Annotated in this window: 52 protein-coding genes (2 of these 52 running past the window's edge); 28 read left to right on the forward strand and 24 right to left on the reverse strand. The window is 61.4% G+C overall.

From position 1 onward, the window contains the following. On the reverse strand, positions 1-921 hold the 5' portion of the coding sequence (msrP, locus tag MGMAQ_RS00300; RefSeq protein WP_046019950.1) for a protein-methionine-sulfoxide reductase catalytic subunit MsrP. The gene continues 27 nt to the left of window position 1, outside the view; only the first 921 of its 948 coding nucleotides appear in the window; its start codon is at positions 919-921; its stop codon lies off the left edge, out of view. Between the two features lie 108 nt (positions 922-1,029). Between msrP and MGMAQ_RS00305 the strand changes: the two genes are divergently transcribed. Next, on the forward strand, positions 1,030-1,701 hold the full coding sequence (locus MGMAQ_RS00305) for a glutathione S-transferase family protein (protein ID WP_046022792.1): 672 nt from the start codon (positions 1,030-1,032) through the stop codon (positions 1,699-1,701). Positions 1,702-1,768: 67 nt separating this feature from the next. Here MGMAQ_RS00305 and MGMAQ_RS00310 read toward each other — a convergent pair whose 3' ends face one another. Further along, the gene (locus MGMAQ_RS00310) at positions 1,769-2,203 is read right to left on the reverse strand and encodes a hypothetical protein (protein WP_046019951.1); all 435 of its coding nucleotides are present in this window, start codon (positions 2,201-2,203) and stop codon (positions 1,769-1,771) included. Between the two features lie 78 nt (positions 2,204-2,281). Here MGMAQ_RS00310 and MGMAQ_RS00315 point away from each other — a divergent pair, with 78 nt between their 5' ends. Beyond that, positions 2,282-3,139, forward strand: a complete 858-nt coding sequence (locus MGMAQ_RS00315; RefSeq protein ID WP_046019952.1) for an SDR family oxidoreductase — start codon at positions 2,282-2,284, stop codon at positions 3,137-3,139. After that, complete coding sequence (locus tag MGMAQ_RS00320; protein WP_046019953.1) at positions 3,132-3,794, forward strand: HAD family phosphatase; 663 nt, start codon at positions 3,132-3,134, stop codon at positions 3,792-3,794. The genes MGMAQ_RS00315 and MGMAQ_RS00320 overlap by 8 nt, the downstream gene beginning before the upstream one ends. Here the strand turns inward: MGMAQ_RS00320 and cbiB are convergent. Next, positions 3,781-4,758, reverse strand: coding sequence for an adenosylcobinamide-phosphate synthase CbiB (cbiB, locus tag MGMAQ_RS00325; protein WP_046019954.1), 978 nt, complete (start codon positions 4,756-4,758; stop codon positions 3,781-3,783). The two genes, MGMAQ_RS00320 and cbiB, sit on opposite strands and share 14 nt — an antisense overlap. Before the next feature lie 449 nt (positions 4,759-5,207). Between cbiB and MGMAQ_RS00335 the strand changes: the two genes are divergently transcribed. After that, positions 5,208-6,143: a sirohydrochlorin chelatase gene (locus MGMAQ_RS00335; RefSeq protein WP_046019956.1), complete on the forward strand. Its 936-nt coding sequence runs from the start codon at positions 5,208-5,210 to the stop codon at positions 6,141-6,143. Further along, the gene (locus MGMAQ_RS00340; protein WP_371258374.1) at positions 6,097-6,771 is read left to right on the forward strand and encodes a precorrin-8X methylmutase; all 675 of its coding nucleotides are present in this window, start codon (positions 6,097-6,099) and stop codon (positions 6,769-6,771) included. The genes MGMAQ_RS00335 and MGMAQ_RS00340 overlap by 47 nt, the downstream gene beginning before the upstream one ends. Positions 6,772-6,775: 4 nt before the next feature. Here the strand turns inward: MGMAQ_RS00340 and MGMAQ_RS00345 are convergent, their stop codons facing one another. Together MGMAQ_RS00345 and MGMAQ_RS00350 are read right to left on the reverse strand one after the other, a co-directional pair. Then, positions 6,776-7,063, reverse strand: coding sequence for a BrnA antitoxin family protein (locus tag MGMAQ_RS00345; protein ID WP_082085184.1), 288 nt, complete (start codon positions 7,061-7,063; stop codon positions 6,776-6,778). Next, a complete protein-coding gene (locus tag MGMAQ_RS00350) occupies positions 7,038-7,307 on the reverse strand; it encodes a BrnT family toxin (protein ID WP_046019957.1) in 270 nt (89 codons plus the stop codon). The genes MGMAQ_RS00345 and MGMAQ_RS00350 overlap by 26 nt, the downstream gene beginning before the upstream one ends. A 91-nt stretch (positions 7,308-7,398) precedes the next feature. Here MGMAQ_RS00350 and cbiE point away from each other — a divergent pair, with 91 nt between their 5' ends. From cbiE to MGMAQ_RS00380, 6 genes are all read left to right on the forward strand, one after another. Continuing rightward, positions 7,399-8,595: a precorrin-6y C5,15-methyltransferase (decarboxylating) subunit CbiE gene (gene cbiE, locus MGMAQ_RS00355; RefSeq protein WP_252508662.1), complete on the forward strand. Its 1,197-nt coding sequence runs from the start codon at positions 7,399-7,401 to the stop codon at positions 8,593-8,595. After that, positions 8,592-9,293, forward strand: coding sequence for a precorrin-2 C(20)-methyltransferase (gene cobI / locus MGMAQ_RS00360; RefSeq protein ID WP_046019959.1), 702 nt, complete (start codon positions 8,592-8,594; stop codon positions 9,291-9,293). Before cbiE ends, cobI begins: the two co-directional genes overlap by 4 nt. Next, on the forward strand, positions 9,290-11,095 hold the full coding sequence (gene cobJ, locus MGMAQ_RS00365) for a precorrin-3B C(17)-methyltransferase (RefSeq protein ID WP_046019960.1): 1,806 nt from the start codon (positions 9,290-9,292) through the stop codon (positions 11,093-11,095). The genes cobI and cobJ overlap by 4 nt, the downstream gene beginning before the upstream one ends. Before the next feature lies 1 nt (position 11,096). Beyond that, a complete protein-coding gene (locus MGMAQ_RS19100) occupies positions 11,097-11,687 on the forward strand; it encodes a hypothetical protein (RefSeq protein WP_052716004.1) in 591 nt (196 codons plus the stop codon). Beyond that, a complete protein-coding gene (cobM, locus tag MGMAQ_RS00375; RefSeq protein WP_046019961.1) occupies positions 11,684-12,457 on the forward strand; it encodes a precorrin-4 C(11)-methyltransferase in 774 nt (257 codons plus the stop codon). Before MGMAQ_RS19100 ends, cobM begins: the two co-directional genes overlap by 4 nt. 89 nt (positions 12,458-12,546) lie before the next feature. Continuing rightward, on the forward strand, positions 12,547-13,644 hold the full coding sequence (locus tag MGMAQ_RS00380) for a hypothetical protein (RefSeq protein WP_046019962.1): 1,098 nt from the start codon (positions 12,547-12,549) through the stop codon (positions 13,642-13,644). 46 nt (positions 13,645-13,690) lie between these two features. Here MGMAQ_RS00380 and MGMAQ_RS00385 read toward each other — a convergent pair whose 3' ends face one another. Continuing rightward, the gene (locus MGMAQ_RS00385) at positions 13,691-14,251 is read right to left on the reverse strand and encodes a hypothetical protein (protein ID WP_148560768.1); all 561 of its coding nucleotides are present in this window, start codon (positions 14,249-14,251) and stop codon (positions 13,691-13,693) included. A 312-nt stretch (positions 14,252-14,563) separates the two neighbouring features. Here MGMAQ_RS00385 and MGMAQ_RS00390 point away from each other — a divergent pair, with 312 nt between their 5' ends. Next, a complete protein-coding gene (locus tag MGMAQ_RS00390) occupies positions 14,564-14,761 on the forward strand; it encodes a hypothetical protein (RefSeq protein ID WP_046019963.1) in 198 nt (65 codons plus the stop codon). A gap of 148 nt (positions 14,762-14,909) precedes the next feature. On the opposite strand, the gene infC is transcribed toward MGMAQ_RS00390, so the two are convergent. The 5 genes from infC to MGMAQ_RS00415 all read right to left on the reverse strand — a co-directional run bounded on the left by infC (position 14,910) and on the right by MGMAQ_RS00415 (position 20,037). After that, positions 14,910-15,437, reverse strand: a complete 528-nt coding sequence (infC, locus tag MGMAQ_RS00395) for a translation initiation factor IF-3 (RefSeq protein ID WP_046019964.1) — start codon at positions 15,435-15,437, stop codon at positions 14,910-14,912. Between the two features lie 113 nt (positions 15,438-15,550). After that, positions 15,551-17,476 (reverse strand): threonine--tRNA ligase, encoded by a 1,926-nt coding sequence (thrS, locus tag MGMAQ_RS00400; protein WP_046019965.1) that lies wholly within the window; start codon positions 17,474-17,476, stop codon positions 15,551-15,553. An 85-nt stretch (positions 17,477-17,561) separates the two neighbouring features. Then, entirely contained in the window at positions 17,562-17,894 is a 333-nt protein-coding gene (locus tag MGMAQ_RS00405) for a hypothetical protein (protein ID WP_046019966.1), read from the reverse strand. Then, on the reverse strand, positions 17,891-18,814 hold the full coding sequence (locus tag MGMAQ_RS00410; protein WP_046019967.1) for a glycosyltransferase family 9 protein: 924 nt from the start codon (positions 18,812-18,814) through the stop codon (positions 17,891-17,893). The genes MGMAQ_RS00405 and MGMAQ_RS00410 overlap by 4 nt, the downstream gene beginning before the upstream one ends. Continuing rightward, a complete protein-coding gene (locus tag MGMAQ_RS00415) occupies positions 18,811-20,037 on the reverse strand; it encodes a glycosyltransferase family 4 protein (protein WP_046022797.1) in 1,227 nt (408 codons plus the stop codon). Before MGMAQ_RS00415 ends, MGMAQ_RS00410 begins: the two co-directional genes overlap by 4 nt. 25 nt (positions 20,038-20,062) lie before the next feature. On the opposite strand from MGMAQ_RS00415, the gene MGMAQ_RS00420 reads away from it, so the two are divergent. Beyond that, complete coding sequence (locus MGMAQ_RS00420) at positions 20,063-20,860, forward strand: carboxylesterase (protein WP_046019968.1); 798 nt, start codon at positions 20,063-20,065, stop codon at positions 20,858-20,860. 215 nt (positions 20,861-21,075) lie between these two features. Here the strand turns inward: MGMAQ_RS00420 and MGMAQ_RS00425 are convergent, their stop codons facing one another. Beyond that, a complete protein-coding gene (locus MGMAQ_RS00425) occupies positions 21,076-21,924 on the reverse strand; it encodes a fructosamine kinase family protein (protein WP_046022798.1) in 849 nt (282 codons plus the stop codon). Between the two features lie 5 nt (positions 21,925-21,929). Beyond that, on the reverse strand, positions 21,930-22,403 hold the full coding sequence (locus MGMAQ_RS00430; protein WP_046019969.1) for a low molecular weight protein-tyrosine-phosphatase: 474 nt from the start codon (positions 22,401-22,403) through the stop codon (positions 21,930-21,932). Between the two features lie 68 nt (positions 22,404-22,471). Here MGMAQ_RS00430 and MGMAQ_RS00435 point away from each other — a divergent pair, with 68 nt between their 5' ends. Next, positions 22,472-23,050: a uracil-DNA glycosylase family protein gene (locus tag MGMAQ_RS00435; protein WP_046019970.1), complete on the forward strand. Its 579-nt coding sequence runs from the start codon at positions 22,472-22,474 to the stop codon at positions 23,048-23,050. On the opposite strand, the gene leuB is transcribed toward MGMAQ_RS00435, so the two are convergent. Continuing rightward, on the reverse strand, positions 23,047-24,159 hold the full coding sequence (gene leuB / locus MGMAQ_RS00440; RefSeq protein ID WP_046019971.1) for a 3-isopropylmalate dehydrogenase: 1,113 nt from the start codon (positions 24,157-24,159) through the stop codon (positions 23,047-23,049). The two genes, MGMAQ_RS00435 and leuB, sit on opposite strands and share 4 nt — an antisense overlap. Positions 24,160-24,461: 302 nt before the next feature. Here leuB and MGMAQ_RS21250 point away from each other — a divergent pair, with 302 nt between their 5' ends. After that, the gene (locus MGMAQ_RS21250; RefSeq protein WP_082085185.1) at positions 24,462-25,400 is read left to right on the forward strand and encodes an EDSAP-1 family PEP-CTERM protein; all 939 of its coding nucleotides are present in this window, start codon (positions 24,462-24,464) and stop codon (positions 25,398-25,400) included. A 63-nt stretch (positions 25,401-25,463) separates the two neighbouring features. Here MGMAQ_RS21250 and arsJ read toward each other — a convergent pair whose 3' ends face one another. Continuing rightward, positions 25,464-26,702, reverse strand: coding sequence for an organoarsenical effux MFS transporter ArsJ (arsJ, locus tag MGMAQ_RS00450; protein ID WP_046019973.1), 1,239 nt, complete (start codon positions 26,700-26,702; stop codon positions 25,464-25,466). Between the two features lie 144 nt (positions 26,703-26,846). Here arsJ and MGMAQ_RS00455 point away from each other — a divergent pair, with 144 nt between their 5' ends. Then, complete coding sequence (locus tag MGMAQ_RS00455; protein ID WP_046019974.1) at positions 26,847-28,298, forward strand: ATP-binding protein; 1,452 nt, start codon at positions 26,847-26,849, stop codon at positions 28,296-28,298. On the opposite strand, the gene MGMAQ_RS00460 is transcribed toward MGMAQ_RS00455, so the two are convergent. Both MGMAQ_RS00460 and MGMAQ_RS00465 read right to left on the reverse strand, forming a co-directional pair. Further along, complete coding sequence (locus MGMAQ_RS00460) at positions 28,295-29,305, reverse strand: ArsJ-associated glyceraldehyde-3-phosphate dehydrogenase (protein WP_046019975.1); 1,011 nt, start codon at positions 29,303-29,305, stop codon at positions 28,295-28,297. The two genes, MGMAQ_RS00455 and MGMAQ_RS00460, sit on opposite strands and share 4 nt — an antisense overlap. An 80-nt stretch (positions 29,306-29,385) precedes the next feature. Then, positions 29,386-30,645, reverse strand: coding sequence for a cytochrome-c peroxidase (locus MGMAQ_RS00465; protein WP_052716008.1), 1,260 nt, complete (start codon positions 30,643-30,645; stop codon positions 29,386-29,388). 212 nt (positions 30,646-30,857) lie between these two features. Between MGMAQ_RS00465 and MGMAQ_RS00470 the strand changes: the two genes are divergently transcribed. Further along, on the forward strand, positions 30,858-31,760 hold the full coding sequence (locus tag MGMAQ_RS00470; protein WP_046019976.1) for a LysR family transcriptional regulator: 903 nt from the start codon (positions 30,858-30,860) through the stop codon (positions 31,758-31,760). Here the strand turns inward: MGMAQ_RS00470 and MGMAQ_RS00475 are convergent. Together MGMAQ_RS00475 and MGMAQ_RS00480 are read right to left on the reverse strand one after the other, a co-directional pair. Further along, positions 31,731-32,069: an antibiotic biosynthesis monooxygenase gene (locus MGMAQ_RS00475; protein WP_046019977.1), complete on the reverse strand. Its 339-nt coding sequence runs from the start codon at positions 32,067-32,069 to the stop codon at positions 31,731-31,733. The two genes, MGMAQ_RS00470 and MGMAQ_RS00475, sit on opposite strands and share 30 nt — an antisense overlap. Positions 32,070-32,081: 12 nt before the next feature. Further along, on the reverse strand, positions 32,082-32,612 hold the full coding sequence (locus MGMAQ_RS00480) for a heme-binding protein (RefSeq protein WP_052716010.1): 531 nt from the start codon (positions 32,610-32,612) through the stop codon (positions 32,082-32,084). A 362-nt stretch (positions 32,613-32,974) separates the two neighbouring features. Here MGMAQ_RS00480 and gltB point away from each other — a divergent pair, with 362 nt between their 5' ends. The 4 genes from gltB (at position 32,975) to MGMAQ_RS00495 (ending at position 39,622) form a co-directional block, all read left to right on the forward strand. Then, positions 32,975-37,624 carry a glutamate synthase large subunit gene (gene gltB, locus MGMAQ_RS00485; protein ID WP_046019978.1) on the forward strand — a complete coding sequence of 1,550 codons (4,650 nt, stop codon included), beginning with the start codon at positions 32,975-32,977 and terminating at the stop codon, positions 37,622-37,624. Between the two features lie 3 nt (positions 37,625-37,627). Next, on the forward strand, positions 37,628-39,046 hold the full coding sequence (locus MGMAQ_RS00490) for a glutamate synthase subunit beta (protein WP_046019979.1): 1,419 nt from the start codon (positions 37,628-37,630) through the stop codon (positions 39,044-39,046). Positions 39,047-39,130: 84 nt separating this feature from the next. Next, positions 39,131-39,394, forward strand: a complete 264-nt coding sequence (locus tag MGMAQ_RS21575) for a DUF6883 domain-containing protein (protein ID WP_371258376.1) — start codon at positions 39,131-39,133, stop codon at positions 39,392-39,394. Positions 39,395-39,397: 3 nt separating this feature from the next. Beyond that, positions 39,398-39,622 carry a DUF4926 domain-containing protein gene (locus MGMAQ_RS00495; RefSeq protein ID WP_046019980.1) on the forward strand — a complete coding sequence of 75 codons (225 nt, stop codon included), beginning with the start codon at positions 39,398-39,400 and terminating at the stop codon, positions 39,620-39,622. Positions 39,623-40,058: 436 nt separating this feature from the next. On the opposite strand, the gene MGMAQ_RS00500 is transcribed toward MGMAQ_RS00495, so the two are convergent. Next, a complete protein-coding gene (locus MGMAQ_RS00500) occupies positions 40,059-40,679 on the reverse strand; it encodes an SIS domain-containing protein (protein WP_046019981.1) in 621 nt (206 codons plus the stop codon). A gap of 21 nt (positions 40,680-40,700) precedes the next feature. Next, the gene (locus tag MGMAQ_RS00505) at positions 40,701-45,575 is read right to left on the reverse strand and encodes an NAD-glutamate dehydrogenase (RefSeq protein WP_046019982.1); all 4,875 of its coding nucleotides are present in this window, start codon (positions 45,573-45,575) and stop codon (positions 40,701-40,703) included. A gap of 167 nt (positions 45,576-45,742) precedes the next feature. Between MGMAQ_RS00505 and MGMAQ_RS19105 the strand changes: the two genes are divergently transcribed. Then, positions 45,743-46,099: a hypothetical protein gene (locus MGMAQ_RS19105; protein ID WP_052716011.1), complete on the forward strand. Its 357-nt coding sequence runs from the start codon at positions 45,743-45,745 to the stop codon at positions 46,097-46,099. On the opposite strand, the gene MGMAQ_RS00515 is transcribed toward MGMAQ_RS19105, so the two are convergent. Further along, positions 46,047-47,405 carry a hypothetical protein gene (locus tag MGMAQ_RS00515; RefSeq protein WP_148560770.1) on the reverse strand — a complete coding sequence of 453 codons (1,359 nt, stop codon included), beginning with the start codon at positions 47,403-47,405 and terminating at the stop codon, positions 46,047-46,049. The two genes, MGMAQ_RS19105 and MGMAQ_RS00515, sit on opposite strands and share 53 nt — an antisense overlap. 145 nt (positions 47,406-47,550) lie before the next feature. On the opposite strand from MGMAQ_RS00515, the gene MGMAQ_RS00520 reads away from it, so the two are divergent. Further along, positions 47,551-49,149, forward strand: coding sequence for a lysine--tRNA ligase (locus MGMAQ_RS00520; protein ID WP_046019984.1), 1,599 nt, complete (start codon positions 47,551-47,553; stop codon positions 49,147-49,149). 8 nt (positions 49,150-49,157) lie between these two features. On the opposite strand, the gene MGMAQ_RS00525 is transcribed toward MGMAQ_RS00520, so the two are convergent. Both MGMAQ_RS00525 and MGMAQ_RS00530 read right to left on the reverse strand, forming a co-directional pair. Then, positions 49,158-50,024 (reverse strand): prephenate dehydratase, encoded by an 867-nt coding sequence (locus MGMAQ_RS00525; protein WP_046019985.1) that lies wholly within the window; start codon positions 50,022-50,024, stop codon positions 49,158-49,160. Between the two features lie 2 nt (positions 50,025-50,026). After that, positions 50,027-50,767 carry a 3-deoxy-manno-octulosonate cytidylyltransferase gene (locus MGMAQ_RS00530; RefSeq protein WP_046019986.1) on the reverse strand — a complete coding sequence of 247 codons (741 nt, stop codon included), beginning with the start codon at positions 50,765-50,767 and terminating at the stop codon, positions 50,027-50,029. Between the two features lie 91 nt (positions 50,768-50,858). Here MGMAQ_RS00530 and hisN point away from each other — a divergent pair, with 91 nt between their 5' ends. The 5 genes from hisN to MGMAQ_RS00555 all read left to right on the forward strand — a co-directional run. Beyond that, the gene (hisN, locus tag MGMAQ_RS00535; protein ID WP_046022802.1) at positions 50,859-51,650 is read left to right on the forward strand and encodes a histidinol-phosphatase; all 792 of its coding nucleotides are present in this window, start codon (positions 50,859-50,861) and stop codon (positions 51,648-51,650) included. A 110-nt stretch (positions 51,651-51,760) separates the two neighbouring features. Next, entirely contained in the window at positions 51,761-53,038 is a 1,278-nt protein-coding gene (locus tag MGMAQ_RS00540) for a diguanylate cyclase domain-containing protein (RefSeq protein WP_052716012.1), read from the forward strand. A 57-nt stretch (positions 53,039-53,095) separates the two neighbouring features. After that, positions 53,096-54,907, forward strand: a complete 1,812-nt coding sequence (locus MGMAQ_RS00545) for an extracellular solute-binding protein (protein WP_046019987.1) — start codon at positions 53,096-53,098, stop codon at positions 54,905-54,907. Positions 54,908-54,913: 6 nt separating this feature from the next. After that, positions 54,914-56,011: a microcin C ABC transporter permease YejB gene (locus MGMAQ_RS00550; protein WP_046019988.1), complete on the forward strand. Its 1,098-nt coding sequence runs from the start codon at positions 54,914-54,916 to the stop codon at positions 56,009-56,011. Between the two features lie 211 nt (positions 56,012-56,222). Further along, positions 56,223-56,669: the 5' portion of an ABC transporter permease gene (locus MGMAQ_RS00555; RefSeq protein ID WP_046019989.1), read on the forward strand. 585 nt of this gene lie beyond the right edge of the window; only the first 447 of its 1,032 coding nucleotides appear in the window; its start codon is at positions 56,223-56,225; its stop codon lies beyond the right edge, outside the window.

Below are 56,669 nucleotides of genomic sequence, written 5' to 3' on the forward strand. Positions count from 1 at the left end.
CTGATAGAGGTGTGCCACCTCCTCGGCATAGCCGTTGAGCATGGGCGTGATGACCTTGGAGCGAAACAGTCCGCCGCCGATAATGCGTTCCTTGGCCTGGCTCCAGCGCGGATGATCCACTTCGGGGTTCACGTTGGCATAAAAGCCATATTCCCGCGCGTTGGTCATGGCCCAGGTGGTGGCAGGCATCTTGTCGGTAAAATGAATGGAGACGATGGATTTGATGCTCTTGAAGCCGTACTTCCATGGGATGATCAGCCGCAGCGGCGCGCCGTTCTGATTGGGCAGCATCTCGCCATACATGCCGACCACCATCATGGTCAGGGGATGGGTCGCCTCGTCCATGCGCAGCCCCTCGCGATAGGGCCATTCCAGGGCGTTGGTTTTCTGCATGGGCATGCGCTCGGGATCATGCAGGGTGCGGAATTCCACGTATTTGGCGTCGCCGGTGGGCTCGAATCGGTTGAGCATGTCACCCAATGAAACGCCGATCCAGGGCACCACCATGGACCAGGCCTCCACACAGCGGAACCGGTAGATGCGCTCTTGGAGTTCGTGAGGCTGGACCAGATCTTCGTATGAATAGTCACCGGGCTTGTGGCAGGCGCCGGAGACCGTGACGGTCCAGGGCAGCGGCTTGAAATCCTTGGCGACCTTGGCCGGGTTATCCTTGTCCAGGGCGAATTCATAGAAGTTGTTGTATTTAGTGGCGTATTCCTTGTCGGTGAGGGTCAGGCCCTTGCCGTGATCGGTTTTGACGTGCTTCAGGGACGCGGCGGCCTCGGCCTCGCCAAACGGCAGGGTGGCGGAGAGGGCAGCGGCCCCGGCCCCCACCATGAACTCACGGCGGCGCATATAAAGGTCCTTGGGGGTAACGTGGGCCTCGCTCAGGTCGGAGGCTTTTTTGACGCGGATCAGCATGATGAATCTCCCTTTGTCCCCAATGTGGACTACCCGAGGCCCGGTGCAAAGACACGGTGATGTCAAAAAGGCGTGAGCATCGCGGAAAACGCGTGTAAAACCATGTCCATGCGAAAGCTCTTGCACCTTTGGCTCTCGGCGCCCAGCCGCATGGTCCGCGTGGCCTTGGCGGAAAAGCAGCTCGATTTTCATCTGAAGATCGAGGAAACCTGGTTGCGCCGCCCGGATTTCCTGGCACTAAACCCGGCGGGAGAGGTGCCGGTGATGATCGAGACCGACGGGGAAACCTCCCTGGCTGGAGCCCGGGTGATCTGTGAATACCTGGACGAAATCAAACCGCAACCACCGCTGTTCGGCACCGCGCCCCTGGCGCGGGCGGAAGTGCGGCGGCTGGTGGATTGGTTCGAGACCAAGTTCGGCCCCGAAGTCACCGACAACCTGATCGGCGAAAAGATCATGAAGCGGTTCTTGCGCCTGGGCACCCCGGACAGCAGCGCCATCCGCGCCGGCAAGAGCAACATCAATTATCACCTGGACTATATCGGCTATCTCACCGACCGGCGTAAATGGCTGGGCGGGGATCAGTTCTCCCTGGCCGATATCGCCGCCGCGGCGCATCTGTCCTGCATTGATTACCTGGGGGACGTGCCTTGGTCGGAGCACGAGGCGGCCAAGGATTGGTACGCGCGCATCAAGTCCCGCCCCAGCTTCCGCGCCCTGTTATCGGACCATATCCCCGGCGTCTCGCCACCCAAGCACTACGCGGATCTGGATTTCTGAGGATCGGCGAACAGGTTGATAACCGGCCATTCTATCAAGTCGGATTGACGCTGGAATGAGAGTCGTCCTATCCCAAATCCAACGCCCAGTCCGCATGCACGGCCTGCACGTCGCGCTCCTGTCGGCGGGCGAAACCACCGCTGGCGGCTTCCACGTAGGCGAACATCTTTTGTGATTTGGGGTCTTCGATGAGCTTGAAGAAGGTGCCCTTGGCGGTGGTGAACAGGTCGCCGCATTGCACGGTCTTCTCGGCACCCTCGGGGCCGGGATCCAGCACCGGTTTTTGGTCCAGATCCAGCAGCAGGTCGTCGGGGTCCAGGTAGTGAATTCGCCGGTCGGCCTCGGCGGCGGGGCGCGGATGGAGCTGCACCAGATAATGATGGATATAATCGGTGCCGATGCGCTCGGCTTTCATAAAGATCGGGCCGTCGGCTTCCCGTTGAACCAAAGTCCCGGGAGTCACCTCGGCGGCGCGGCGTTGTATCGGTGCGGTGCTCATCATTTGTTTCCCCTTGATGCTTGTTGCGCTAAAAGTCGGGTCTTCGGGTCGGAATATCAACCCTTTTAAGGGAGTTCGTGCTTGTCCAAGCTGTTTGTATTTGGCCTCGGCTATAGTGCGGGGGTCCTGGCCGAGCGCCTGGGCGGGCAAGGTTGGCAGGTGACCGGGACCCATCGGGGCGATGGCGAGGGGCTGCGGTTCGACCGCGATCATCCCCTAGATGAGGCCGCCTTGGCGGCGTTGAAAGAGGCCGATCACCTTTTGCTGTCGGTGCCGCCCGATGGCGCGGGCGATCCGGTGCGGGATCTGCACGGCGCGGTCATCGCCGCCTGCGCGCGTTTGCGCTGGATCGGATACCTGTCGACCACCGGGGTCTATGGCGATACAGGCGGGGCATGGGTGGATGAACAGGCGCCGCTGGCTCCCACCACCGAGCGATCCCGCTACCGGGTAGCGGCGGAACAGGCTTGGCTGGAGCTGGCCCGAGCCCATGATTTGCCGTTGCAGATCTTCCGGCTGGCCGGAATCTATGGCCCCGGGCGGAGCGAACTGGACCGGGTGCGGGCCGGACGGGCCAAGCGCATCGATCTGCCCGGGCGCCGGTTCGGACGCATCCACGCAGAGGACATCGCGACGGTGCTGGAAGCCTCCATGGCGCGACCGAATCCGGGGCGGGTCTACAATGTCAGCGACAATCTGCCGGTGGAACCGCGCCGGGTGACCGAGCGGGCCTGCGCCCTGTTGGGGGTGGCGCCGCCGCCGCTGGTGCCGTTCGACCAGGCCTTTCAGACCATGAGCCCCATGCAGCGGACCTTCTGGCGGGATGATCGCCTTATATCCAATGCCCGGCTGCATGAAGAGCTGGGGGTGACCCTGGCCTATCCCACCTATGAGCAAGGCTTGCAGGCCATCCATGAGACGGAGAAAGACCATGGCTGAACCCATCGAGGTGATTCTCTGGGACTGCGACGGAGTATTGGTGGATTCCGAACCTCTGGCCGCGAGGGTACTGGCGGAGATGCTCACCGAACGAGGCGCGCCCCATACTCCCGAAGACTGCTATGCCCGCTATACCGGCATCTCCATGACTTCGGTGATGGCAAAGGTCAACGCCGACTGCGGGATCATCCTGCCCGAGGATTTCGAGGCCCGGATCCGCGCCCGCGACGACCAGGTCTTCCGCCATGAACTGAAGGCGATCGAAGGTGTGGCCGAGACCGTGGCGGCCTTGCCGCTGCGCCATGGGGTGGCCTCGTCGGGGTCTCCGGAAAAGATTGCACGGTCCTTGTCTCTCACCGGATTGACCGACTTATTCACGCCCTATCTCTATTCGGCGGCCATGGTGGAAAACGGCAAGCCGGCACCGGATTTGTTTCTGTACGCAGCCCGGCGGATGAACGTGGATCCGACGCGCTGCCTGGTCATCGAAGATAGTCTGTCGGGCATTCGCGCCGGAAGGGCGGCGGGTATGCGGGTCTTTGGATTCTGTGGAGGCGGCCATTGCGATGCCGACTATGGACGGAAGTTGCGCAATACCGGGGCGCAGCGGGTCTTCGACCATATGAGCCAGCTTCCCGCCCTCATGCCCAAATAAACAACAATGCCGCCAACACAATGAGCGCGTTCAGCAGGCAGGCCACCGCATAGAGATAAACCGCCTGGCCCACATGCTCCGGCGTTGCCTTGGCGGTGCCGGCCTCATTGATCCAGGGATCCTCCACCGTCATCTCGCGATAGCGGCGTGGTCCCGCCAGGGCCAGGTTCAGGGCTCCAGCCATGGCCGCTTCCGGCCAGCCGGCGTTGATCGACCGATGCTTTCCCGCATCGCGCAGCATGGTCTTGAATGCCGCCCAGGGGCGGGCCTTGGGCGTGAACAAGGCGGCGATGGTGATCAGCAGCCCGGCCAACCGGGCGGGTGGGACATTGAGCAAATCGTCCAGGCGGGCGGCGGCCATGCCAAAGGCCTCGTGACGCGGCGTGCGGTGGCCGATCATGCTGTCCATGGTATTGGCGGTCTTGTAGACCAGCAGTCCCGGAAAGCCGAAGATCAGGTACCAAAACACCGGCGCCACCACCCCGTCTGAAAAATTCTCGGCACAGGATTCGATGGCCGCCCGCGATACGCCGTGACCATCCAGCAGCGACGGGTCGCGACCGACGATATGAGCCACTTCCCGCCGCCCGGCCTCCAGGCTTTCGGTCTTCAGCGCAACACCGACGGCCCGGACCCGGTCAAACAGTTCCCGTTGCGCCAGCAGCACGATCAACAACAACAACTCGACAATCCAGCCATGGGGGTAATGCGTCGATAGCCAGGATATGCCCCAACCCACCGCCCAGGCCCCGCCGCATAGCACCATCACCGTGAGCAGGCCGCGCAGGCGCCGGTCGTTGACGCCCCGATGGGGCCGGTTAAGCTTGTCGTCCATCCAATCGATGGCTCGCCCGATGATCACCACCGGATGGGAAATACGGCGGAACAGGAAATCCATGCCGCCCACATAGGCATCCACGGCGATGGCGCAAAGCAACAGAAAGAGGGGATCGGGCACGCTCATGGGGCCAAGATGACCGGGGGGACCCGAGGCGTCAACCGATGCGAAGATCGGCCCGGATATCGTGGGCGCAGGTCACCAGGTTGGAGACCTCGCCGCATTGCGGGGCGCAACTGGGAAGATCGTTCGGTTGAGGGGAGTCGGTCGGACGTTTTGGGCAACGAAGGCAGTAGGATCTCACCGCAGCCAAAATATTGTCGGCGGTCTCTTTATAGCGTTTGTGTGAGTCCATTTGCATAAATTAGCCCACCCTAATGAACTCTACTATTGTATAGGATTAACCCCATTTGTCGAGCGGTTATTGCGCGTGCGGATCCTGCTGACAAGGCCGCCAACAGGTTCTATAGTGCGCGCCCGTTCCCGGTCGGAGGCAGAGGGCATCTTCCTGGCGAGGCGGATCCCCCAAGACCAGCCGGACAAAAAATCATCCAGCCCGGAGGCAAGGACCAGGCATGACCAACTTCCCCCCCGATACCGCCGTGATGATCTGTGGCCATGGCAGCCGCGACACCGAGGCGATCAGCGAGTTCGAGAGCCTGGCGGTGCATCTGCGCCAACGGCTGCCGAATGTTGATATTGAAAGCGGCTTTCTTGAGTTCGCCCAACCGGTAATCCGCGAGGGGCTGGAAAAACTGCGTGAACGGGGGGCCAAAAAGATCTTCTGCCTACCCGGCATGTTGTTCGCTGCCGGTCATGTGAAGAATGACCTGCCCAGCGAAGTCAATGAATTCGCCGCGATGTATCCGGATCTGGACGTGCGGTTCGGGCGCGACTTGGCCATCGATTCCCGCATGCTTGATGCCGCCGCCGAGCGCATCGCCTCGGCCTGTGACGAGCGGATCCCGCGCGCGGAAACCCTGTTGATGGTGGTCGGGCGCGGCACCAATGATCCCGACGCCAATTCCAATGTCTGCAAGGTCGCCCGCATGCTCTGGGAGGGCATGGGTTTCGGCTGGTGCGAGGTCTCCTATTCCGGGGTTGCCTTTCCCTTGGTCGATGCGGGCCTGGCTCGGGCGATCAAGCTCGGCTATCGACGCATCGTGGTGTTTCCCTATTTTCTGTTCACCGGTCGGCTGGTCAAACGCATCCATGCCTGGGTGGACGAGGCCGCCGCTGCGAATCCCTCTATCGAATTCGTCAAGGCGCCCTATCTCAACGACCATGACAAGGTCATCGATACCTTCGTCTCGCGGTTGACGGAGATGGAAGAGGGCGGCAACGAGATGAACTGCCAGCTGTGCAAGTACCGTGAACAGATCATCGGGCGCGAAGCCGAGGTGGGCAAGCCGCAGGCCGGGCACCATCATCATGTGCGTGGCATCGGTACCGATGATCACGATCATGGGCACGATCACGGGCATCACCATCATCATGATCATGAGCACTAAGTTCGACTATCTGCGCGATCCGGCGGCCATCTACGCCCAATCCTTCGAGACGGCGCGGGCCGAGTGTGATCTAAGCGCGCTGCCACAAAGCTTGCATGCCCTGGCCTTGCGGCTGGTGCATGCCTGTGGGCGACCGGAGTTGATCGCCGATCTGGCCTGGGGCGGCGATCCCGCGGGAGCCGGGCACCGGGCCTTGGAAGCAGGCGCGCCGATCCTGGTGGATGTGGAAATGGTGGCCCACGGGATCACCCGCACCCGGCTGCCCCGGGACAACAACGTCCTCTGCCGCCTCAATGATCCGCAAGTCCCGGCGTTGGCGAAACAACGGGGCACCACCCGCTCGGCGGCGGCCCTGGATCTATGGGGCGAGGATCTGGCGGGCGCCGTGGTGGCCATCGGCAATGCGCCCACGGCCCTGTTCCGGTTGTTGGAGCAACTCAATCAGGGGGCACCCCTTCCGGCGGTGATCCTGGGCTTCCCGGTGGGCTTTGTCGGGGCCGCCGAATCCAAGCAGGCCTTGATCGATCATGCGGGCGACATTCCCTTTGTCACCCTGAAGGGCCGCGCCGGGGGGTCCGCCCTGGCGGCGGCGGCGGTCAATGCGTTGGCCGGGGGGGTGGGGCAGTGAGGGTTCAGTGCGATTTCACGTATGCGCGCAGAACGTCATCAATGCGGGTTTGCCATCCGGGGCCCTCGGTTTTGAAAAAATCGAGGACTTCCGGGGATACACGGATGCTGATGGCCTGTTTGGTTCGTTCGGCAGGCGGGCGCCCGCGACGAATCCGCTTTTTGCCCTCCATCACGTGTGCTTCGGCAAACCAGTCCTCGGTCAGTTCGGGAATCTCGTCCGGGTCGGACTCTGCTCCAGCCCCGGAATTGTGGGAAGGGAGAGGCTTACCGGCAGTGATTGGCAAAGGCATTTTTCTCTCTGTCATTGGCTTTCTTCATGGAAATAATGCGTCGATTGGCACCTCTCGAGGTCCAGGCCACCAGAACCAACCGTCCATCCATATACCCAGCATTGATGAACCGCTCTTCACCATAGTCCCCCCGGTCATCAAGACGGGTGAGATGCCGTCCGGCAAACAATTGGTCCACCCTGGCAAAATCCAATCCCCGGTTTTCCAGGGTCCAAAGCCTCTTGGCCGGATCAAACTCGATCATTTATTGTATATACATTAATGAAGGAAGGCCAGGAAATGTTGAGTAACTTTGTTTTAAATATGGAAATATGAGTAATATTTCAACATGTTGGTTGCATGTCCTCGGCCTGGGGGACGATGGGCCGGACTCCCTGTCCCCCGCCGCCCGGTCCTTGATCGAGGGCGCGGATCTGCTGGTCGGCGGCGCGCGCCATCTGGCCATGATCGAGAGGGCGGGCAAGGAAACCCTTAGCTGGGCCGACGGGTTCCAGGAGACCCTGGACAGAGTCCTGACGGCTCGGGGCCGGTGCGTGGTGGTGCTGGCCAGCGGCGATCCGCAATGGTACGGCGTCGGCGCCACCCTGGCCCGCCATGTTCCGGCCGAGGAAATGAGGGTGCTGCCGGTGCCCGGGGCGTTCAGCCTGGCCGCCGCGCGGCTTTGCTGGCCTTTGGCCGATGTTGTGACCACAACCATCCACGGGCGGCCCATCGAGGCCATCCGGCGGCATCTGGCCCCCGGCGCGCGGCTATTGATCCTCAGCCAGGATGGCGCGAGCCCGGCGGCCCTGGCGACCTTGCTCACCGGCGATGGCTGGGGTCCCAGTGACATGACGGTTTTGGAGCATCTGGTTGGCGCGGCGGAGCGGATCGTCGAGGCCAAGGCGGAACAATGGAGCGAGTCTGTCTGTGCCGATCTCAATGTCATCGCCGTAACCTGCCGACCCGGCCCCACCGCCCGGCCCCTGCCTCTCACCCCCGGTCTGCCCGATGACTGCTTCGAACATGACGGTCAATTGACCAAGCGCGAGGTGCGCGCGGTCACCGTTTCCGCTTTGGCGCCTCAACCGGGTGACTGTCTATGGGATCTGGGCGCCGGGTCCGGGTCGGTGGCTATTGAATGCCTGCGGGCGCAACCGGCCCTGAGGGCCGTGGCGGTGGAACGCAGCGCCGAGCGGGCGGCGCGCATGGCACGCAATGCTTTGGCCCTGGGTGTGCCGGAACTTCAGATCATGCATGGCGAGGTGCCCGATATCCTGGGCCGCATCGAACAGCGCCCGGATGTTATTTTCGTCGGCGGCGGCGTAGGGCGCGAAAGGTTGTTGCAACAAGCTTGGGCTCAGTTGGCCAGCGGTGGGCGCATGGTGGCCAACGGTGTCACCTTGGAGGCCGAGCGCCGATTGCTGGATTTCCAGGCATGCCACGGCGGCGATTTGGTCCGATTGGAGATCAGCCATCCCAAGGCCGTGGGCGCGCAGATGATCTGGGAATCCAAGGCGCCGGTGATCCAATTGCGGGCGATCAAGGCATGAGGGGCATCCTGTACGGCCTGGGCATCGGACCGGGGGACCCGGATCTCATTACCCTGAAGGCTCTGACGATCCTCCAGCGGGTGCCGGTGATCGCCTATCCGGCGCCCGAAGAGGGTGACAGTCTGGCCCGGTCCATTGCGGCGAGGCATTTTCCAGCCGGGAGCAAGGAGCTCCCCTTACGCCTGCCTCTGCGCCCCGATGCCGACGCGGCACCCCACTATGATCGCCATGCCGAGACCCTCGCCGACCATCTGAGCGCCGGTCGGGATGTGGCCCTGCTCTGCGTTGGCGATCCGTTGTTCTATGGGTCATTCCTTTATGTTTATCAACGTCTTGCTGGGAGGTACCCCATTGAGGCGGTGCCCGGCGTGACCTCGGTCTCGGCCTGTGCTGCTGCCGCTCGATTGCCCCTGACCTCCTACGACGAAACCCTCACCGTTGTTCCGGCAACCCTCGATGAAGAGACCCTGGCGGATCGACTGGCGGTCTGTGATGCGGCGGCGGTGATGAAGGTGGGGCGCCATTTGGACAAGCTGCGCCGGGTGCTCGATCGACTGGGTCTGACGGCCCAGGCAGTCTATGTGGAGCGGGCGGGCATGGCCGATCAACGGATCTGCCCTCTGGCCGATCTAGACACGCCGGAAGCGCCGTACTTTTCCATGGTTCTCATTCATCGCAAGGGAGGCGCAGGCCGATGACCCCCACCGCCATCATTGTTCTCGATCCAGGGGCGTTCCCATCGGCGCAAAAGCTGCGCGCGGCATTACCCGGAGCGGTCCTGCATGGACTGGCGGGCCGGGTGGCCCAGGCCGACGTGCCCTTCAGCCAAACCGCCGACCATCTGCGCGGCCTGTTTCGCGAGGATACCGTCATCATCGCCTTTTGCGCCGCGGGCATCGTCATCCGGTCCCTGGCACCGGTCCTGGGCGACAAGCGCGCCGAGCCGCCGGTGCTGGCCGTATCGCGGGATGGGCAATCGGTGGTGCCCTTGCTGGGCGGTCATCATGGGGCCAATGTCCTGGCGCGCCAGGTGGCGGCTGTCCTGGATGGCCATGCGGCGCTGACCACGGCCGGGGACGCGGCCTATGGCATCTCCCTGGACGAGCCCCCTCAGGGCTGGAAAGTGGGTAATCCGGAGGCCGCCAAGCCGGTGATGGCGGCGCTTCTGGCCGGCCAGCCGGTGGGTCTGTTACAAGAAGCCGGTGAATGCTCTTGGCTATCGGAAGCCCCCTTTGCCGAGACCGGAACACATATGGTTCTATCCACCGACCGGGCGGCGGCGGGCACATTGACCGATCTGGTCCTGCATCCCCCGACCTTGGCGCTGGGGGTCGGCTGCGCGCGGGATTGCCCGCCCGAGGAACTGGCCGAGCTGGTCTCCGAGACCCTGGCCCGCAACGGCCTGTCGGAAAAATCCATCGCCCTGGTTGCCTCGCTGGACCTGAAAATGGACGAACCGGCGGTGCTGGCCTTGGCGGACCGCCTGGATGTCCCGGCGCGTTTCTTCACCGGCGCGGCGCTCGAAGAACAGACCCCGCGATTGGCCACCCCCTCCGAGGTGGTATTCAAGGAGGTGGGCTGCCACGGCGTGTCCGAAGGCGCGGCCCTGGCGACGGTGGGTGAACAGGGCACATTGGTTGTTGAAAAAACCAAGACCGCCAATGCCACCTGCGCCATCGCCCGCCTGGGAACGGGTATCGATGCCCGGGCCGTGGGTCGGGCCCGGGGACGGCTGCGCATTGTCGGGATCGGGCCCGGGGCGGCGGCCTGGCGCACCCCGGCGGCCACCCGCGCCGTGGCCGAGGCGACGGACGTGGTGGGTTACGGGCTCTATCTGGACCTGCTGGGGGACCTGATGAGCGGTAAGAGCCGCCATGAATCTCCCCTGACCACCGAGGAACAACGGGCGCGCCTTTCCCTGGACCTGGCCGCCGAAGGCAAATCGGTGGCGCTGATCTGTTCCGGCGATGCGGGGATCTATGCCCTGGCCACGTTGGTGCATGAACTCATGGAGCGCGAGGACCGGGACGACTGGAATCGGCTCGACCTGGCCGTGGAACCGGGGATTTCGGCTCTACAGGCCGCCGCCGCCCGCATCGGCGCGCCGATCAATCACGATTTCTGCACCATTTCCCTGTCCGACCTGCTGACCCCCTGGGAAGATATCGAACGGCGCCTGAAAGCCGCCGCCGAGGGGGATTTCGTGGTGGCCTTCTATAACCCAGTGTCCAAGCGCCGCCGCACCCAACTGGCCGCGGCACGGGAGATCCTGCTCACCGGACGCCCCGCCGAGACCCCGGTGGTCCTGGCCCGCAACCTGGGCCGCGCGGGCGAAGAGGTGCGGGTCATACCCCTGGGCGAGCTGACCCCGGATCATGCCGACATGCTGACCATGGTGCTAGTGGGATCCTCCAACAGCCGACATTGGAACGGTCGGGTCTATACACCGCGCGGCTATGCCCGCAAGATGGACCCTATGCAAGAAACAGGGAGAAACTGACATGCCGTTATTCATTGCCGTGATTGCCCTGCTGCTGGGGACGTCGGTCGCCCAGGATCAGGCCCAAGCCCAAGCGATAACCCAGGACCTGCTGTTCCAAGAAGCCGAGCGTCGCGCCATCGAGCATTTCTTCGGTGCCAAGGCCAAGACCGCCAAGCAGGCCATCGAGGCCGCCAAGGCCGCCGCCGGGGTTCCGGCCCCGACCGCCGAGAGCGACCGGGAGGCCATGGAGGCGCCGGACGACGACGACGAGGATGAGGGCAAAGGCAAGGGAAAAAACAAAAGCAAAAAAAACAAGGCCAAGAAAAACAAAGGGCATGGCAAGGGTAAAGGCAAGGGACTGCCGCCTGGGCTGGCCAAGCGCGACAGCCTGCCACCCGGTCTGGCCAAACATGTGGAGAAGCATGGCAAGTTGCCCCCGGGCCTGTCCAAAAGCGACCTGCCGAACGATCTGAGCGACCAATTGCCGCCGCCGCCGGTGGGCACCGAGCGCCAGGTGGTGGACAATGACGTGGTGCTGATCGAAAAAGCCACGGGTACGGTGCTCGACGTGCTCTATGACGTGGTGACCAAGGGAAAAGGGAGCCCATGACCGTTTACTTCATCGGCGCCGGGCCCGGTGCCCCGGACCTGATCACTGTTCGAGGCCTGCGGCTGATCGAGGCCTGCCCGGTCTGCCTCTATGCCGGATCGCTGGTGCCCGAAGACGTTGTGGCGGCAACGCCCAAGGGCGCGCGGGTCATCGATACGGCTTCGATGCATCTGGATGAGATCATCACCGAGATGGAAACGGCGCACCAAGCGGGCCAGGACGTGGCGCGGGTGCATTCCGGCGACCCATCGCTCTATGGCGCCATTGCCGAACAGATGCGGCGGTTGGATAGCCTGGGCATTCCCTATGAAATCTGTCCCGGCGTTCCGGCCTATGCGGCGGCGGCGGCGACCCTGAAAAAGGAACTGACCCTGCCGGGGATCGGTCAGACCCTGATTCTCACCCGCACCGCCACCCGCTCCTCGGCCATGCCCGAGGGGGAGGAACTGGCCGATCTGGGAAAAAGCGGGGCGACGCTGGCCATTCACCTGTCGGTGACCAATCTGGCCCATGTGGTCCGGGACCTGGAACCCCACTACGGCCCGGACTGTCCGGCGGCGATGATCTATCGCGCTTCCTGGCCCGACGAATTGGTCATCGAGGCCACCCTGTCGACCCTGCGCGACAAGGTCAAGGCGGCAGGCATCACCCGCACGGCGCTGATCCTGGTCGGCCCGGTGCTGGATCCCCGGGCCTTCGAGGACAGCCGCCTCTATGCCGCCGACCATCACCATGTGTTGCGCCCGGCCAAAAGCGGACCAGGGTCGTGAGCATCAGGGATGCCGCGAAGTCCTTGTGATCGCAGCGCGGAAGCTGGCCTGCCCATGGAGGTGCAGGGTTCCAAGGTAGGAGAAGAATTATGGGCCGTTTTCATGCCACGTTGCTTTTCCTGATCGGTCTGGCCCTGGTGGCCGGGAGTCTTCCCGCTGCCGCCGGAGCGGCGGCGGAGGCCGTCTCGGTCACGGTCGCGGATGGCAATCTGGTCGTCGAGGGCGCCCAGGGAGACCGCTGGGTCATCCATGCCGCCAGCCTCGACCTGGACGAACCGCGCCGCCTGGATCCCGGGGACTGGGAAACCCTATTCCTGGACTGGTTCGAGGTCCGGTGGCGGGACCGGGTCGTCTTCGCCCATCCCGCCGAGATCCCTGAGGACGGGGATCCCAGGGCGTGGCTGCACGACACCATGACCTATGACTACATGGCGTTTCATGGCTTTTGTACCCGGCGCACCGACGGTCGCTTGGCCTTGATGTTCGCCGGCAACTTGGCGGGCACCGCCAACGCGGCACGCCCGCCGGATATCATCTTCCTTTATGTGGACGAAGCCACCGGTGACCCGGGACGGGATACGGTCAGCCGTCGATATTGGACCGGCGATGGTTGCTTGGACGAGGCCCGGGCGGCCCGGGGCCTGGCCCAACAGGCCCTGACGGCGGAAGAGGCCCTGTTCGAGGGGTTGTTTCCGCAACGGGAAAACATGGATATCGAATCCCTGACCGAGGATGGTCACCTGCCCGTTCATGCTCTCGCGGGCGATCCGCGACCGGCCATCGCGCGTCATTTCGAAACATTCCGGGGCTTCTATTATCCCCCCGCCTGCGCCGGGGTCACCGAAGACGATTTTCTGACCGAGTGCGTCAAGGCTGGCAGCAAGTTGTCCCTGGTGCTGGAAACAGAGCGCTATGCCATCCATCGGCTGGAGGCTCTGCACCATTGCGAAAGCCGGGGCATCGACCTGCTGCTAGACAAGAAATCGGATCGCTGGTTTGCCTTCTACCGGCTGCCGCCGGGCTGTTCGAAGCATTTCCTGTTCTATGCCGACTACCTAGCGCTGAATGGCGACGAACTGACCGCCGAGTTCTGCGGCGACTGCCTGTTCTGGGGCCGGTGGGACCGCTACCTGGTCGACCTGCGGGAATTCCGGGTCCGCAGGCTTCCAGGGGAAGCGGCGCCGTGACCTATGACTCTTTCAGGGGCGAGGGGGCGGATTTCGCCCGCCGCCTCTAAAAAGCCAGCAGGCTGGGCGCCTTCTCGATGATCACTTCGAGGATTTTCTCGGCCTTCTTGATTTCGGTCTTGGTCTGCTCCGTGTTGCGTTCCCGGTACCGCTTGCGGGACATCTGCTGGTGCGCCTCGTGCAAGGTGCGAAGCTCGCGGATAAAGATCTCCCGCGAGCCCACGGGCAGGGATACCTCCTCGGCGATGGTGCCGATATAGAACAGCGAGCCCTTGAGCACGATGGACCAGACGGCGAAGGAAAGGTCATCGAAGCTCCGTTTGAGTTCTTCTCTGTCCTGTCGGATCAGGGACTTGAGCTTACGCTCGATGATGATCAGGAAGGTCAGGCTTTCGGAGGCATGATTCTGGAATTCGAGGAAGTTGGCAAAGAACACGTCGGCGCCCTTGGCGCGCAAATCGTTGCAATCGCGATCCAGTTCCTCCACCCGTATTCGCAAAGCATCGACGAGCTGTGACACCACTTCGCGCTCGGATTCGTACTTGCGGCTTTTCTGTTCGTTGAGGATGACGCTCCAAGGTTTCTTTTTGATTGCTTGCTTGGCCATGGGGGGAGGATCCATCGATTGTAGAAGGCGGGTGAGTATCCCTATACATTATAAGGGATTACCGCAAAGAGCGCCATGCAGGGGTGATCAGGCCGCCCGGATGACCCGATTGCGGCCGCCCTTCTTGGCGTCATAGAGCGCCTGGTCGGCCCGCCGCAATAGATCGTCCATGGGCCAACTGCGCCAACCGGCGCCATGGGTTCCAGCAGGATGGGCCGCAATCGGCGGACATCAAGGCCAGCTTGACCGATCCTTGACATCGGCCTATGCCCAATCCCAGCAGCGCCCCGAAATTTCGAGATCGAGGAACCGATGAAAAAGACCGTCGTGATGGTCGGTGCGATTCTATCGCTGGGACTGATCGCCTACCCCATTGTTCAGGGCCGCTACCTGGAAGCGGTCGCCATCAGCGGCGTGGTCTCGGTGCTCGCCTGGTTTGCCTTGAAAGGGTTGGAGGCCCGGGGCGCCAGGAGCGACCACGACGCGAACGACGGGGAAGAGAATCAATAAACCCGCTCCCCAATCGCTTGAGAGGCGGGTTCATCTGTTCTTGAAACAGAAATCGGCGGGCCGCTGAAAACATCGGTCTTCGCGGAGTCACCTCCTTCGACAAGCTCCAAGCGAGGTTGTCACCAAGCGTCCGGCAAAGACGTCAGCCTTACCGGGGCGCCAGAACCATGGTCATCTGGCGGCCTTCCATGCGCGGCTCCAGTTCCACCTTGGCCTGCTCGTCCACTTCCTGGCGGGCCTTGCGGAGCACGTTCATGCCCAGTTCCTGGTGGGCCATTTCGCGGCCTCTGAAGCGCATGGTCATCTTGACCTTGTCGCCATTGTCGAGAAACTGGCGGACTTTTTTCATTTTGACGTCGTAGTCATGCTGATCGATGCCGGGACGCATCTTGATCTCTTTGACTTCGATCACCTTTTGCTTCTTGCGTGCCTCGGCCTTTTTCTTCTGCGCCTCGTACTTGAACTTGCCATAGTCGAGGATCTTGCAGACCGGCGGGTCGGCATTGGGCGAGACCTCGACCAGGTCGAGGCCGGAATCGGCGGCCACTTCCAGGGCCTCCCGGACGGACACCACCCCCAGCATTTCGCCGTCGGCGCCTACCAGCCGGACGGAGGGAACGGTGATGTCTTCGTTGGTGCGCGGACCGTCCTTGGACGGCGGCGTCTGGTTGGGCATCCTGGCTATGTAACAGTCTCCATCGTTTATGGAAGGAAAGGTCTCCGGACCACCCCCCGTGGCGCCGTCCCGTCCCTCGCGTTCCTATTCATATAAAGCGACCGCCGCCGCGTCTAATCCTTCAGCGGGCTGGCAGCCTCATCCTTAAGTCTAGCGACTGCCTCCTCCAACGCAAGTACTTCTTGCTCGGCACCGCCAAGACGGCGCAGGGCCACCTGCCGGTTCTCGGCCTCACGACCGCCGACCACGGCGATCACCGGGACCTTGGCATGGCTATGTTCGCGGATCTTGTAATTGATCTTCTCGTTGCGCAGATCGGTCTCGACCCGCAGACCAGCGGCTCGCATCACCGCGGCGACTTCCTTGGTATAGCCGTCCAGCTCATTGGTGATCGGCGCCACCACCACCTGCGTCGGCGCCAGCCACAAGGGCAGGTTGCCGGCATAATTCTCGATCAGGATACCCGCAAAGCGTTCGAGGGAGCCAAACAACGCCCGATGCAGCATCACCGGGCGTTGTTTCTCACCCGCCTCGTCGATGTAATGCACGTCGAGCCGTTCGGGCAGGGTCATGTCCACCTGCAAGGTGCCGCACTGCCAGTCGCGGCCGATGGCGTCGCGCAGCACGAACTCCAGCTTCGGGCCGTAAAAGGCGCCCTCGCCGGGGTTATGGCTGTAGTCGTCATAGCCCATGTGCTCCAAGGCATTTTTCAGCGAGGCTTCGAGGAAGTCCCAGGTCTCGTCGCTGCCGATACGCTTCTCGGGGCGGTCGGAGAATTTGATCCGCACGTTTTCGAATCCGAAGTCGGCATAGATCTCCATGATCAGTCGCACGACGATCTTGCACTCTTCCTCCATCTGTTCGGGCGTACAGAAGATATGCGCGTCGTCCTGGGTGAACTCGCGTACCCGCATCAGCCCGTGCAGGGCGCCGGAGGGTTCGTAGCGGTTGACCTTGCCGAACTCGGCGATGCGTCGGGGCAGATCGCGATAGCTGGTGATGCCCTGCTTGTAGACCTGAATGCCACCGGGGCAGTTCATGGGCTTGAGCGCGAACAGGCGGTCGTCCTCGGTCTTGGTGAGGAACATGTTCTCGCCGAATTTCTCCCAGTGGCCGGATTTCTCCCACAGGGTCCGCTCCATGACAGACGGCGTGCTGATCTCCACATAGTCAGCCCGTTCCTGGCGCGCGCGCATGTAATCAATGAGCGCGCGGAACAGGGTCCAACCCTTGGGGTGCCAGAACACGGCGCCGGGGGCTTCTTCCTGGAAATGGAACAGGTCCATCTCGCGGCCCAGGCGGCGATGGTCGCGCTTCTCGGCTTCCTCCAGCATGTGGAGGTAGTCCCGGAGCTGTTCCTTGGTGGCCCAGGCGGTGCCATAGATCCGTTGCAGCATTTCGTTATTGGAATCGCCCCGCCAATAGGCCCCGGCGATCTTCATCAGCTTGAAATGCTTGCCCAGTTTTCCGGTCGATGGCAGGTGCGGTCCGCGACAGACGTCGAACCAGTCGCCCTGCCGATAGATGCTGATTTCCTCGCCCTCGGGGATGATGTCGCGGATGATCTCGACTTTGTACTTTTCGCCGATGCCGTCGAAGGTCTTCATGGCCTGGTCCCGGTCCCAGACCTCGCGGACGATGGGCAGGTCGCGCTTGACGATCTCCTTCATGCGCTGCTCGATCTTGGGCAGATCCTCGGGCACGAAGGGCTCGGCCTTGGCGAAATCGTAATAGAAGCCGTTCTCGATGGCCGGGCCGATGGTCACCTGGGTACCGGGCCACAGTTCCTGCACCGCCTGGGCCATGACATGGGCGGCGTCATGGCGCAGCAGGTCAAGCGCCGCTTCATCCCGTCCGGTGATCAAAGAGACCTTGGCATCGGCCTCGATGGGGGTGGTCAGGTCCTTGATCTCGCCATCGACGGTCATGGCCAGGGCCGCCTTGGCCAGGCCGGGGCCGATGTCGGCGGCGATGTCGGCGCCGGACACGGGATGATCGAAGGAACGGACGCTGCCGTCGGGCAGGCTGATGGCCACCATTTTTCAAGGTCCTTGCGTGCACGAATGTAAGGGGCGGCACTCTACGACGAATCCCTTGGCTGTCAAGGAGTCTGGGGTTCCCCGGTTACTCCCCCGCCCAAGCCTTCAACTTGGCGAGCAGCCCTTTGGGCTTTTTCTTCTTTTTCTTCACTCTCACCGGGCCGCTGGGGCCGCCGCCGCTGCGCCGTTTGGGCGGCGCTGCCTTGGCGGCGGCCTCGTTGTTATGGGTATAGATGCAGCGAAAGGAGCCGGAGTCCGACAACAGGTAATAGGCGATCTTGCCGATGCTGGGGCTCATCTTGATCCGCCGTTCGGCATCGGAGATGGCCTCTTCCTTACAGGTCACGTCGTGGTTCATCTCCATGCGGCCTTCCTTGAGCGGCTGGCCGGGCTTGCAGATATAGATTTCGCAGGTCATGGCAGGGCTTCCAATACCTCTTCCAATGTCAAATCGGCGAGCGATGGGCGGCGCAGAATCTCCACCTTCGGGCCACGCTGGGCACAAAGAGCGGGGTCCGATGCATGGGAATAGAGCACCAGCGAGGGTGTTCCGGCAATGGTGATCAGATGCATGGGGCCGGAGTCGTTGCCCACCGCCAGCTTGGCCCGGCGGGCCAGTCCGGCGATCTGGAGAAAATCGGTCTTGCCGATGAGCGAGACCGCCTGCGGACAGGCGCCGGTAATCTTCCAGGCGGTTTCCCGCTCTATTTCAGTACCCAGGATGGCCGGGGTCAGGCCCCGTTCGGCCAGGGCGCGGGCCAGAATGCCATAGTTCTTGATCGACCAGCGCTTGGCCGGACGATGGGCGGCGCCACCGGGCACCAACAGGGCATAGTCGCCTTTCAGGCCGAATGCCGTCGGGTCCAGGTCGGTGGCGGCCCAGGATAGGTCGGGGAAGGGCACGTTTTCGATCCCCGCTTTGTGCAGCTGTTCGGCCTGCCGCTCAATGGTATGCATGTCATTGCGGCGGGGATTGTCATGGGGCTGGGAACAGCCCGTGGCGATTCCCGACCAGGCCGCACGTCGGCCCATGAGCCGAAAATAGAAGCTGCTGCGGTCGGAGGTCTGAAGATCGTAAACCTGATCGAAGCGGCCCCCGTGCAGGGTGCGCCACAGGTCAAAGATCTTGGACGGCTGCGAGATCTTCGGCTTGCTGTCGATCCAGACCCGATCGACCAGGCCGGACGCCACGCCGAGATCCGCGTAAGGCTTTGTGGTCAGCAAAGTGATACAGGCATCGGGGTGATGATCCCGGATGGCTTTCATGGGACCAAGGGCCTGGACGAAGTCTCCCAAGGCACCGAGCTTGATAACAAGAATCCGCTCGATATCCTTCATGACGTCGGATGCCGCTCCGGATGCAGCACTTCGTCATAAACTTCCAAAGTGGCGCTGGTCATGGATTCCTTGGAAAAATGCTGGATCACATGGGCCCGGGCCCGCTTGGCCATCGTCTGCCGGTCTTCGGGTGTCAAGGCCAGGGCCCGCTCCAGGCAACGAGCCAGAGCCGCCGCATCGTCGGGCGGGGCCAGCCAGCCGGTGACCCCCTCGACAACGGTCTCCCGGGCGCCGCCATGGTTGGTGGCAACCACCGGGCGGCCCATGGATTGGGCCTCGGCGGCGATACGCCCAAAGGCTTCCGGTTCGATGGAGGCCGAAACCACCACGTCGGACAGCTTGTAGGCAGCGGGCATGTCGCGGCAATCGTCGATGATCTGTACCACACTGGCAACGCCACGGTTGACGATATGGGCTTCCAGCTCTTCGCGATACCCGGCGCGGCCCTGGTCCGACCCGATGAGCAGGCAACAGATGTCGGTCCGTCCCAGTTCAGCGATGGCATCGACCAGGAACATCTGGCCCTTCCAACGGGTCAGCCGCCCGGGCAAGGCAATGACCGGGGCGCCGTCGGTCATCCGCCACTTGCTGGCCAACTGGATGACCCGCTCGGCACTGACATTGTCGGGATCGAAGTGCTTGGTATCGATGCCGCGATGGATGATTCGCACCTTCTGCATGGGAATGCCGTAGATCCGATGCATATGGGCGGCTATGAACTTTGAGATGGCGATGATCGGCTGTCCCCGGGTCATCACCGAATTGTACCAGCGCTTGAAAAAGTTACCGTGGCCATAGGTGCCGTGGAAGGTGGTGACAAAGGGCGTGCCGGTGCGCTTGCAGGCCCGATAGGCGCTCCAGGCCGGAGCCCGGGAACGGGCATGGACCAGGTCCACCTGCTCTGTTTCGATCAATTCCACCAGCCGATTGACGTTTTTGTGCATGACCAGCGGATTCTTGCTGGCCAAGGGCAGCGGCACGAATTCGGCGCCGTGGCGTTTCAGTTCCGGCGCCAGCAATCCTTCCTCGGCGGCAACGATGGCCCGCCCCCCGGCGGCAACGATGGCCGCCGCCATATCGACGGTGCCGCGCTCCACCCCGCCCTGCAATCCCATGGACGGCAGCACCTGCAAAACTGTGGCGCGACGACCGGCGTGGGCGGTGGACAGGTCCACCGGTTCCCCCTCGTGATCGGGAATGCTATGGTCGGTCTGCTCAGACATGCTTCGGCCGGATATGAGGAATACCATGAACGACGACACCCCCGGGCCCGGGGACGCGCCGCAGATACTACCACGGGACAACGGATCGTCCATCGCCTACCACGCCACCCCGGGCAATGGCCCCGGCGTGATTTTCATGACCGGGTTCAAATCCGACATGGAAGGCAGCAAGGCTCTGGCTTTGGAGGCTTTTTGCCGGCAGCGGGAGCAGGCCTTTTTGCGTTTCGATTATACCGGACACGGACAGTCGTCGGGCCAATTCACCGACGGCTGCATCGGCGATTGGGCCTGGGACGCGGTCGAGGCCCTCGATTCGCTGACCGAGGGGCCGCAGATTCTGGTCGGCTCCAGCATGGGCGGCTGGATCATGCTGCTTGCCGCCCTGGCGCGCCCGGATCGGGTGGCGGGGCTGGTGGGCATCGCCGCCGCCCCGGATTTCACCGAGGACCTGTTACCCGACGAGCTGTCCGATAACCAATGGGCCAAGATGATGCGCGACGGGCAGGTGGATTTGCCCAGCCCCTATGACGAGGAACCAACCCCCATCACCCGCAAGCTGGTGGAGGACGGCCGCGACATGCTGTTATTGCGCGACGATATCGAGCTGCATTGCCCGGTGCGGCTGATTCACGGCAAGCGGGACGAGGATGTGCCTTGGGCCACGTCGCTACGCATCGCCGAACGGCTCAAGACCACCGACGTGGAAGTGCTGCTGGTCAAGGATGGTGACCACCGCATGTCGGAACCGCAAGACATCGACCGGCTCTGTCGGGTGGTGGACGATTTGTTGACGTTGGTGGAAGAGGAGCCGATGACCGAATAAGCCATTAACAGGCTGCTGAAAAAGTCCGATTTCGAGCCTGTGGCGACAGATGCTTCGACAAGCTCAGCATGAGGGCCTTTGAACTTTCAACGTGTTAGCCTCACTCTGAGCTTCCTCATCCCGAGCTTGTCGAGGGACGAAGGGCGAGGCGGGCCGTAGGACAATATTTTTTTGCAGCCTGCTAGACACGCGCGACCCTATGGGCATCGATCACATCAAAATCCAAACCGGCTGAGAGTCCTGTCGACGGATCCCACATAGGACCCGCCGAACAGTCGCACATGGACCAAAAGCGGATAGAGATTGTACAGGTCCCGGCGTTCCTCGAAAAAACCCGGGGCGATGGGCCGCAGCTTCTCATAGCGCTGGAAGAACGCCTTGCCAAAGGTGCCGAACAGGGTCGAGAAGGCCAGTTCGATTTCCGGATCGCCGTAATAGCAGGCCGGGTCGACGAACCCGGCGATCCGGCGACCTCGGCAGAGCACGTTGCCGGTCCACATGTCCCCATGCAGCAAGGAGGATTGCGTCGGCTCGCTGATCCAGCGGTCCAGTCGCGCCGCCATTTTCTCGATGCGGTCCATGAGGCGCCCGGGCAATCGCCCGGCCTGTTGTGCGTCGCGAGCCATGAACAAAAGCCGCTGGTCGCGGAAAAAATCGATCCAGCGTTCGGTCCAGGGATTGGGCTGATGCAGTCCGCCGATCAGGGTATCTTGGTCCAGGCCGAAGGCCTTGCCGGGCACGTCATGCAAACTTGCCAGCAGTTCCGCCGCGTGGGCCTGGGAATCGGCGGTCAATCCCCCATCGTTGAGCAGATAGCTCATCAGCAACAGGCCCGGTTCCGCATGCAGCACGTCTGGCACCGGCAGATGGGGGCCGAGAATCTCCAGCATGTATCCTTCGATATCCAGGCCGCTGGACCCGTCGCCCACCTTGGCGACCAATGAGCCCGAGCCTTCCAAGGTGACCCGATAGACATCACCGATACAGCCGCCGCTCAACGGGCGGAATTCGATGGGTTTGCGTCCGGTGACCCGGGTGATGGTTTCCGTGATGCGCGGATCCATGGGGGTCATACCTCGCGGGGCCGAATTTCCGCCAACAGGCCCGCCGCCGCCGCCTCCACCAGATCGTAGACACGCCGAAAGCCGTCGCCGCCGCCATAGTAAGGGTCGGGCACGTCGCGTTCTTTGTGACCGGGGGCAAAGTCCAGGAACATGTGCAGGCGGTCTTCCTTGCCAGGCGGGCAGATGTCCCTCAGATCCTCGTAATTGGTACGGTCCATGGCCAGGATATAGTCGAAGCGTTCGAAGTCGGCGCGGCGGGCCTGTCGCCCGCGCAGATCGGAAATATCGATGCCGCGGCGCTTGGCCTCGGCGGCGGCTCGGCGGTCGGGGGGGCTGCCCACATGCCACGACCCGGTGCCCGCCGAATCGGTCTGAATCACATGGCTGAGCCCGGCATCGGCCACCATCTTGCGGAACACCCCCTCGGCGGTGGGTGAGCGGCAGATATTCCCCAGGCAGACGAACAGAACCTTGGTCATGACGGATGTTTCTCCAGCGAATTCCTGTATCCTTATAGCAGCCTGACTCGGACACTCAAGGACCCCCGATGGCCGATCTCGATACCGTTCTCGCCCAGGCGCGCGCCTGCACCCATTGCACCGACCTGCCCCTGGGCCCGCGTCCGGTGCTGCGGGCGGCGACGACGGCGCGGCTTTTGATCATCGGTCAGGCGCCGGGCACCCGGGTGCACGAGACCGGTATTCCCTGGAACGACCGCTCAGGGGACCGGCTGCGGGACTGGATGGGGCTGGACCGGGAAACCTTCTATGACGAGCGTCAGATTGCCATTCTGCCCATGGGGCTGTGCTATCCGGGGGTGAACCCGAAAGGCGGCGACAATCCGCCCCGGCCCGACTGCGCGCCTTTGTGGCACGGACCGGTGATGGCGTTGCTGCCCAATATCGCCCTGACCCTGCTCATCGGCCAATATGCCCAGAAGTATTACCTGGGCCCCCGGCGCGGCAAGACCATGACTGAGACGGTGCGGCAATGGCGCGACCACGCTCCGGACTTCCTGCCCTTGCCGCATCCGAGCTGGCGCAACACCGGCTGGATGAAGAAGAACCCCTGGTTCGAGGCAGAGGTGGTGCCAGCCCTCAGGCACCGCATGGACGCCTTGAACTAAGCCGCCAACTTTTCCAGTTGCCGCACCAAAGCCTCGCCCATGACACTGCAAGAGACCTTGGCCATGCCATCTTGCATGATATCGGCGGTGCGCATGCCGCTGTCGAGCACGTTGGAGACCGCCTGGTCGATCAGGTCGGCGTCTTCGGCCATGTCGAAGGAATAGCGCAGCATCATGGAAAAGCTGAGGATGGTGGCCAATGGGTTGGCCTGGTCCTGACCGGCGATGTCCGGGGCGGAGCCATGCACCGGTTCGTACATGGCCCGGCGACGGCCCGATTCGTCGGCGGCGCCCAAACTGGCCGAGGGCAGCATGCCCAGGGATCCGGTCAGCATGGCGGCACAGTCGGAAAGCAGGTCACCGAACAGGTTGTCGGTCAGGATCACGTCAAACTGCTTGGGCCAGCGCACCAGCTGCATGGCGCAGTTGTCGGCATACATATGATGCAGTTCCACATCGCTGTAATGGGCGGTGGCATGGTCGGTGACGATACGGCGCCAGAAAATGCCGCTCTCCATGACATTGGCCTTTTCCACCGAATGCACCTTGTTGTTCCGCTTGCGCGCCAGGTCGAAGGCCACGTCGGCGACGCGGGTGATTTCCCCGTCGGTATAGACCTGGGTGTCGAAGCCCCGTTGGGTTCCGTCGGGCAGGGTTTCCTCACCGCGCGGCTTGCCGAAATAGACCCCGGCGGTCAATTCGCGCACGATCATGATATCCAGCCCGGAAACGATCTCCGGCTTCAGGGTCGAGGCGCCGACCAGCGGCGGAAAGACCATGGCCGGACGGAGATTGGCGAACAGGTCCATCTCCTTGCGCAGCCGCAGCAGTCCGGCTTCCGGGCGGTGCTCACGTGCCACGTTGTCCCACTTGGGGCCGCCGACGGCGCCCAGCAGCACCGCATCGGCGTCCATGGCCTGTTGCATGTCCTCATCGGAGACCGCCACCCCATGGGCATCATAGGCTGCGCCGCCGACCAATCCCTCGCGCACATTGAATGTGACACTGCGGCGCTTGTCCATCCAGTCGATCACCCGACGCACTTGGTTCATCACTTCGGGGCCGATGCCGTCACCGGGCAGGAATAGAAGGGTTTTGTTGGCGGTCATGGTGTGATGTCCCTCACTTCTTTGTTGGAGGCCCCGTGATACAAGAAAGCATCGTCGGGGTCCAGAGGGGTAGGTTAACCATTACGAGAGTGTAAGAATCCTTAGATTCCGGGGGCTGTAGGAGTCACCAAACTTTACAGAATCTCAATGTCATGAGACAATATATCAAAGCAGATGCCGATAACTTGTTGATATAAAGGATTTCTATTAGTTTGGCACGAATTGTGCAAGTGTAAATTTGAGTAATTGATGTCTTGTCTTCCCACCAAACTGAGGAATGACGAGATGCGGAGGCGAGAAAAATGACGAGATTAAGCCATACTCTATTCGCGGCAACGATGACGGGCTTCCTGGCGCTGAGCAGTGGCTGGTCCGAAGCCAAGGCTGATGCGCTTTCCTATGGCGCGATGGCGATCACCGATGCCCGACTGATTTTGAATACCGTGATCGGCGATGAACCCATATCGGGTGAAGGCCAAGAAGAGCGGTCTTCGTCGCAATCTTCGAGCCGTGTATCCGGGGAGCAGGACGAAACCAGCAATGGTTCGCGCAGCTGCGCCGGCATTCCGGTTTTTCTCGATACATGCGCCACGCTTGGCGAAGACGATTTCTCCATGGCCGCCGAACTGCCCAACTACAGCCGGTCAGATACCCGGTCGAGCGGATCCATCGTTCCGCTCTTCCGTTCTTCCGAAACATTCTCGAGCAATTTGGTGGCCGAGACCGTATTGAGCTCCGATGAACCCAATACCGGCTCGTCCGTGGCTTGGTTGGAAACCATCTCCGACTTCCTGTTCACCGCCGAATCAACCGGCACCGTGACCTTCGCCTTCAATGCGGCCATGAATCTTTCGGCGGGTACCTCGGGCGCGTCCGGCGAAATAGCCTCGGCCCGCTCTGCATTCACCATGTCGCTGATCGATACGACCACCGGCGAAACCATTCTCAGCGTGGCGCCCGACGAGTTGAATGTGGGCGGTGATGAGGATACGACTCCGGTCGAAGATCAAGAGATCGTGCTTGCCGACGATTCCGACCCGGAAGACCTCTATGTTCTGCCGACGACGGAAATTGCCGCCACATCGACCACTGAACTGGTCACCGGACATACCTATCAGGTGGTGATTCGCCAGGAAATCGAGACCAGCGCTTCGGTTCCCGAACCGGCTTCCTTGGCTCTCTTGGGTATCGGGCTGGTCGGCCTTGGCGTCGCGCGGCGTCGCGCCCGGCAGGCTGCCTGACATCAATACAAACGATCTCGCGCATGATTTAGAAACGGCGGTTCTTCGGGGCGGCCGTTTTTTCTATGCCCGGTGACGCAAGGGGAGGGTCAGCCCTACCGCCAGCCCCACCAGCCCAGCCGAGGTCCAAAGGCAAGCGGTCAGGCCCCAGTACTGGAAGACCAAACCCGAAAGCAAAGTACCGCCGAGCCGCCCCACGGCGTTGGCCATATAGTAAAAGCCGACATTGAGTGCGACCTTGTCATGGTCCGAATAGGCGACGATCAGATAGGAATGGACCGCTGAATTGACCGCGAATACCAATCCGAAGATCAGCAGCCCGCCGATCAGAACATAGGCGCCCCAGGCGTCGGGAATCACCACACCCACCCGGGCCAGCAGGTCCGGGCTCAGGCCCAAGGCGATGACCGCGGGCAGCACCGCCAGCAGCCCGCCCCAGATCTTCGCCGCGCGCGCGCCTTCCTCCGCGCCGGTGGTGTTCTTCAAGAGGCGCGGCACCATGGCTTGAACGATGCCATAACCGATCACCCAGGCGGCCATGAATCCGCCCACCTGGTCAAAGGACCAGCCCAGGGTACTGGTAAGGAACACCGGCACCCCAACCACGAACCATACATCCCGCGAGGCAAACAAAAAGATCCGCGCGGCGGAGAGAAAATTGATCTCCCGGGTCTTGGAGAAAAGGTCCTTTTTCTTAATCTGTTTGGCCTTGCCCAACGCCCCCCGGATGGAAGTGACAGCCAACAACAGCACCACCGCCAGCATCCCGGCCATGGCATAAAGCGATAATTGAAATCCAAGCCAAGTCAGCAGCACGCCGCCCAACAGGAATCCCAGACCCTTCAAGGCGTTTTTTGATCCCGTCAGCAGCGCCACCCATTTGAACAACAGGCCTTGCGTGTTTTCCTGTTCCTTGACCACCAGTTTGACCGCGCTCTTGGAGCTCATCTTGGTCAGGTCCTTGGCGACGCCCGATAGCGCTTGGGCGCCCATCACCCAGGCCACCGAAAAGGCTAAGGCCCAATCCGGCGAGACCGCAGACAGCAGCAACAGGGCAATGATTTGAATGGCCAGTCCGGCGAAAAGGGTGACCCGCAGACCAAACCGGGCGCCGATCCAGCCGCCGAAGAAGTTGGTGACAATGCCCATGGCTTCATAGAGCAAAAACAAGAATGCCAGGTCCAATGGCGTGTAGCCGAGTTTATGGAAATGCAGCAACACCAACATGCGCAACGCGCCGTCGGTCAGCGTAAAGGCCCAATAGGCGGCGGTCACGGCGGCGTAGTTCTTGATATCGGCCATGCAAGGGTCACCCTGTGAGAGGGGCCGGACGGTTGCGGGGCGTCAGGTCCATGTATCGGTTTAGGCTGTTATGGTACTCTAAATGAGGCGTCGAATTTATGACAGGCTCATACCTCTTCGGCAACCATGACCGGTGATTAAGCCATGAAGCTGATCGAAACCTCTTCTTTCCATACCGTCATGGGGGTTCTGCTCGTCGGCTGGACGGGAATCGTTCTGGCATCGCTATTTTGGATCTTGAGCCAGGAATGGGACAATGCCCGGGAACTGGCCAAAACCGAAGCCCGGGCCAATTTCAACAAGGACCTGGGGTTCCGCCTTTGGGCCACGGAGCATGGCGGCGTTTATGTGCCGATTTCCGAGCAGACCCAGCCCAGTCCCTATCTATCCCATATTCCCGAGCGGGACATCACGACGCCGGCGGGACGCCACCTGACCTTGATGAATCCTGCCTATATGGTGCGCCAGATGATGGAGGGATTTGCCGATCTCTATGGAGTCCGAGGGCGCATCACCAGCCTCCTGCCGCTCAACCCGGATAATGCGGCGGATGAGTGGGAGACCAAGGCGCTGCTGGCCTTCGAGAAAGGCTCCGAGGAGGCGTTCGAATTCACCAAGACAAACGGCGCCCCCGTATTGCGTTTGATGCGTCCCATGGTGACCGAGGAGGGCTGCCTGAAATGCCATGCCCATCAAGGGTATCAAATCGGCGATATCCGGGGCGGTGTCGGCGTATCGGTCTCCATGATGCCTTACAAAAAACTCTACGATATGGAAGCGCGGAACCTGGCCATGGTCCATGGCACTATTTGGAGCCTGGGCACTTTCATCCTTGGTCTGGGATGGGTGTTCGGGGCGCGCCGCGTCGCCGCGAGCCACGCCGCCGATCAACTCCTGCATCTGAAAAACGCCGAGCTCGAACGATCGAACCAGGAACTCAAGCAATTTGCCCATGTGTCCTCCCACGATCTGAAAGAGCCGCTGCGGATGGTGACCAGCTACTTGCAACTGCTTGAGCGCAAGTGCGAGAACCGGCTGGACGGCGAGGCAAAGGAATACATTGATTTTGCCATCAGTGGGTCCCGCCGCATGAGCATGCTGATTGAGGATCTGTTGACGTTCGCCAACGTGAAAACCGACCCCGACCGGTTCGATCCCGTGGATGCCGGAAAGGAACTGGCTCAGGCCCTGGAGATCCTCCGGCCAAGGATCGAACAGGCGGGGGCAGCGGTGGTCCAAAGCCCCTTGCCCCGGGTGCGGGCCGACCGGTCTCAGCTATTGCAGCTGTTCCAGAACCTGGTATCCAATGCTCTCAAATATCGGCATGCCGACCGACTGCCGGAAGTGCGGATTTCGGCCAGGATTTCAGGCACCTTGGCCACCTTCACCGTGCGCGACAACGGCATCGGGATCGAGCCCCATTTCGCCGAGCGGATCTTCGTCATCTTTCAGCGGCTGCATGGCCGCGAAGCCTATGACGGCACCGGGGTCGGACTGGCCATCTGCAAAAAAATCGTCGAACGCCATGGTGGGAAGATCTGGGTGGAAAGCGACGGCCAAAGCGGCAGTGCCTTCCACTTCACGCTTCCCGTTTAGAGACTCGCCGCGACCTTTCCGGCTAGCTCCATCATCCGGTTCACATAGCCCCATTCATTGTCGTACCAGGCATAGACCTTGAGCTGGGTGTCGTCGACAACCATGGTCGACAGCCCGTCGACGATGGAGGAGCGCGGGTCATTGACGTAGTCGGTGGAGACCAAGGGCCTCATCTCCAGGCCCAGAATGCCTTTCAGCGGTCCGTCGGCGGCGGCGCGGAACAGGGCATTGACCTCCTCGGCGCTGGTCTTGCGACCCACCTCGAATACGCAATCGGTCAGCGAGGCATTGAGCAGCGGCACACGCACCGCGTGGCCATTCAGCTTTCCCTTCAGTTCCGGATAGATCATGGTGATCGCCGTGGCCGAGCCGGTGGTGGTGGGAATCAGCGCATTCATGGCCGAGCGGGCTCGGCGCAAGTCTTTGTGCGGTGCGTCGACAACCACCTGGGTGTTGGTGATGTCATGGATCGTGGTGATTGCCCCATGGACGATGCCCAGGTTTTCATGCACCACCTTGACCACCGGCGCCAGGCAGTTGGTGGTACAAGAGGCGGCGGTCAGCAGGTGATGCTTGTCCGGCTCATAAAGATCGTCGTTGATGCCCTGCACCACGTTCAGTGCCCCTTCCTTCACCGGCGCGGCGACAATGACCTTTTTAACGCCTCGCTCGAAGTAGGGTTGCAGCAATTCCGGGGTGCGGAACTTGCCCGAGGCCTCGATGACGATGTCAACGCCCAGGTCACCCCAAGCCACATCCCCCGGCGCGGCGGCCTCGGAAAAGCCCACGTCCTTGCCGTCGATGACGATGGCCTCGTTGCCGCGGGCCTCGGCCGTGTGGTCCCAGCGGCCATGTACTGTGTCGAACTCAAGGATATGGGCGGCACAGGCGGCCCCGCCCTTGATCTCGTTGATATGGACCACTTCCAGGTCATCTCGGCCCCAGGCCACCCGCATGCCCAGTCGTCCCATGCGTCCGAATCCGTTGATTCCTATCCGTGCGGCCATGGTGGGGGACTCCTTCCCTGTCTGTTGGTATTGCGAGAGAGCCACCCTATTCAATGAGGCCGGTCAGGGAAACGACTAATTCACGATGTTCCCGGAACCACCACGGCGGGGGTCACGCCGGTCAGGGCGCGTAGAAAGGCTGTCAGATCTCCCATGTCCCGGTCGGTCAGGGCGCGGCGCCCGGTGACCGATGGTCGGCCGTGCTCATCGCGGACGATCTGCGGCCGCATGGCGGGCCCCGATTGTACCTCGCGCCCCAACTGGGTTGCGACCATAACCCGCACGGCTTCTTCCAGGTCCTCGACCGAGCCGTTGTGGAAATAGGGCGCGGTCCGGTCGATGTTGCGCAGCGAAGGCACTCGCCAGACGCCCGATCCGTTCAGTCCCTTGTCCTTGGTCAGATCATACCGGGCCACCGACGGGGAATCGCGATACACCGGAAAAACCCGATAGGGGCTGGCATGGGGTTGGGCGGCGACGGTGAACCAGGGGTCCGGATGGCAGCCACGGCAGCCAATCTCGTCAAACAGCATCAGCCCGCGTATCTGGCTTTGGTTCAAGGCCTCGTTATCGCCTTCAACGAAGCGATCATAGGGCGAGCCCGGTGTGATCAAGGTGCGCTCAAATGAGGCGATGGCCGAGGCGATCTTGTCGATGGTCACCGTTCCACCGAAGGCTTGGCGATAGGACTCATCCGCCGCGACGATGGCCACCGCCCGGTCCAAGGACGGCAGGTCCATTTCCACCGGATTGGTCAGCGGGCCCACGGCCTGCTCTTCCAAAGAGGCGGCGCGACCATCCCAGAAAAGGCGCTTGAGGAAAGCCGCGTTGAGAACCGTCGGGGCGTTGCGCTCGCCTTTCAGGTTGCGGATACCGGTCGAGGTGGCGCTGTCGTCGTCCCCACCCTTGGCGATGACGTGACAGGAGGCGCAGGCCACCTGGCCGCTGGAAGAGAGCCGGGTATCGAAGAAAAGCCGTCGCCCCAATTCAACTTGGGTCTCGTCCTGGGGGGGGATGTCGGTCACCGGCAGTGCCCGCCAAGCCTTGCCCCGTCCGGCATAGGTCAGGCCGAGCGGCAGACCCTCGCTTGTGCTGCGCTGGGCCTGGGGGGTGATGACCTGACCGGCTTCCACCATGGCGGCCAAGGACGCGGGGGGTTGCAGCAACAACAAGACAACGGCCTTGATGGACAGGCCAATGACCCCAAAGCCCAACATTCCCGCCATCATCATTCGACCGGTGCGCGATAGGCCCAAGCGGCGGGACAGTTCCCCGGAGACCAAGATCAGCACGCCACAGCCCATCACGGCGGCGGCGGTGACATAAAGCGAGATATCCATGGCGCGGTCCTCCTAGATCATGCCGCGTTTGATCGGACTCGATCCACCGCGAGAAACGTGATCGGTATCAATAGGCTCGCGCTGATTCGCCGGGTTCAATTGAACCCGATCTGCGCGACGGGCTTGTGGGAAGACTATGGGACAGGGCATATTAATAGAGAAATTGTCATTAAAAATTCTGTTTATAGATTCAGAGAATAAATGAGGCGATCATGAATCTGGCTCAGTTGCGCTATGTAACGGCGGTTGACGCCTGCGGCTCGTTTAGCGAGGCGGCCAAGCGTTGTTGCGTCACCCAGCCAACCCTGTCCAACGGCATTGCCCAGTTGGAAGAAGAGCTGGGCGGCAAACTCTTCCGGCGCACCACTCGGTCGGTGACCATCACCCGCTTCGGGAGCTTTATACTGCCCCTGGCCCAAGCGGTGCTGGATGCCAAGGACGAACTGCAAAAATCCGCCCAGGCCTATTTCCAGCCGGACAGTCGCATTCTGCGGATCGGCCTCTCGCCGCTGATTGACAATGGCCTATTCAGTGGGGCGTTGCAGGCCCTGAAGCAGCGCGGCCTGTGGTCGGAGACCTTCCTCAAGCAATGTTTCATCGATGACTTGGGTGAGCGCCTGACCCACGATACTCTCGATCTGGCGCTCCAGCCCCGGCAATCCCGTTCACGCTATGAACAGAGCCATCCGCTATACGACGAGCCGTTGTTCTACATTCCGCCACAAACGGACGTGGGGAGCCCCGGCGCCAACGGGGTGGAGGTGGCCGCGTTGGCGGAACAACCGATCATCCTGACCAACGGCTGCGGCCTGTCCGATGTGATCGGTGACCTGTTCGCGCGTGAGTCCGTGCCCTTGACTCCCTATGCCGGGCAGGCGTTGACCTATGGCGTGGTGGCGGAATGGGCCGATCTGGGCATCGCCGGGGGTATCCTGCCGCGCTCCAAATTGCCGGAATCATCGGTGGCCTGCCCCATCGTTACCAAGGATGGCACCCCCGCCCATGTGCATTTCGAGGCGGCCTGGACACCGGGTGGCCCCAATCAGGCGGTGATCGAGGAAAGCGTCCATGTCATGGCCCGGACCCTATCGGCCCTGTCGGCGGGCTGTCCGTGAGCTTTCCACCCGGGTAATCAGCAGGCGGTAGTCGCCGTACCAGAACTCGGCGCCCTTTCGTTGCACCACCTGATGTTCCCGATTGCGGCCCCAGGCCTTCAGCGAGTCCAGATCGCGCCAATAGGAAACCGTGATGCCGAATCCGTCCGCATCGCGCACGGACTCAACCCCGAGAAACCCGGGCTGGTCTTTTGCCAAGGCCATCATGCGCTGCGCCGCCAGGTCATAGCCGTCGTCGCTCCCGGTCCGCCGAGAGCTGAAGATCACGGCGTAGTAGGGCGGGTCCGGCAGCGCGGCGAGGGGCGGCATGACAAAGATCCGTCAGTCAGCGAATTCGATGGCCTCGATAATGGCGTCGATTCCCGCTTGGGCACAAGCGCCGTCGATGCTGTTGCGATCGCTCTCGCCACGCGGGGCGCCGGAGACGCCGATGGCGCCGACCGTTGCCCCCGCCGCTTCGACAATCCGACCGCCGGGAATCAGCAAGGTGCCGGGAATATCCGGAATGCGCGCGGGCAGCACGCCTTCGGCCAACAGCGCTGCCAGGTTTCCGGTGGATTCGCGAAAGCTGTTGGCGGTCCAGGCCTTGCCCATGGCCGTGTCGATGGTATGGGGCCCGGCGAACCGATCGCGCAGCAGAACCTGGGCATGGCCGCCCCGGTCGACCACCGCCACCGCCACCGCGTACCCGGCCTCCTTGCAGTGATCCAAGGCCGCTCTGGCGGCGGTCTGCGCCAAGTCCAGGGACAATGTCCGCTGGCCATGCAGGGCGGGACCCTCGGCAAGGGACTTGCTCGGAAGCGTGAGGGTCACCCCAAACAGGGCACCAAGAACAATAAGGAAGCGATACATGGTCTTGCCTTTCGTACGGGTTCAGGGACTCGCACGAATGTAAGGACTGGTCCGAGCATGGGGAAATTTTATTTCCCCATGGGATTCATAGGCTAAGTCAATGAGTGAGGTGGGTTTAAGTCAGTACTATTGACCTAGTTGCCTCTTTCAGGCAGACTGCACGACCGTTACAAATCCCGGAACCCGTCAAGCAAGGGGTTCCGAACCTGAGCCGGACATGGTAATAGCCCCGCGCGGGCCGCGCCGTGATCCATGGATTGGACTGGCACGGGTTTGCCGAATGCCGCCCGTCAGGGGCGCCTGGGGTTGGTTATCATCGACCACTCTGGAAAATCAGGACCCCGCTTTTGAGGGAGTGAATTATGAGAGCTGCTGGCTATCCGGCTCCGAGGGGCCTCTACGACCCCGCCAATGAACATGACGCCTGTGGTGTCGGTTTCATCTGTCATGTGAAGAATCAAAAGAGCCACCATGTGGTCAGCCAGGGTCTTGAGATCCTGAAAAACCTGACCCACCGCGGCGCTGTTGGGGCCGATCCCCTGGCCGGCGATGGGGCCGGTATCCTGATTCAGTTGCCCGATGCCTTTCTGCGCGCTGAATGCGCTGCGTTGGGGTTCGATCTGCCGGAAGCGGGTCACTACGGCGTCGGCATGTTGTTCCTGCCCAAGGATGATACCAGCCGCGCCACCTGCGAGGCCCGGATCGAAAAGATCGTCCTTGAAGAGGGCCAGACGGTTCTCGGCTGGCGCGAGGTGCCAACGGACAATGCCGGAATCGGCGAAAGCGTGCTTGCGGTCGAACCGGCGATTCGGCAGGTGTTCATTGGCCGGACCGCCAGTCTGGCCGATCAGGATGCCTTTGAGCGCAAACTCTATGTGATTCACAAGCGGGTGCAGAACGAGTGCCGCCAGATCGATGTGCCCGATGCACAGATGGTCTATGTGCCCTCCATGTCCTCGCGCACCATTGTCTACAAGGGAATGCTGCTGGCTGATCAGGTGGATGCCTATTATCAGGACCTGACCGACGAGCGCATGGTTTCGGCCCTGGCCCTGGTGCACCAGCGGTTTTCCACCAATACCTTCCCCAGTTGGGAGTTGGCTCATCCGTTCCGCATGATCTGTCACAACGGCGAGATCAATACGGTACGCGGCAACATCAATTGGATGAACGCCCGTCGCAATGGCATGGTTTCCAGCCTGCTGGGTGACGACCTGCCCAAGATCTGGCCGGTGATCGCCGAGGGACAGTCGGATTCGGCGAGCTTCGACAACGCGTTGGAGCTCCTGGTTCAGGGCGGCTACAGCATGGCTCATGCCATGATGATGCTGGTCCCCGAAGCCTGGTCGGATAATCCGTTTATGGGAATCCACCGCAAGGCCTTTTACGAATACCATGCCGCGCTGATGGAGCCCTGGGATGGCCCCGCCGCCGTTTGCTTCACCGATGGGCGGCAGATCGGCGCCACCTTGGACCGCAATGGCCTGCGCCCGGCGCGCTATCTGGTCACCGACGATGATTTCGTGGTCATGGGATCGGAAATGGGCGTGCTGCCGGTGCCCGAGGACAAAATCGTCCAAAAGTGGCGGTTGCAGCCGGGCAAGATGCTGCTCATCGACCTGGAACAGGGCCGTATCATTTCCGACGAGGAAATGAAGAAGGACCTGTCCCACAGCAAGCCCTATCGCCGCTGGCTGGCCGAGACGCAGATCATGTTGGAGCACCAGCCCGCCCAGGTGGCGGCCATGGCGCCGGATGACGACATCATCCTGCAACGGCAAAAGGCCTTCGGCTACAATCAGGAAGACCTAAAGTTCTTCCTCAAGCCCATGGCCCTGAGCGGCCAGGACCCGGTGGGTTCCATGGGTGCCACCTCGGCGCTGGCGGTGCTCTCCGACAAGTCGCGGCTGCTCTATGACTATTTCCGGCAGAAGTTTGCCCAGGTGACCAATCCGCCCATCGACCCGATCCGCGAGGAACTGGTCATGTCGCTGATTTCACTGATCGGTCCCCGGCCCAATATCCTGGACCTGGAAACCGGTGGACGGCACATGCGCCTGGAAGTCCGGCAGCCGATTCTGACCAATGGCGATCTGGAAAAGATCCGTCGCATCGACGATGCCCTGGGCGATTCCTTCCGCACCAGTACCATCAGCATCTGCTATCCGGTGGAACAGGGCGAAGCAGGTCTGGGCCCGGCGCTCAAGGCACTGGTGGACAAGGCCGAGCGGGCCATCCGCGAGGACGGATACAACATTTTGATCCTGTCCGACCGGGGCATGGATGCGGATCATGTGGCCATCCCGGCCTTGCTGGCCACGGCAGCGGTCCATCATCACTTGGTGCGCAACGGCCTGCGGACGGAGACCGGCCTGGTGGTCGAGACCGGCGAGGCCCGCGAGGTGCATCACTTCGCGGTGCTGGCGGGTTATGGCGCCGAGGCGGTCAATCCCTATCTGGCGCTGGACTCCCTGGCCAGCTTGCAGCCCAAGCTACCCGATCCGTTGGATCTGGACGAGATGCATGCCCGCTATATCAAGGCGGTGGACAAAGGTCTGTTGAAGGTGATGTCGAAGATGGGCATCTCCACCTACCAATCCTATTGCGGTGCGCAGATCTTTGATGCGGTGGGCGTGTCCCGCGACTTCATTGATGCTTATTTCGCCGGCACCGACACCACGGTCGAGGGTGTCGGTCTGGCCGAAGTGGCCGCCGAAACCATTCGTCGTCACCGCCAGGCCTATGCCTCGCACAAATACGACGAGCTGGATCCTGGCGGGTTCCTGTCGTATCGCCTGAAGGGCGAGGAGCATGTCTGGACGCCGGAAACCATCGGCGATCTGCAACATGCGGTGCGCATGAACGACCAACAGCGCTATGATCAATATGCCCAGCGGGTCAACGATCAGTCCCGCAAGCTGTTGACCCTGCGCGGCCTGTTCGACATCAAGGAAGCCGCCAACCCCATTTCCATTGACGAGGTGGAACCCGCCAGCGAGATCGTCAAGCGGTTCGCCACCGGCGCCATGTCCTTTGGCTCTATTTCCTACGAGGCGCACAGCACTTTGGCTGTGGCCATGAACCGCATTGGCGGCAAATCCAATTCCGGCGAAGGCGGCGAAGAGCCGGAACGGTTCGTTCGCGAGTCCAATGGCGATCTGAAGCGCTCGGCCATCAAGCAGGTGGCCTCGGGCCGGTTCGGCGTGACCACCCACTACCTGGTCAATGCCGACGATATTCAGATTAAAATGGCCCAGGGCGCCAAGCCCGGTGAAGGTGGCCAGTTGCCCGGCCACAAGGTCAATCGGACCATTGCCCGGGTGCGCCATTCGACCCCGGGTGTCGGCCTGATTTCGCCGCCGCCGCATCATGACATCTATTCCATCGAGGATCTGGCGCAGCTCATCTATGACCTGAAGAACGTCAATCCCAAGGCGCGGATTTCGGTCAAGCTGGTCTCCGAGGTGGGTGTGGGCACGGTGGCCGCGGGCGTTTCCAAGGCCCATGCGGACCATGTGACCATCTCCGGCTTCGACGGTGGCACCGGCGCCTCGCCGCTGACCTCCATCAAGCATGCGGGCAGCCCCTGGGAGATCGGCCTCGCCGAAACCCATCAGACTCTGGTGCTCAACAAGCTGCGTGGCCGCATCGCGGTGCAGGCCGATGGCGGCATGCGCACCGGCCGTGACGTGGTGATCGGTGCGCTGCTGGGCGCTGATGAATTCGGCTTTGCTACCGTGGCTCTCATCGCCGAGGGCTGCATCATGATGCGTAAATGCCATCTCAATACCTGCCCGGTGGGTGTCGCCACCCAGGACCCGGAACTGCGTAAAAAGTTCCTCGGCCAGCCGGAACACGTGATTGCCTACTTCATGTTTGTCGCCGAGGAAGTGCGCAAGTACATGGCGAGCATGGGTTTCCGCAAGTTCGAGGAAATGATCGGTCACTCCGAGATGCTCGACATGCGCAAGGCGATGGATCACTGGAAGGCGCGCGGACTGGATTACAGCCGCATCCTGACCAAGCCCGAGGCCGATGAAAAGACGGCGGTCTTCAATTGCGAGGTTCAGGATCATGGTCTGGACAAGCAGCTGGACAACAAGCTGATCGCCGAGGCCAAACCGGCCCTGAAGAGCGGCACCGCCGTGCAGATCACCACCGACATCCGCAACACCGACCGTTCGGTGGGCGCCATGCTGTCGGGCCGGGTCGCCGAGGCCCATGGTCACGAGGGCCTGCCCGAGGATACCATTTCGGTGAAACTCAAGGGGACCGCGGGCCAGTCCTTTGGCGCCTGGGTCGCTCGGGGTGTCACCTTGGAGCTTGAAGGCGAAGCCAACGACTATGTGGGCAAGGGCCTGTCCGGCGGACGGCTGGTGGTCTATCCGGCCGCCGAATGCCCCATCGTCGCCGAGGACAACATGATTGTCGGCAATACGGTGCTCTATGGTGCCATTGCCGGTGAATGTTACTTCCGCGGCATTGCCGGGGAACGCTTCGCGGTTCGCAACTCGGGGGCCATCGCGGTGGTCGAGGGAACCGGTGATCACGGCTGCGAATACATGACCGGCGGCGTGGTCGTGGTGCTGGGCGCCACCGGCCGCAACTTCGCGGCGGGCATGTCCGGCGGGATCGCCTATGTGCTCGACGAAGCGGGTGACTTTGAAATGCGCTGTAACATGGCGATGGTCGAACTGGAACCGGTGATGGACGAGGCGGAAGCCTTGGAGGATCTGGACCACCAGGGTCTCGACCTGGAGACCCACGGTCGGGTGGACGTCATGGCGGATATGACCCGTCACGACGCCCTGCGCCTGCGGCAGTTGATCGAAAAGCATGCCCATTACACTGACAGCGCCCGGGCCAAGATAATCCTGGAGAATTGGGAGCAGATGCTGCCCAAGTTCCGCAAGATCATGCCGGTGGAATATCGCCGCGCCCTGCAAGAAATGCAGATCGCCAGAAACGTCGAAAAACAACAGGCCGGTCACGGTCTGCGTGGAGGGAAGTGAGCCATGGGCAAGCCGACCGGATTCATGGAAATCAACCGCCAAGCCCCGGGCTATGCCCCGGTGCACCAGCGGATCCGCCACTATCGGGAATTCGCCATCCAACTGGATGATCGGGAACTGGGCCGTCAGGGGGCCCGCTGCATGGATTGCGGCATTCCCTTCTGCCACGGTGGATGCCCGGTGGACAATCTCATCCCGGACTGGAACCATTCGGTCTATCGGGGGCGCTGGGAAGATGCTCTGCGCACCCTGCATTCGACCAATAATTTCCCCGAGTTCACCGGACGGGTCTGTCCGGCGCCCTGCGAGGCGTCTTGCACCTTGAACCTTACCGACGAAGCGGTGACCATCAAGAATATCGAGCTCAATACCATCGAGAAGGGCTGGGCCGCCAATCTGGTCAAGCCGCAGATTGCCAGCCACCGGACCGGCAAGCGCATTGCCGTGGTCGGGGCCGGTCCCGCCGGTCTGGCCGCTGCCCAGCAACTGGCCCGTGCCGGCCATGAGGTGGTGGTGATGGAAAAGAACGCCCGCATGGGCGGCCTGATGCGTTATGGCATTCCCGATTTCAAGCTGGAAAAATGGACCATTGACCGCCGCATGGCCCAAATGCAGGCCGAAGGTGTGGAGTTCCGCTCTGGCTGTCATGTGGGGGTCAATATCCCCACGGCCCGGCTGATGGAAAAATATGACGCCGTGGTTTTGGCCTGTGGATCGGAAAAGCCGCGCGATTTGCCGGTCCCGGGTCGGGATTTGGACGGCGTCCATTTCGCCATGGATTTCCTCACCCAGCAGAACAAGCGGGTGGCCGACGAACCGTTCCCCGAGGAACACGAAATTATCGCCCGCGACAAACATGTGGTGGTCATCGGTGGTGGCGATACCGGATCCGACTGCGTCGGCACCTCTATCCGCCATGGGGCGCGGAGCGTCACCCAGATCGAGATCATGCCCCGACCGCCGAAAGAAGAGTTCAAGCCGACGGTCTGGCCCAAGTGGCCCTTAAAGCTGCGCACATCGACCTCCCACGAGGAAGGCTGCGAGCGTCAGTGGAGCGTCATGACCACCTCGTTCGAGGGCGTCAACGGCAAGCTGACCAAACTCAACTGCGTCAAGGTCGATGACAAGATGCAGCCGGTGGCGGGCACCGAGTTCGTTCTCAAGGCCGACATGGCTCTATTGGCCATGGGCTTTGTCCATCCGGTTCATGAGGGTCTGGTCAGCGATCTCGAGCTGGAACTGGATCCGCGCGGCAACGTCTTGGCCGACTACGACAATTTCCAAAGCTCCAATTCCAAGGTGTTTTCCTGCGGCGACATGCGTCGGGGACAGTCCTTGATTGTCTGGGCGATCAAGGAAGGCCGCCGTTGCGCCCGCGCCGTGGATGGCTTCTTGATGGGGGAAAGCCGCCTGCCGGGGTGAGCCTTGAAAAAGCTACCAAATGCGGCAGAGGCGGAGGTCGACGAGCGAAAAATCGTCGACTATCTGCTCTCTGAATAGCACGCGTTGGGGCGGGCCAAGGCGCGTTTTTTCATAGGGATCGGATTCTCGCGCGCCGAATGGCCTCTTTTGCGGGAGGCACTGCTCGCTCATGGGAGATCTGCTCAGGTTCTATCAACGGGCGAGACAGAATTCGAAAAAAAGTATACGGTAGAGGGTGAATTGCGAAGCCCGTTGGGGCGCATCGTCCTCCTTCGGACGGTGTGGTTTGTCGCCGAAGGGCGAATACGGCCCAAACTTGTGACCGCTTATCCTGTTCGTTCGGAGTAACCGATGATCAAAGAATATGATCCAGTGGTTCTACAGTCTGACCTGCCGAACGCCGGCCTGGAGGCTGGTGATATCGGCACAGTGGTGATGATTCACGGGAACGGATCGGGTTACGAGGTGGAATTTGCCACGCTGTCTGGAATCACGGTTGCCGTGGAGACGGTGGCTGCCGCGAATATCCGACCTGTGGGCACCAAGGAAATCGCCCACGTGAGGAAAGTGGCGTAGCAAGTTTTTCAATCGGGTTCCCGACCACGACACTTGACTGCTCATGCCATGGGAGCCCAGCAAGGCATTTGTCACGCCTGCAAGAAGGGAAGCCAATAAGCCATGGTTTACTGATTGTTGGAGATTGTCGGCACGGGAAGGCGAAGCGGAATCCTCGCCGGTGTACTCAGAGCAGATCCATCCCTCGCGGCCGATGCTCTTAAACTGACCCTTGCTGTGACAGAGTAAGGCGGAGAGCGTTCAACTTGAATACCCAAGATGCTCAGATGATTGAGAATGTCACGGGTTGGTGTCGGAGTTTCCTAGCGCGTGTCGGGTCCAATCGGACCCGCTAGACACGCGCGACCTTATTGGAATCGATCACGTTTTTCATGTTTGATCGAATCCGATCAATCACGACGTGATCTAGCGTGGGCTCAAGAGAAAGTCCCGAATCTCAGAACAACCGCTCGGCAATCAGCGCCGGGTCCATGTTGGCCATGCGGATGTATTGGGCCAGCACATGCATCAGGGATTGATGGCTATCCTCTATGACACCGTAGTTGTCGGCCTCCACATGCAAATGATGGGTGGCGATTCCGGCCAGTCGTCCGCCGGTAAAACCAGTGAAGGCAATGACATCGATCTCATTGTCCCGTGCCCATTGGGCGGCGCGCACGACGTTTTCGGAATTCCCCGACGAACTGATGACCAGCAGTAGATCCCCCGGCCGGGCATCGGAGCGCAATGGGTAGAGGAACACGTCATCGTAGGAAAGGTCATTGGCGATGGCGGTCAACATGGGAATGTTAGACGACAACGAAATGATCCGGGGCTTCAGGTGGGTATCGGACTGCACCAGCTTGGCGTGGTCGCCGACAAAGCTATCGGCAATGGCCGCCGAGCCCCCATTGCCGCAAACATAAAGGCGTCCGCCGTTTTCGTAAGCGGCGGCCAGACGCTGGCCCGCCTGATCCAGTTTGCTCCGGTCAATGGACTTCAGGGCATGGGCCAGGCGGTCCGCATAGGCGTCGAAATAGGAAGCGATGTCGGCATAGGAGTCATCGGGAAAGGTCATCGGGTTCTCTGTTGTTGGCGGTCAGCAGGCGGATCCCTCCGGGGAATCCTCCGCCAACGCACGAAGCTGGCGGCTGGATACCGCTAGCATGGAGAAGTCCGGTTTGTCACCCGCCCACATTTCCGACAGCATCTGTTCGGTGCGTCCGACCATGTCGCTGTGCAGCTCCACCCAGTTGGCGATGGCTTCGTCCGGCTCGCTATCGACCCGCTTGGGACAGGACAGCACTTTCGAGGTCAGCGCCATCTGGTGGCCATAGAGGTCTTCGATCAGGGCTGCCACGGCCAGCTTCTGCCAGTGGTTTTCCGATTTCAGCTCTTCCGCCGCGGCGCGCATGAAGCCGAGCTTGAACCGTCCGCCGACGGCGAAGTAATGCTTGGCCACGGCCTCCACCGACAGGTCGTGGTCGGAGGCCAGCCGCACGATGTCACAGCCGGACACCATGACCATCAGTCCGGCCATGCGCAGGGCCAGGTCCTCGTCCAGCCCCGCTTCCAGGTAGCCTTGCTTGCGCGCCGCCAGATCTTCGGCGGCACGGGTGGCCAGAACCTGGTCCAATTGATCGGTCAGTGTCGCGACCCCGGGCGCGAAGCGGGCCACATTGGCGCCAATGTCCAAGGGCAGCTTCATCTGGCGCAGGAACCACATGGTCCCCCGATCCACCAGCCGGTTGACTTCCAACAGCATGCGGGTCTGCACCTCGGCCCGCACCTTGTTGTCCAGGGCCTCAATCTGCGCCCAAACCTCGCGCAGGTTGAAGACATCGCGGGTGATCAGATAGGCCCGGGCCACTTCGGCGGCATGCAGGCCGGTCTTCTCGGCGATCTGAGTGACGAAATAGCCGCCGACCCGGTTGATCATGGCATTGGCCACATAGGTGGCAACGATCTCTCTGCGCAGCCGATGCTCGTTGATCACCTTGCGGTACTTTTTACGCAGAGCGGTGGGGAAGTAGCGGATCAAGTCCTCCGCCAGAGCCGGATCATCGGGCAGATCGGACTCCATTACCTGATCGAACAGCCAGATTTTGGCATAGGGCATGAGGATGGAGATTTCCGGCCGGGTCAGGCCCTGTCCGGCGGCTTCCCTTTCGCTCAGGGTCTCGTCGTCGGGCAGGAACTCCACAGCCCGGTCGAGCCGTCCGGTGCGCTCCAGCATGCGCATCAGGCGGACCTGCTGGTCTAGGATATCGGTGCCTTGACTGGCCACGATGGTCAGGGCCTGGGATTGCAGATAGTTGTCGCGCAACACCAGCTCGCCCACCTCGTCGGTCATCTTTTCCAACAAGGCCGTGCGTTGCTTGGGCGTCATGTCGCCGTCGGACACCACCTTGTCCAAAAGGATCTTGATATTGACCTCGTGGTCAGAGCAATCCACCCCGGCCGAGTTATCGATGGAATCCGTATTCAGTCGTCCTCCGCGCAGCGCGAATTGAATGCGGGCCCGCTGGGTCACGCCCAGGTTGGCGCCTTCGCCGATCACCTTGCAACGCAGTTCCGGGGCGTCGATGCGCACCGCGTCGTTGGCCCGGTCGCCCGCGTCCGCATGGGTCTCGGTGGTGGACTTGATATAGGTCCCGATGCCGCCGAACCACAACAGATCGATTTCGGCGGTCAGAATGGCGCGGATCAATTCGGTGGGGGTCACCGTGTCTTTGGAAATCCCCAGGACTTTCTTGATTTCCGGTGTCAGTTTGAGCTTCTTCGAAGATCGCTGGAAAATGGCGCCGCCCTTGGACAACAGTTTCTGGTCATAGGCGTCCCAGCCCTTGATATCGTTGAACAGCCGCGTGCGTTCCTTGAACGTCTTGGCCGCGTCCGGGTCCGGATCGATGAAGATATGCAAGTGGTTGAAAGCCGCGACCAGCTTGATATGCGGTGACAAAAGCATACCGTTGCCAAACACGTCGCCGCCCATGTCGCCGACCCCGGCCACGGTGAATTCCTGCGACTGGGTATCCACCCCCATCTCGCGGAAATGGCGCTTGACCGATTCCCAGCCACCCTTGGCGGTGATGCCCATGGCCTTGTGGTCATAGCCGTTGCTGCCGCCCGATGCGAAAGCATCCCCAAGCCAGAAGCCGTGATCAATGGCCACGCCATTGGCAATGTCGGAGAAGGTCGCGGTGCCCTTATCCGCCGCGACCACCAGATAGGAATCGTCGCCGTCGTGGCGGACCACATCTGTCGGCGGGACGACCGAATCGCCATCCAGATTGTCGGTGATTTCCAACATGGCGGCGATGAACGACTTGTAGCAGGCGATGCCCTCTTCGATGAAGGCCTGTCGCCCGCCCTCGGTGGGCGGCCTTTTAACCACGAAACCGCCCTTGGAGCCCACCGGCACGATAACCGCGTTCTTGACCTGCTGAGCCTTGACCAGGCCGAGGATCTCGGTGCGGAAATCCTCCTGTCGGTCGGACCAGCGAAGTCCGCCACGGGCCACCGGACCGCCGCGCAGATGGACCGCTTCCACCCGGGGACTATAGACGAAGATCTCGCGCCAGGGCCGCGGCAGGGGCAGTTCCTCGACGTTCTGGCTATCCAGTTTAAAGGAGATATAGGGTTGCGGGTTTCCTTCCCCGTCGGTCTGGAAGTAGTTGGTGCGCAGTGTGGATTCCACCACATTGATAAAGCGCTTGAGGATGCGATCCTCGTCGGCGCTGGCGACTTCTTCCAGGCTGACCATCAGGTCGTTGTGCAGGGCACCGACGGTCTTGTCGCGCATCTTGGCGCGGGCCGGATCGAAGCGGGCCAGGAACAGTTGCACGATCTGCCGGGCCAGATGGGCGTTGCGGCCCAAGGTCTGTTCCATATAGGCTTGAGAAAAGGGAATGGCTGCCTGACGCAGGTATTTGCATAGTCCGCGCAGCATCGCCACTTCGCGCCAGGCCAATCCGGCGCTGAGGATCAAGGCGTTGAAGCCATCGCTTTCGGCATCCCCGGCCCAAACCCGTTGGAAGGCTTCCTCGAAGTTCTCGCGCACCACACCCAAATCGATGTTGCCGCCATCGCGGGTCTGTAAACCGAAATCATGAATCATCACGAAGTCCGAGCCCTTGCCTCGAATGACACCGGGGCGCACTTCATAAGGGACTTCGTCCATGACCTTGAAGCCCATGTGCTCAAGCATGGGCAGGACATCGGACAATGGAACCGCGCTGTTGGGGTGATAGATCTTCAGTCGCACCCGATCCGGGGACATGCCCAGGGGGCGATAAAGATTCATGTCCATGGTCTTGGCGGCCAGCACGCTGTCCACCAGTTCCACGTCGGCCACGGCGGCGTCCACATTGAAGCGGTCCGTATAGCCCGACGGGAAGGCTTCACCGTACCGTTGGAACAACGTCAGGCCAATCTCCTCGCCCCGGGCCTCGACCAAGGCCTGCTCCAGGCGGTCGGTCCAGGTCCGCGCGGTTTCGATGATTTCCGCTTCGATCTCGGCGACATTGTAATCCAGATCGATCCCCGGCTCCGTGCGCATGATGATATGCAGCCGTGCCAGGGCGCCGTCGGACACCTGGATGTAATAAGCCGAAGTCTCGGCATTGAAGGCGGATTCCAATATCTTTTGAATACGCTTGCGCAGATTGGTGGTGTAGCGGTCGCGCGGGATATAGACCAAACAGGACATGAACCGTTCAAAGTCGTCCCGCCGCACAAACAAAGCCACCCGAGGCTGCTGTTGCAGGTGCATGATGCCTTGGGCGATCTCCAACAGATCCTGTTCGCCGATCTGGAACAGCTCGTCGCGCGGGAAAGTTTCCAACACATTGAGCATGACCTTGGCGTCATGACTCGACCGGGGCAGGCCCGCCGCATCGAGAATACGATTGACCTTCTTGGCGATCATCGGAATGTCGGTGGGGGTGCGGTTATAGGCGGAGGCGGTAAACAGGCCGACGAATACATGCTGTCCGGCGACCCGTCCCTCGGCGTCGTACTTCTTGATGCAGATGGTGTCCATATGGGTGTCGCGATGCACCGTGGACCGAAGGTTGGCCTTGGTGACCATCATGATATCGGGCTTATGGACAAAGGCCCGCACCTCGCCAGGCAACGGTCGGCCATCCACGAGTTGCTTGAAGACCAGCACTTCCTTTTTGCCCAGGAGTCCCAGAGCGGAGTCCCCGTCCACTTCGATCTTCTGTTCGCCCATGGCGCCAACGAAGGAGCAGAAGCGATAGCCCAGGAATGTGTAATTGCCGTGATGCAGCCAGTTGAGGAAGTCGCGGGTTTCGCTGACCACTTCCGCATCCAGGTTGGCGGGAGGTTCATCCAGTTCGGCCAGCACGGCATCCATGCGATCGACCATGCTGCGCCAGTCGGTGACGGCGGCGTCCACGTCTCTCAGCACCGAATCGAGGCTCTGCTGGATCTCTTTGAGGCGTTCCCCCGACGACTGTTTGGTGACCAGGACCTGAATATAGGATTCCCGGTTCAGATCCTCGTCATCCGACTTTCCATCCATGATGGCCTGCACGGCGCCGTCGTCGTCACGGCTAAGGGTGATCAACGGATGCACCAGCCGATGAATGGCCAGACCTTTTTTCGATAGGGCGGCGGAAATGGAATCAATCAAAAACGGTCTGTCGGAAATGACGACCTCGACCACGGTCTGCTCGGCGCGCCAGCCGTGTTCTTCCAGGCTTGGATTATAGACCCGAACTTTGTGCCCGCCTTTTTGCCGCTTGGTACCAAATAGCCACAGAGAGAGAGCGCCGCCAAACAGGCGGTCCACCGGGTCGCCGATCATGTCTTCGGGCATGACGCGACGGTAGAATTGCCGCATGAAAGTGGCGGCATTTTCGGCCAGAGGGCTATCGAGGCGTTCGTTGGCTTCGGTAACCGCTTTTTCGATCAGGTCGGCTTTTTGCTTGACCGGATTTAGTACCATGGGGGGCTCCTCCCTAAGAGATTGGTCTTGCGCCCCTCCGAATCGTTCCCTGGGCGGAATGTTAACGGAGTCGGGTAAAAAAACAAATAATTTTGAACCACTTGTTTCCTTGCTTTAGAATTGCATCGGGGCATATGGGAAGTGTTGAGCGAAACCGCGAGGAAAAGATGCAGGGTGAAACCGAAACCCAGGATTTTGATTTGCTGATCACCCGGCTACCGGCCCAGGTGGTCGATAGTCTGGACGATGACCAGAAAACAGCCATCCACCAAGTGGTCACCGAATCCACTTGGCGGACCCATCCCATCGATATCCGTTACAGTCTGCCCTTCTTCGGACGACGCTATTACTTGACCGTGGTGGCCGGGGAGGAAAAACGGACACCGCAACGGCGCCAGGTTCATGAAGACGCTCCTTCGCGCCTTTCCCTGGGCAACCTGCTGTTCGTCATGGGCGTGGGGTCGCTGTTTTTTATGGCGCTGTTGGCGGCACTGGCCCTGCAGTCGGCGCTGGTGGAATTTTAGACCCTGCATAGAGCGGCAGCTCGGAAATCCGTGCGTCGATCTTGGCGACCATGTCGTGATAGCGCGGATCGTTCATGGATCCATAAACGCCTTCAAACAACGCCTGGGTCAGCCCGGCGGGCAAATCTCGATGCTTGGGGAAATACAAGCCATCGTCGGAGGATTGGGAGAACATCCGTTGGGTATGGCGCGCGTTCTGTTTCGATTTCAGGGCGAAATCGGCCAGACGGATCCCGGCCCGGTCGGCGGCCAAATCGTCAAAACTGAATCCGCTGCCGCCACGCGAGCTGTCCAGCAGTTCCTTGACCTCACCAACCACAAAGGCCGGGGCCACATCGGAGACCATGCGCAGATAGGCGGAAAACATGAAATGCAGGGCCAAATCGTGGCGCCCGCCCACATGGGTGAAGCGGCAGCGGGAAAAGTGATTCCACAACCGGCCCGTTCGCACCTTGCCGATGGCTTTTTCGAAGATCGGCGGCCCGCAGTACAGGCTGACGGCCAGCAGCGCTGCCCGGTTCTCCAATACCGGATCATGCCCTTGCGCAGAGCGCTCGGCGGCCAGGGCAAAGGTCGGCGCCAGGTATTCCCCCAGCCGGTTGGCCTTGTTCCAGGCCTGGCGGTTCCCCACCTGCATCAACCGCTTATAGTACAGCTGGACCAGGGTTGGATCGCCCAGAGGTTGATAGCGCGTCACCACCCGGTCGAGCCCTTTTTTCAGCAATGAGATATCATCCCGGCCGAACCGATAGGTCAGGCTGATCTGGTCGGCTTCGATGGTCGTTGAGCGGACCGCGTCGAACAGGATATTGCCCGCGCCGGTTTCCATGACATCGTCCAGCACCCCTTGAATCAAGGGGGGGACCGCCTGTCCGGGTAATGTGATCCGGCCCAGGCGCAGACCGCCGAAACTCAGGCCCCGATCATTGTTCTCCACCGACAAGGCGATATTCAAGAACCGCATCCGGGGGAGCGGGATGGTGCCCCGCATTTCCAAGGCGTCGTCCTTGATCACCGCCGTGGTCGGCCAGTTTTGTCCCAGGCCGCGCATGGCCAGGGCGGATAATCCGGCCACCCGATCCGGCGACAGGCTGACATGGTGATCGTGAGTGGTCTCGTTGAGGGCCAATCGAAAGCCATGCAGCAGCGAGCGCAACTGACGGGCATCCTCTGAATCCGGCACGGCGGCGCGTGTGACCAAGGGCCGGTCTTCGGTAATCCCCCACAGGGCACCGACACCGATCACGGCCAGCAACAGCATCCAGATCAGGATGCGGAACAGGGTGGCGGCGCTCACCGGTCCCATGGTCGGCAGGGCTCCTTTGGCGGGGATGCAAACTTTGGATTGGCAGGGTGTCATAGGTGACCAGCGATGAAAAGCACCCAGCGGTTTCTTGACGTCCAAGCCCCGGGGTCCTACCTTCCGCACGCCCCTTGACCGGAGATTTTACATGACTGACGACATCCGCGAACTCGCCCAGAAATCCAACGCCTGGCCCTTTGCCGAGGCGCGCCAGTTGGCGAAACGGATCGGCGGGAGCGTGCCGGACAAAGGCTATGTGCTATTCGAGACCGGCTACGGACCCTCCGGCCTGCCCCATATCGGCACCTTCGGCGAGGTGGCGCGGACCACCATGGTGCGGCAGGCCTTCGAGGCCCTGACCGGGCTGCCCACCAAGCTGATCGCCTTTTCCGATGACATGGACGGCCTGCGCAAGGTCCCCGACAACCTCCCCAACAAAGAGCTGCTGGAGCCCTATCTGGGCAAACCGCTGACCCAGGTACCCGATCCATTCGGCACCCATGAAAGCTTCGGCCATCATAACAATGCCCGGCTGCGGGCCTTTCTCGACCACTTTGGTTTCACTTATGAATTCAAGAGTTCCACCACCGCCTATCAGGCCGGGGAATTCGATGAAACCCTGCTGAAGATGCTGGCCAACTACGATGCGGTGATGAAGGTCATCCTGCCGACCCTGGGGGAGGAACGCCGGGCCACCTATTCCCCCTTCCTGCCGGTCTGTCCGCGCACCGGCGTGGTGTTGCAGGTGCCCATGCTGGAGCGCGACCCCGAGGCCGGGACCATCGTTTATGCGGACCCGGAAACCGGCGAGAAGGTCGAGACCCCGGTCACCGGCGGCCATTGCAAGCTGCAATGGAAGCCCGACTGGGCCATGCGCTGGGCGGCCTTGCAGGTGGATTACGAAATGTCCGGCAAGGACCTGATCGATTCCGTCAAGCTGTCGTCGAAGATCTGTCGCATCCTCGGCGGCAAGCCCCCCGAAGGCTTCACCTACGAGCTGTTTCTCGACGATCGGGGCGAGAAGATTTCCAAATCCAAGGGCAATGGCCTGGCGGTGGAGGAGTGGCTGGCCTATGCGCCGCCGGAAAGCCTGTCGCTGTTCATGTTCCAAAAGCCCAAGACCGCGAAAAGGCTGTTCTTCGACGTCATTCCGAAAAACGTCGATGAGTACCTGACCTTCGTCGAGCGCTTCGCCAACCTGGCGCCCAACAAGCAAATCGACAACCCGGCCTGGCACATCCACGGTGGCAATCCGCCCCACGAAGAAGCGCATCTAAGCTACAACATCCTGCTCAATCTGGCCTCGGTCTGCCATTCCGAGGACCCGGCGGTGCTCTGGCACTATATCGCCCGCTACGCCCCCTCGGCGACCCCGGAAACGGCGCCCATGCTTAACAAACTGGTCAGCTACGCCATCAACTACTACCGGGATTTCATCAAGCCCAACAAGCAGTACCGCCCGGCTACCGAGGCCGAGAAAACGGCCCTGAGCGAGCTCGCCGGCTTGTTGGAACAACTCCCCGCCGATGCCCCGGCGGAAGACCTGCAAGGCCAGGTCTACGAGGTGGGCAAGGCCCATCCCGATACCTTCGCCGACCTGAAAAGCTGGTTCAAGGCGCTCTACCAGATCCTGCTCGGCCAGGATCAGGGTCCGCGCATGGGCTCGTTCATCGCGCTTTATGGCAAGGACGAGACCGTGGCGCTGATCAATCGCGCGGTGGCGGGAGAGGATCTGGGTGGGGCATGAGGCGGGGTCTATTCTCCGCCGTTCACCACGTCCAGGAACCGATAAGGATGAGCCGGATAGACCCCGAGGATCGTGACCTCGTGGGAAAAGAACTGTAGTTCCTCGAGCGCCAGGCGCAAGGGCCGGTTCTCCGGGTGGCCTTCCACATCGGCATAGAACTGGGTGGCGGCAAAAGAGCCGCCAAGCATATAGCTTTCCAGCTTGGTCATGTTGATGCCGTTGGTGGCGAACCCGCCCAGGCCCTTGAACAGGGACGCCGGGACATTGCGCACCCGAAAGACAAAGGTGGTCATGATGCGACCGGCCTTGGGGTGCGGTACGATGGGTTCGCGGGCCAGGATCAAAAAGCGGGTGGTATTGTGGTCGGCATCCTCGATGTCGGCGCGCAGGGAGACCAAACCGTTCAATTCTCCGGCCAGCTCCGAGGCGATCACCGCCCGGGTCTTGTCCCCGGACTTGGCCAGGTCGGCCGCCGATCCGGCGGTATCCATGCAAACCACCGGCTCCAGCCCCAATTCGCCAATCAAATCCCGGCACTGGCCGAGTGCATGCACATGGGAATGCACATGGGTAATGTCTTCGACCCGGGCGCCCGGCACCGCCAGCAAGTGATGATTCACCCGTTGGAAATGCTCGCCGATGATATGCAGGCCCGATTGCGGCATGATGTGATGGATGTCGGCCACCCGGCCGGCCACCGAGTTCTCGATGGGAATCAGACCCAAGGCCGCTTGTCCGTTGGAGACAGCCGCAAAGGCATCCTCAAAGGAGCGACAGGGCAACGTGGTCATTTCCGGACGCAGCGATCGGCAGGCCAGATCGGAATAGGCGCCGGGCGAGCCCTGGAAGGCAATGGTCTTGCTGGGATCGGACATAACTATCTCAAGAGGTTGCGGGCCCGTTCAAGGTCGGCGGGAGTATCGACCCCGAGAGGCACCGTGTCAACGCGGGCCGCGTCGATACGCATGCCGTTTTCCAGGGCCCGGAGCTGTTCCAGTTTCTCGCGGCCCTCCAGGACCCCCGGTGGCAGGCTGACGAAGCGCTCAAGCGCCGCCCGCCGATAGGCATAGAGGCCGATGTGATGATACAGCGGTCCCGTGCCCGCGGGCACGGTGGCGCGACTGAAGTATAGGGCCCGTCCAATGTCCTGGTCCGGGGAAAAACCGACCACCGCCTTGACCACATTGGGATTGGTGCGCTCTTCGTCGTCGGTGATCTCGCAGACCGCCGTGGCCATATCCACCGCGTCGTCGGCCAGGGGCGCGAAGGTGGCACGGACAATTCCCGGGTCCAAGGTCGGTAGGTCCCCTTGCAAATTGATCACCGCATCGTGGCGGCCTTGGGGATCGACGGCCTGCAGGGCTTCGTAAATGCGGTCGGAGCCGGAGGGGTGGTCGGGGCGAGTCAACACCGCCTGACCACCAGCCTTCTCGATGGCCTCGGCGATTTCCACCTCGGCACAGGCCACCACCACCGGTCCCAGGTCCGCCTCCATGGCCCGGTGCCAGACCTGAACGATCATTGGTTCCCCATGGATGTCAGCCAAGGGCTTTCCGGGTAGCCGGGTGGAGGCCAAACGGGCGGGAATCAGAACAATGGGATGGGCGGGTAAAGTCATGCCTGGCAATTTACGCTGAACGACCCGTCGGACAAAAGGGTTTTGCGACCCCGTCCGGCGGTCTACCATGGCCGCCAAGGGGGAACGGTTCATGGATCGAGTTAAAGAAGATATCTGCCGGGACGAGATGATCGACCTGGCCAACCGGGCTGCCGATGCCGCGGCCGAAGTCATCATGGGTTTTTACCGCAGCGGCGTCACGGTGGAAGACAAGGCCGATACCAGCCCGGTGACCATCGCCGATCGCAAGGCCGAGATGGCCATTCGCCAAATGCTGGCCCAGGAAGTTCCGGATCACGGCATCCTCGGAGAAGAACACGGCGCCCACGATCTGGAAGCGGAATTCGTCTGGGTGCTCGATCCTATCGACGGCACCAAGGCCTTCATCTGTGGACAGCCCACTTTCGGCACCTTGATCGCCTTGATGCGCTGGGGGCGCCCGGTATTGGGCGTGATCAACCACCCGGCCTTGAACGAGCGCTGGGTCGGGGCTTTCGGCCATGGCACCACATTCAACGGGAGCCAGGTCAAAGTGCGCGACTGTGGCGGACTGGACAAGGCCGCCTTGTTCACCACCGACCCGGAAATGTTTACCGGAGATCTGCAGTCGTCCTATGACGCCCTGGCCGAAAAAGTGAAACTGCGCCGATTCGGGGTCGATTGTTACGCCTATGGGCTATTGGCGTCGGGCCATATCGATCTGGTTTGCGAGGCCCTGTTGCAACCTTACGACTATCTGGCTCCCGCCGCCGTGGTCGAAAATGCCGGTGGATTGATGACCGACTGGCAGGGTAACCCCTTGGGACTGAACAGTGATGGCAGGGTGCTGGCATCGGGAAGCGCGGCCAATCATCAGGCCGCCCTAGACCTTATACAAAATTAGTAGGCGCTTATAATCATTGGAACAATCCGGGATACGGCGTACAATCCCGTCAGTTGCTTGACCCCAGATCTCACTAAAACTATAAGTAATATCCGAAAAAAGAACGATAAATGGATGTAGATACTGCTGTGGATACGGACTTGCTCAAGCAGACGCTGGAGGCCGTCACGAACTTGGTCTGTTTGTGCCGGGAGGGGTCCATCACCTATATCAATACGGCGGGAGTCTCGCTGCTTGGGGCTCTATCCAAGGATCAAGTTCTTGGCCGCGCCCTGGCCGATTTCGTGCCTTCGGAGTATGGCGATCTCATGCGCGCGGACATGGGTGCCTTCGCCGAGGATGCCAACGGTACCCCCCTGAAAATTCATTCGCTCGACGGTTCGGTGCGCGACGCCGTGCTTTCCGTGACCCCATTGGAAGGCGAGCCGGGGACCTTTATCGTTGAAGTACGGGACATTTCCGATTTCCTGCGCGCTGCCCATGAAACCCAGCAACAAGAGCTAAAGCTGCGGCGCATTTTCGAATCCGTGGCCGACGGGATCGTCGCCATCGACGGACGGGGAATCATCCATACCTTCAACCCTGCCGCCGAGGCCATTTTTGGCTATCGCGCCACGGAGGTAATTGGCCAATCCATCGACCTTTTCATTCCCGAACAGGACAAAGGCTTTCACGGTTCGGCGATCAAGGACTATCGCAAGCGCGGCCATTCGGACGTTGTGGATAACACCCGCGATTTCCAAGCCCGCCGCAAGGATGGGACGATCTTCACCGCGGAAATCCGCGTTACCGAGATTGAAGAGGGACGGCATCGCAATTTCATCGCCACCATCCGCGATGTGACGGAAAAACGGGCCCAGGAGGAAAAAATCCGCCGTTTGGCCCATCACGACATTCTGACCGGGCTGCCCAACCGGGCGCTGCTCAAGGACCGGTTGAACCGTGCGGTGGCCCGCGCCCATCGTCAGGAGATCTATCTGGCGCTGATGTATGTGGATCTGGACAAATTCAAGCCTATCAATGACTTGTTCGGCCATGACGCGGGAGACGATGTGTTGCGCGGCGTGGCCGGAAGGCTGGTCAGCAGTGTGCGTGGCACCGATACGGTGGCTCGGGTGGGCGGCGATGAATTCGTGGTGCTCATCGAAAGCCTCAACGCGCCGGAGGAGGCGGGCAAGATCGCCGACAAGATTCTCACTTTGCTGTTGGCGCCCTTCCGAATCAAAGGGGCGGATGTCCATATCGGCGCCAGCATCGGTATCAGCCTGTTCCCGGTCCATGGGGAGGCTCCCGAAACCCTGATGAAGCGGGCCGACGAGGCCATGTACAAGGTCAAGGGCGCGGGCCGAAATTCCTTTGTTTATGCGGAAGGCGCTTCCCTGCCTTGATCCCGCCACGCGGAACGTCCATCATCGCCACCATTCTGTCCTTGGGAGAGCCGTTCCATGCGTTTCGCCGTCCTTGCCGCCGTGTTTTTTCTTGCCTTCGCCGCCCGGGCGGAAGATCCCCAGTGGGTCCATGCCATCGCCATGCATGGCAGTCCCAAATACAGCGCTGATTTTCCTCATTTCGATTACGTGAACCCTGAGGCCCCGAAAGGCGGTCGTGTCACTCTGGCCGAGATCGGTGGCTACGATTCGCTCAATCCCTTTATTCCCAAAGGCGAATCAGCGGGTGGCGCGGGAAGCATCTATGATTCCCTGACCATTGCGGCCCAGGACGAGGCCTTCACCCGCTACGGGCTGTTGGCCGAGGCCATGCGCCTGCCCGAGGATCGGTCCTGGATCGAATTCCGGCTGCATGCCGATGCCCGCTGGCACGACGGCCAGCCCGTGATCGCCGAGGACGTCAAGTGGACCTTCGAAACCCTTCTCGAAAAGGGCCAACCCTTTTATCGCTTCTACTACGGTGACGTGGAAAAGGTCACGGTGCTCGACAAATTGACCGTGCGCTTTGACTTCAAAGATGGCGAGAACCGGGAACTGCCGCTGATCATTTCCGAACTATCCATTCTGCCCAAGCACTACTGGGCCGACAAAGACTTCGAGAAAACCACCCTGACCCCGCCCTTGGGCAGCGGCGCCTACCGCATCTCCAAACTGGAGCCCAACCGTTCCCTGACCCTGGAACGGGTCGAGGATTACTGGGCCAAGGACCTGCCGGTCCACCGGGGCCAGGACAATTTCGACGTCATCCACTACGAGTTCTATCGCGATACCCCGGTGGCGGTGGAAGCCTTTAAGTCCGGCGCCTTTGATTTCCGCTCGGAGAATTCCTCGGTTACCTGGGCCACCTCTTACGATATCCCCGAGGTGGAAAAGGGGCTTCTGAACAAAATTACCGTCAATCATCAACAGGCTCAGGGCATGCAGGGTTTCGCCTTCAACCTGCGCAAACCCTTGTTCCAGGATCCGAAGGTGCGCCAGGCGCTGGCCTATGCTTTTGATTTCGAATGGTCCAACAAGAACCTGTTCTATGGTCAGTACAAGCGCACCCGGTCCTACTTCGACAATTCGGAACTGGCCGCCACCGGTCTGCCGGGACCGGCGGAACTGGCCATCTTGGAGCCCTATCGCGGCAGGATCCCCGATCAGGTCTTCACCACGGCGTACAATCCCCCGGCCACAAAGGGAGACGGCAAGATCCGCTCCAACCTGCGCATGGCCGATACCTTGCTGAAAGAGGCGGGCTGGGTGATCCGTGACAAGCAACGGGTCAACGGCGAGGGCACGCCCCTGGCCTTCGAGATCATGCTCTCGAGCCCTTTGTTCGAGCGCATCGTCTTGCCGATGAAAAAGAACCTGGAGCGCTTGGGCATCGCCGTGGAGGTGCGCCGGGTAGATTCATCCCAATATGTGGAACGTTGGCGCAAGCGGGACTTCGAGATGATCGTCCATACGGTGGGCCAGTCCCTGTCGCCGGGCAACGAGCAGCGGGGATTTTGGGGCACCGCCGCCGCCGATCAGCCGAGCAGCCGCAACATCATTGGCATCAAGGACCCGGTGATCGACGAGTTGATCGAATTGGTCATCTCGGCTCCCGACCGCGAGAGCTTGATTACCCGGGTCAAGGCCCTGGACCGGGTGCTGCAATGGGGTCATTACGTGATCCCCAATTGGCACACGCCCTATCAACGCATCCTTTTCTGGGACAAGTTCGGTCGCCCCGAGCCCACCAAGCTGCGCGGCACGATCTTCGGCACCTGGTGGGTGGACCCCGACAAGGTCGCCGCCTTGAAAAAGGCGCGTGGGAACTGATCGTCCATGGGCGCCTATATCCTCCGACGACTGTTTTTGATCGTGCCGACGTTACTCGGTATCATGATCATCAATTTCTTGATCATCCAGGCGGTGCCCGGCGGCCCGGTGGAACAGATCCTGGCCGAACTGCAAGGGGTGGCCCAGGACACCACTGCGCGCATCAGCGGCGGCGGTTCGGAGGTCAGCGGAGGGGGATCCGCCGCGCCCACCGGGGATTCGAAGTATCGCGGTGCCGAGGGATTGGATCCGGCTTTCGTCAAGGATCTGGAAAAGCGATTTGGCTTCGACAAGCCACTGCATGAGCGTTTCATGCTGATGATCGGCAGCTACCTTCGGTTCGATTTCGGCGACAGTTTTTTCCGCGATCAGTCGGTGATCGATCTGGTAGCGCAGAAGATGCCGGTCTCCATCTCCCTGGGGCTTTGGACCACCCTGTTCACCTATTTGATCTCCATTCCCCTGGGCATCGCCAAGGCGGTCCGCGACGGCTCGCGGTTCGATGTCTATAGCTCCGGGCTGGTGATCATCGGCAATGCCATCCCTTCGTTCCTGTTCGCCTTGTTGCTGATCATCCTCTTCGCGGGCGGACGCTATTGGGATGTTTTCCCTTTGCGCGGCCTGACCAGTTCCGACTTTGAGACCTTAAGCACCTGGGGTCAAATCAAGGATTACCTGTGGCATATCACCCTGCCCGTGGCCGCCATGACCATCGGCGGCTTTGCCGGGCTGACCATGCTGACGAAAAACTCGTTCCTCGATCAGATCCACCAGCAATATGTCATCACTGCCCGGGCCAAGGGGTTGACGGAACAACGGGTGCTCTATGGCCATGTGTTTCGCAATTCGATGCTGATCGTTATCGCCGGATTCCCCTCGGCCTTTGTCTCCATCCTGTTTTCCAGTGCCTTGCTGATCGAGATTATCTTTTCCCTCGACGGTCTCGGCCTGCTGGGCTGGGATGCCATCCAGAAGCGCGACTATCCGGTGATCTTCGGCACTTTGTACTTCTTTACCCTGCTGGGGCTGCTGATGAACCTCATCGGCGACATGATGTATCATGTGATCGATCCGCGCATCGACTTCGAGAAGCGGGAGGCGTGAGGAGGATGAACCGGTTCACACGCCGCCAAACCACGCCCTTCGAGGCCGGGCTATGCCAGGCACCTCTGGCCCGCCTCGCCCTTCGACAAGCTCAGGGTGAGGCTCTTGGTTCGTGTGTTGCAACTCTCATGCTGAGCCTGTCGAAGCATATCGGTCCACGAAGCCAGCGCGGGCGTCTGGAGCCTCTAAGTCTCGTCCCGAGGTGCGCCTTATGACCCCCCGCCTCACGCCCCTGACCCAACGCCGCCTGGCCAATTTTCGCGCCAACAAAAGGGGCTATTGGTCCTTGTGGCTGTTCTTAGGCCTGTTTTTCGTCAGCCTGTTCGCCGAACTTTTCGCCAATGACCGGCCTTTGGTGTTGGAATTCGAGGGCAGCTACTACTTCCCGATCCTGTTCGACTACCCGGAAACCACCTTTGGCGGATTCCTTGAAACCCCCACGGACTATGCCGATACGGAAGTCCAAGAGATGATCGAGGAAGGCGGCTGGATTCTCTGGCCTTTGGTGCCCTTCTCCTATGACACCATCAACTATCGCCTGGAGGTTCCCGCCCCGGCGCCGCCCTCGGCCATGAACTGGCTCGGCACCGACGACCAGGGCCGCGACGTGGTGGCGCGGTTGCTCTATGGCTTCCGCATTTCAGTGCTGTTCGGATTG

This window comes from Magnetospira sp. QH-2 (genome assembly GCF_000968135.1).
Taxonomy (GTDB): domain Bacteria; phylum Pseudomonadota; class Alphaproteobacteria; order Rhodospirillales; family Magnetospiraceae; genus Magnetospira.

Bases quoted from the DNA above. Each gene is read 5' to 3' on its own strand.
- MGMAQ_RS00305 (WP_046022792.1), top strand. From the start codon at position 1,030: ATGCGAAAGCTCTTGCACCTTTGGCTCTCGGCGCCCAGCCGCATGGTC.
- MGMAQ_RS00310 (WP_046019951.1), bottom strand. From the start codon at position 2,203: ATGATGAGCACCGCACCGATACAACGCCGCGCCGCCGAGGTGACTCCC.
- MGMAQ_RS00320 (WP_046019953.1), top strand. From the start codon at position 3,132: ATGGCTGAACCCATCGAGGTGATTCTCTGGGACTGCGACGGAGTATTG.
- cbiB (WP_046019954.1), bottom strand. From the start codon at position 4,758: ATGAGCGTGCCCGATCCCCTCTTTCTGTTGCTTTGCGCCATCGCCGTG.
- MGMAQ_RS00335 (WP_046019956.1), top strand. From the start codon at position 5,208: ATGACCAACTTCCCCCCCGATACCGCCGTGATGATCTGTGGCCATGGC.
- MGMAQ_RS00340 (WP_371258374.1), top strand. From the start codon at position 6,097: ATGGGCACGATCACGGGCATCACCATCATCATGATCATGAGCACTAAG.
- MGMAQ_RS00345 (WP_082085184.1), bottom strand. From the start codon at position 7,063: ATGCCTTTGCCAATCACTGCCGGTAAGCCTCTCCCTTCCCACAATTCC.
- MGMAQ_RS00350 (WP_046019957.1), bottom strand. From the start codon at position 7,307: ATGATCGAGTTTGATCCGGCCAAGAGGCTTTGGACCCTGGAAAACCGG.
- cobI (WP_046019959.1), top strand. From the start codon at position 8,592: ATGAGGGGCATCCTGTACGGCCTGGGCATCGGACCGGGGGACCCGGAT.
- cobJ (WP_046019960.1), top strand. From the start codon at position 9,290: ATGACCCCCACCGCCATCATTGTTCTCGATCCAGGGGCGTTCCCATCG.
- MGMAQ_RS19100 (WP_052716004.1), top strand. From the start codon at position 11,097: ATGCCGTTATTCATTGCCGTGATTGCCCTGCTGCTGGGGACGTCGGTC.
- cobM (WP_046019961.1), top strand. From the start codon at position 11,684: ATGACCGTTTACTTCATCGGCGCCGGGCCCGGTGCCCCGGACCTGATC.
- MGMAQ_RS00380 (WP_046019962.1), top strand. From the start codon at position 12,547: ATGGGCCGTTTTCATGCCACGTTGCTTTTCCTGATCGGTCTGGCCCTG.
- MGMAQ_RS00385 (WP_148560768.1), bottom strand. From the start codon at position 14,251: ATGGCCAAGCAAGCAATCAAAAAGAAACCTTGGAGCGTCATCCTCAAC.
- MGMAQ_RS00390 (WP_046019963.1), top strand. From the start codon at position 14,564: ATGAAAAAGACCGTCGTGATGGTCGGTGCGATTCTATCGCTGGGACTG.
- infC (WP_046019964.1), bottom strand. From the start codon at position 15,437: ATGCCCAACCAGACGCCGCCGTCCAAGGACGGTCCGCGCACCAACGAA.
- thrS (WP_046019965.1), bottom strand. From the start codon at position 17,476: ATGGTGGCCATCAGCCTGCCCGACGGCAGCGTCCGTTCCTTCGATCAT.
- MGMAQ_RS00405 (WP_046019966.1), bottom strand. From the start codon at position 17,894: ATGACCTGCGAAATCTATATCTGCAAGCCCGGCCAGCCGCTCAAGGAA.
- MGMAQ_RS00410 (WP_046019967.1), bottom strand. From the start codon at position 18,814: ATGAAGGATATCGAGCGGATTCTTGTTATCAAGCTCGGTGCCTTGGGA.
- MGMAQ_RS00415 (WP_046022797.1), bottom strand. From the start codon at position 20,037: ATGTCTGAGCAGACCGACCATAGCATTCCCGATCACGAGGGGGAACCG.
- MGMAQ_RS00420 (WP_046019968.1), top strand. From the start codon at position 20,063: ATGAACGACGACACCCCCGGGCCCGGGGACGCGCCGCAGATACTACCA.
- MGMAQ_RS00425 (WP_046022798.1), bottom strand. From the start codon at position 21,924: ATGGATCCGCGCATCACGGAAACCATCACCCGGGTCACCGGACGCAAA.
- MGMAQ_RS00430 (WP_046019969.1), bottom strand. From the start codon at position 22,403: ATGACCAAGGTTCTGTTCGTCTGCCTGGGGAATATCTGCCGCTCACCC.
- MGMAQ_RS00435 (WP_046019970.1), top strand. From the start codon at position 22,472: ATGGCCGATCTCGATACCGTTCTCGCCCAGGCGCGCGCCTGCACCCAT.
- leuB (WP_046019971.1), bottom strand. From the start codon at position 24,159: ATGACCGCCAACAAAACCCTTCTATTCCTGCCCGGTGACGGCATCGGC.
- MGMAQ_RS21250 (WP_082085185.1), top strand. From the start codon at position 24,462: ATGACGAGATTAAGCCATACTCTATTCGCGGCAACGATGACGGGCTTC.
- arsJ (WP_046019973.1), bottom strand. From the start codon at position 26,702: ATGGCCGATATCAAGAACTACGCCGCCGTGACCGCCGCCTATTGGGCC.
- MGMAQ_RS00455 (WP_046019974.1), top strand. From the start codon at position 26,847: ATGAAGCTGATCGAAACCTCTTCTTTCCATACCGTCATGGGGGTTCTG.
- MGMAQ_RS00460 (WP_046019975.1), bottom strand. From the start codon at position 29,305: ATGGCCGCACGGATAGGAATCAACGGATTCGGACGCATGGGACGACTG.
- MGMAQ_RS00465 (WP_052716008.1), bottom strand. From the start codon at position 30,645: ATGGATATCTCGCTTTATGTCACCGCCGCCGCCGTGATGGGCTGTGGC.
- MGMAQ_RS00470 (WP_046019976.1), top strand. From the start codon at position 30,858: ATGAATCTGGCTCAGTTGCGCTATGTAACGGCGGTTGACGCCTGCGGC.
- MGMAQ_RS00475 (WP_046019977.1), bottom strand. From the start codon at position 32,069: ATGCCGCCCCTCGCCGCGCTGCCGGACCCGCCCTACTACGCCGTGATC.
- MGMAQ_RS00480 (WP_052716010.1), bottom strand. From the start codon at position 32,612: ATGTATCGCTTCCTTATTGTTCTTGGTGCCCTGTTTGGGGTGACCCTC.
- gltB (WP_046019978.1), top strand. From the start codon at position 32,975: ATGAGAGCTGCTGGCTATCCGGCTCCGAGGGGCCTCTACGACCCCGCC.
- MGMAQ_RS00490 (WP_046019979.1), top strand. From the start codon at position 37,628: ATGGGCAAGCCGACCGGATTCATGGAAATCAACCGCCAAGCCCCGGGC.
- MGMAQ_RS00495 (WP_046019980.1), top strand. From the start codon at position 39,398: ATGATCAAAGAATATGATCCAGTGGTTCTACAGTCTGACCTGCCGAAC.
- MGMAQ_RS00500 (WP_046019981.1), bottom strand. From the start codon at position 40,679: ATGACCTTTCCCGATGACTCCTATGCCGACATCGCTTCCTATTTCGAC.
- MGMAQ_RS00505 (WP_046019982.1), bottom strand. From the start codon at position 45,575: ATGGTACTAAATCCGGTCAAGCAAAAAGCCGACCTGATCGAAAAAGCG.
- MGMAQ_RS19105 (WP_052716011.1), top strand. From the start codon at position 45,743: ATGCAGGGTGAAACCGAAACCCAGGATTTTGATTTGCTGATCACCCGG.
- MGMAQ_RS00515 (WP_148560770.1), bottom strand. From the start codon at position 47,405: ATGGGACCGGTGAGCGCCGCCACCCTGTTCCGCATCCTGATCTGGATG.
- MGMAQ_RS00520 (WP_046019984.1), top strand. From the start codon at position 47,551: ATGACTGACGACATCCGCGAACTCGCCCAGAAATCCAACGCCTGGCCC.
- MGMAQ_RS00525 (WP_046019985.1), bottom strand. From the start codon at position 50,024: ATGTCCGATCCCAGCAAGACCATTGCCTTCCAGGGCTCGCCCGGCGCC.
- MGMAQ_RS00530 (WP_046019986.1), bottom strand. From the start codon at position 50,767: ATGACTTTACCCGCCCATCCCATTGTTCTGATTCCCGCCCGTTTGGCC.
- hisN (WP_046022802.1), top strand. From the start codon at position 50,859: ATGGATCGAGTTAAAGAAGATATCTGCCGGGACGAGATGATCGACCTG.
- MGMAQ_RS00540 (WP_052716012.1), top strand. From the start codon at position 51,761: ATGGATGTAGATACTGCTGTGGATACGGACTTGCTCAAGCAGACGCTG.
- MGMAQ_RS00545 (WP_046019987.1), top strand. From the start codon at position 53,096: ATGCGTTTCGCCGTCCTTGCCGCCGTGTTTTTTCTTGCCTTCGCCGCC.
- MGMAQ_RS00550 (WP_046019988.1), top strand. From the start codon at position 54,914: ATGGGCGCCTATATCCTCCGACGACTGTTTTTGATCGTGCCGACGTTA.